Here is a 55305-nt window from a genome sequence, read left to right as displayed (position 1 = left end):
GTAGTCGACGGTGCGCGGCTCGAACGCGTCGTACCCGTTGAGCGAGACGAACTCCGAGCCAGCGCCGCCGCCGGCCATACGGACATCGACGCCGCGGGCCTCGAGCGCGTTCGCGATGGCGAGCATGCGCGTCGCGTGACCCGCGCCTTCGGGGTAGTGTGCGACTGCGACTGTGGAGGGCATGAGTCGAGACGTCTCCGTTAGGTGTGACTCCCGGCCCCGACAAATCAAATTTGCGTTACACCTCCGTCGTTCACTTCCACTTGATGGAACAACCGCGCGAGGGCATGAACTCCAGGTCGACCGTCTCGCCCGCGAGCACGGCGTCGATTGCGTCGCGGACGTAGAACTCCGTCGGTTCGTCGTCGGGGTTGAGCGCGTCGTCGAGTCGACCGTGGTACGCGAGGGTGAACTCGCCGTCCTCGTTGCGGAGCAGGAAGGGGTCGGGCGTACAGACCGCGCCGTACGCCTCCGCGAACGACTGGTCCTCGTCGCGGAGGTAGGCGTCGTACCGGATCGTCCCGTCCTCGACGCGCTCGACCATCGTCTCGAAGGAGTCCTCGGGGTACTCCTCGGCGTCGTTCGGGTTGACGCCGACGACCGCGACGTCGTCGTACTCCGCCGCGAGGTCGTTGAGGAGGTCGAACTTCGCCTGCGCGTACGGGCAGTGGTTGCAGGTGAACACGACCAGTACGGCGTCGTAGTCGTCGAAGTCGGCCAGCGCGTGCGTCTCGCCGTCGACGCCCGGGAGCTCGAAGTCGGGGGCTCGTTCGCCGCGCGCGATCGTCTCGTCGGACTCTTTCATGACCATACCGTCAGTTGGTGCGTTCACCGCAAAGAATGTTCGCTCGACGGAGGTCGGGGGAGCACCCGTCCGCTGGACCGGCGTCAGTCCAGAAGGGCCTCCGGCGGGCCGCCGGTGAGGCGGTCGCGGTCGTGGGATGCCTCGAAGTCCAGGTCCGGCCCCACCGCGACGATACGCTTCGGGTTCAGGTCGGCGTGGCTGCGGTAGTAGTGCTCCGTGATGTGGTCCATGTGGACCGTCTCGGCGACGCCCGGGAGCTGGTAGAGCTCCTTCAGGTAGTTCCAGAGGTTCGGGTAGTCGACGATACGGCGGCGGTTGCACTTGAAGTGGGTGTGGTAGACGGCGTCGAAGCGGACGAGCGTGACGAACATCGCGACGTCGGCCTCGGTCAGCACGGGGCCGGCGAGGTAGCGCTGGTCGGCGAGCACGTCCTCCCAGTGGTCCAGCGCGTCGAACAGTTCGGTCACGGCGTCCTCGTAGGCGGCCTGGGTGCCGGCGAAGCCCGCCCGGTAGACGCCGTTGTTGATGGGTTCGTAGATGGCGTCGATGGCGTCGTCGACGGCGTCGCGGTACCCCTCAGGGTAGAGAGTGACGTCGCGGGTCGCGTGCTCGTCGAACGCGGTGTCGAACATCCGCATGATCTCCTCGGACTCGTTGTTCACGATAGTGTCGCGCTCGGTGTCCCAGAGCACGGGCACCGTCACGCGCCCGGTGAACTCGGGGTCTGCGGCGAGGTACCGTTCGCGCAGGTGGTCCGCGCCGGCGACGGCGTCGGCGGTGCAGCCCTCGCGCTCGGGCGAGAACTCCCAGCCGTCGTCCTCGCGGTACGGGTCGACGACGGAGACGGAGACGGCGTCCTCGAGGCCCTTCAGCGCCCGGGTGACGAGGGTCCGGTGCGCCCACGGGCAGGCGTAGGAGACGTAAAGGTGGTACCGGCCGGCTTCGGCCGGGAACTCGGCGTCGGGGTCCGCCTCGACCCAGTCCCGGAACGCGGTCTCCTGGCGGTCGAACGCCCCCTCCTCGTCGGTGGTCTCGTAGGCGTCCGTGCGCCACTCGCCGTCGACGAGCATGTTCATGGTAGCGCAGTGGGCCCACGCGTGAAAAGGTCGCCCGTTCCCAGCCGTTCCTTCCGACTGTCCGCCGCCGTCGGGCCAGCTCGCCCCCATGCGGGAGCGGGAGGAGAGGGCCGACAGGACGGCGGGCACCACCGTCATGCGACTGGCCCGCGAAGGGACGGGCACGTGCTGCGCGAGCGAGCGGACGGAAGGACGGCGGACGCGACTGGAACGACAGCGCCGCATCCGCGGGGTGAGCCACGGGGATGACCGTGCCCGAGGTACCGGGCGAGGTCGAGTCGCCGCGGCGGGCGCTGGCCACCGTCGTCGCCGTCGTCTTCGTCGACATGCTCGGGTTCGGTATCATCGTCCCCATCCTGCCGTTCTACGTCCGGAGTTTCGGCGTCAGCGACGTGTACATCGGGCTGCTCGCCGCGTCGTACTCGCTGCTGCAGTTCGCGTTCGCGCCGGTACTGGGCAGGCTCTCGGACGAACGCGGCCGCCGTCCGGTCCTGTTGCTCTCCATCGCCGGCAGCGTCGTCGCGTGGACGCTGTTCGGCCTCGCGTGGAGCGTCGGCGTGCTGTTCGTCGCCCGCATGTTCGCGGGCGCGATGGGCGGCAACATCGCGGCGGCGCAAGCGTACGTCGCCGACGTGACGCCATCCGAGGAGCGCGCGACGGGGCTCGGCCTCGTCGGCGCAGCGTTCGGCCTCGGCTTCGTCTTCGGGCCGGCCGTCGGCGGCGTCTTCGCCAGCGACCCCGTCGTTTCCGCTGCTCGGGACGTGCTGCCGGGTGTCGTCCCGGCAACGCGGTTCTCGCTGCCGAGCTTCGCGGCGGCGGCGCTCTCGCTGCTGAACGTCGGCTTCGCGGCGGCGTTCCTGGAGGAGACCGGCACGCCGTCCGACGCACCGACCGGCGAGTCGCCCGTCGCGGGCCTGCTCGCCTCGCTACGGGACCCCGACCTGCGGAGTCTCGTCGCCTCCTTCCTCCTCCTGTCGGTGGCGTTCTCGGGCGTGCAGGTGATGTTCATCCCGTTCGCGGCGGACGCCTACGGGTACGGGGCGAGCGAGACGGCGCTGCTGTTGACCTACGTCGGCGTGCTGGGCGTGCTCGTCCAGGGCGTGCTCGTCGGCCGCCTCTCGCGACGCTACGGCGACGTCCGCCTCGCGTTCGCCGGGTCGACGCTGCTCGCCGTCGCGCTCGCGGCCATCCCCTTCGCACCGGTCCTCGGACGGGCGCTGGTGCCGCCGCCCGGTGGCCCCGCCTTCCTCACGCCCGAACTCGTCGCGCTGCTGGCGGTGCTGCCGCTGCTGTCGGTCGGGAACGGCCTGCTCACCGTCTCGCTGACGACGCTCGTCTCCACGAGCACGGGACGCGAGACGCAGGGAACCGCGTTCGGCGTCACGCAGGGGGCGGGCAGCCTCGGGCGCACCGTCGGCCCGCCGGTCATGGCGGCGCTGTACGCCGTCGTCGGCCGCTGGTCGCCGTTCGTCGTCGGGGCGGTCCTCCTTCTTCCGGTCGTCGCGCTGGCGTTCGCCCGACTTCGGCTGGACCAGCGCGCCGGGACGGCCCGGTGACGGACTGTGCACAGTTTTAAATACCATCACGGGAGAACGAAAGGTAACCGATGGCTCTCGAAGCTGACACGCGTGACTGGACCCTCCGGACGACTCGCAACGAAGAGGAGATGTGGGCGCTCGCGGACGAACAGGGCGTCCGCGAGGCGCGGCTATCGTACCCGTCGGGGTGGCTGTTCCTGACCCGCGACGCCACGACCCGCCAGCTCGTCGCGACCGCGACGGCGGAGGACGAGGAACGAGACGCGGCGGGCTACGCCGCGGCCCTCGACCGCGACCGGGAACGCGTCGAGCGGGCGCTCGACGACCTCGCGGCGATCGGCGCGTTCCACGAGGAGGAAGGTCGTTACCGGCCGAATCCGGACAGCGTCGTCGTGCGGAGCGTGGACCGCCTCGACGAGGCGGTCAGGGACGCGAACGACGAACTGGCGGTCGACGGTGTCGGTGCCGGCTTCCGTCACCTCGCGCGACTGGAGGCGGTCCGGCTGATGGTCGACGCGCTCCTCTACGCGGACGACGACCGACTCGACCAGGCGGATCTCCACGACTGGTGCGGTCTCTCTCGGAAAGAAATCTGGATGCACGCCGACCGACTCGAGGAGTACGGCGTGCTCGCCCCGTCCGGCGACAGCTACGCTATCGACGACGCCAGTCCGGTGTTCGCCAACGTGCGCGCGCTCGACGCCGCCGTCGTCGGAGCGGTGCTGGCCCCGTAGCTACGCCGTCTGGGTCTCCGCGAGGTCCTCTTCCACGTACTGCTGCTCCCACTCGCGCCGCGCCTCTATCTCGCGGGCGCCCCGGCGCGTCAGCGTGTAGAAGTTCGTCCGGCGGTCGCGCTGGCCCTTCTCGACGAGTCCCTTGTCGACGAGGGAGTCGAGGTTCGGATAGAGGCGACCGTGGTGGATCTCCTTCTCGTAGTACGATTCGAGTTCTTCCTTGATAGCGAGGCCGTGCGGTTCGTCGAGTCCGGCGATGACGTACAGCAAGTCCCGCTGGAAACCAGTCAGGTCGTGCATGGTTCTCCCTGGTAGTACAGAATCATCGAACAGACAAAAGCATGATGGCCGGAACGGTCCGGCCCGGAGCCGTCGCGCGGTTATTTCGCCATACGAACGCTGCTGTCGACCGCCGTCTCTGTCGCCGGCGAGACAGGCACCGCCTCAGGCCAGACCGGGAACATACTCGTCTCGGTCGTCACGTCGTGCTCCCGTCGGCGACCCGCACGCGCTGTCCGAGCGGTCGAGGCGCGTCAGTCGGCCCGGATACGCACGGCGCGGTACGGCCGAGTCGATGCCGGTGGACGGAACGCCCGACCCTGGATTTATGCATCCATGCGTGGTGACAACAATCATGCAACCCCCGGAGTTCGAGTCCTACCGCGACGCGATCGGCCACGACCCGCCGGACCAGACGCCCGAACTCGCGGCCGACCTGCGCGCGTCCGTGGACGGCAGCGTCCGCTTCGACGAGTACACGCAGGTGCTGTACGCGACCGACGGGAGCATCTACCAGGCGCGGCCGGCCGGCGTCGTCTTCCCCCGCGACGTCGAGGACGTCCAGGCAGCGATGCGGGTCGCCGCCGACCACGGCGCGCCGGTGCTCCCGCGCGGCGCGGGGTCGTCGCTGGCGGGCCAGGCGGTCGGCCCCGACTGCGTCGTCCTCGACTGCTCGCGGCACATGGACGCCATCGTCGACGTCGACCCCGACGCTTGCCAGGCGGTGGTCGAACCCGGTGTCGTCCAGGACGACCTCGACGACCACCTCGCGCAGTGGGGGCTGAAGTTCGCGCCCGACCCGGCGTCGTCGAACCGGGCGACCGTCGGCGGCGGCATCGGCAACAACTCGACGGGCGCCCACTCGGTGCGGTACGGCATCACCGACGCCTACGTCGCCGAACTCGACGTGGTGCTGGCCGACGGGTCGCTGATACACACCCGCGAGGTCGTGCTGGACGGCCCGGAGTACGAGCGCATCGTCGCGAACGAGGACCGGGAGGCCGAACTCTACCGGACCGTCCGCGCCGTCGTCGAGGGGAACCGCGAGGAGATCGATGCGCGCTACCCGGAGCTCAAGCGCTCGGTCAGCGGCTACAACCTGCAGAAGGTCGTCTACGAGAACGAGGCAGGCGAGCGCTGCATCGACCTCACGAAGCTGTTCGTCGGCGCGGAGGGCACGCTCGGCACCGTCGTCCGGGCGACGCTCGACCTCGTGACGCGCCCCGAGGAGACGACGCTGGCCGTCTACTGCTACGACGACCTGGTCGACGCGCTCGCGGCGGTGCCGGCGGCGCTCGACTGCGACCCGAGCGCGGTGGAGCTGATGGACGACGAGGTGGTCAGGTTGGCCAGCGAGTCGACGGAGTACGCCGAGTACGCCGCTCCCATCCCCGACGACGCGGCCGCGACGCTGATGGTCGAGTTCGACTCCGAACTGCACGACGACTTCGACGCCGCCATCGCGGCGACGACCGACCGCCTCCTGCGCTCGGGGACGGCCGACGACGTCATCGTGGCCACCGACCCGGACGAGCAGGCGCGCCTCTGGAAGCTCCGGAAGGCGGCCATCCCCCTGCTCATGAGCATGGAGGGCGACCCGAAGCCCTACCCCTTCATCGAGGACGCCTCCGTGCCGCCCGGGGAGCTCGCGACGTACGCCGAGGAGTTCCGGGCGGTGCTGGACGACCACGGCACGTCGGCGGCGTTCTTCGCGCACGCCGGCAGCGGGACGCTGCACATCCGACCCGTGCTTTCCCTCAAGGGGGAGGACGGCGTCGAGACGATGCACGCAATCGCCGAAGACGTCACCTCCCTCGTCCTGGCGCACGACGGCGCGTTCTCCGGCGAGCACGGCGACGGCCTCGCCCGCACGGAGTTCAACCCGAAGCTGTACGGGCCGCAGCTCTGGGACGCGTTCAAGGCGGTGAAGTCGGCGTTCGACCCCGACTGGCGGCTGAACCCTGGCACGGTCGTCTACCGCGACGAGGACGGCGAGACGGACATGCGCGAACACCTCCGGTACGGGCCGAAGTATTCGTCGCTCGAACCGGGAACGGTGCAGGACTTCGACGACGAAGGCGGGTTCTCCCACCTCGTCGAGCTCTGCAACGGCTGTGGCACCTGCCGCCAGACCGGCAGCGACACGATGTGTCCCTCCTACCGCGGGATGCGCGACGAGATGACGACGACCAGGGGCCGCGCGAACCTGCTCCGGGCCGCCATCAGCGGCGACATCCCCACGGAAGAGCTGTTCACCGAGCGGTTCCAGCGCGAGGTGCTCGACCTCTGTCTCGGCTGCAAGGGGTGTGCGAGCGACTGCCCGACCGGCGTCGACCTCGCGAAGCTGAAGGCGGAGGTGAAACACGAACACCACCGCCGGACCGGGGCCGGCCTCCGCGAACGGGCGTTCGCCAACGCCGACCGCCTGGCCGCCGTCGGCAGCGCGCTCGCGCCCCTCTCGAACTGGCTGGCGGACCTCCCCGGCGCCGACCGCGTCGCCGAGCGGGTGGGCATCGACCCCGACCGCGAGCTTCCGCCGTTCCGCCGCGAGACGTTCGTCGAGTGGTTCGCCGACCGCGGCCCGCAGGTGCCCGAGCACGCGGCCGACGAGCGGGTCCTGGTCTTCCCCGACACCTACACGAACTACAGCTACCCCGCGCCGGGGAAGGCGGCGGTCGCGGTGCTGGAGGCGGCGGGCGTCCACGTCCGCATGCTCGACGACCTCGCGCCGAGCGGGCGGGCCGCCTACTCCGAGGGCTTCCTCGACGTGGCGCGCGAGCGCGCCCGGGAGAACGTCGAGGCGCTCGCACCGCGCGTCTCGGACGGCTGGTCGGTCGTCTTCGTCGAGCCGTCCGACGCCGCCATGTTCCAGGACGAGTACCGCGACCTCCTCCCCGGCGGCCAGGCGGCGGCCGACGGGGGCGTGGGTGGAGACGCGGCGACCGACTACCCCCACGCGCCCGTCGACCGGGTCGCCGACGCCGCCTTCGGCGTCTGCGAGTTCCTCGACCGGAAGCGCCTGGACGACGAGGTGGCGTTCGACGCTCCCGACGAGTCGCTGGCCTACCACGGCCACTGCAACCAGAAGGCGCTCCGGCGCGACCACCACGCAGTCGGCGTGCTGCGCCGGGCTGGCTACGCGGTCGACCCGCTGGACAGCGGCTGCTGCGGCATGGCCGGCAGCTTCGGCTACCGGGCGGAGAACGCGGACCTCTCGCGGGCCATCGGGCAGATCCTGTTCGACACGGTCGACGAGAGCGACGCCGACACCGTTGTCGCGCCCGGCGCGTCCTGCCGGACGCAGCTCTCCGACCGCGAGGCAGAGCGGCCGCCGACGCCGATCGAGAAGGTGGCAGAATCGCTACGGTGACTCGCTACTCGTCGCCGCCCGCCCAGGAGTCGAGCGTCCGCTGGACGGCCGCCTCGCCGACGGCGCGCCCGAGCACGTCGAAGCCGGCGCGCTCGGCGCGGTCGTCCGCGGAGGCGATGAGCCGCGAGACGATGAACTCCGGCGTCGACTTGCCGACCGTCTCGAACCGCGGCTGGTAGTCGACCTGCAGTTCGAGGTCCTCGTCGAGGCCCTCGGCGAAGATGCCGTCCTTGCGGGCGCGGTCCGGCAGGGGGTTGAGGTCGTCGGCGAGGTGCGTGACGAACACGCCGAGCGCGCCCTTGTCGACGGTGAGGCCGACCAGGCCGTGCAGGAGGTCGGCGGCGCTGCCGGGTTCGGTGATGGCCTCGAACTCGTCGACGAGCATCAGGGTGCGCCCGTCGTCGGTGAGCGGCGGGACGATGCTCTGGAGCGTCGACTCCAGCACGCCGGCGTTGAAGCTGGCGTGCCGGCGGTGGAAGACGATGGCGTCGGAGAGCGACACCTGCGCCCGCTCGGCGGGGACGGGCAGCCCCATCTGGGCGAGCAGGCCGACCTGGCAGAGCGTCTCCAGCAGCGTCGTCTTCCCGCCGCTGTTCGCGCCCGTGAGGACGGAGACGCGGTCGCCGCGCGGCGGCCCCGCGACGCCGTGGTCGCCGATGCCGTACGTGACGGGCTGGACGGCGTCGCTTCCGGCGGCCAAAAAGAGGTTGCGCGCCCCCTCGACGGCGAACGCTCCCTCCTCGAACTCCGGACGCGTCATGTCGAAGGTGGCGGCGAACCGGGCCAGCGAGAGGTGGAAGGCGAGGTCGTCGACCGCGTCGACGGCGGCGTCGATGGCGTCCCGGGCCTCGTCGATGTCCTCGGCGAGTTCCTGGGCGACGCGCTCCTCGCGGTCCTCGACGGCCCCGCGCTGCTCGTCGGCGACGGCGCGCAGCGACTGGCTGACGAAGTCCGTCGCGTCGGTCGCGTCCCCGGTCGTCGCCGCCCGTACCTCGCCCGGGCCGATGCCGGTCTCGCTCGCGACGTGCTCGACGAACGACTCGCGGAACTCGTCGGGGCCGCGGACGTCGCCGGACTGGACGGCCTCGAGCACGTCCAGCGCCGACCCCTCCAGTCGCTCGACGGCTGCCAGCGCCTCGCGCCGCCGGTCCAGTTCCTCGTCCGCGCCCTCGGCGACCTCGCCGTCCTCCAGTTTACCGAGTGCGCCGACTGCGGCGTCGAGCGCGTCGACGTCGATTGCGCCGACGGGGGCGAAGGCGCCGTCCTCGACGCCGGCCTCCCGGAGCGCGAGCGCGGTCTCGACCGCGGCGCGCTCGCCGCCGTCGTAGCCCTCGAAGGCGTCGAGGACCTCCTGCTGCGTCGCCTCGTCCAGGGCGGTCCAGGAGTCGAGCGCCCCCGTCACGGCGTCGAGGCGCTCCTCGGCCTCGGACCGCGACTGCAGCGGCGTCATCACCCGGATGCGGTCGGCCGCGTCCTCGGTGACGGCGTGGTCGCTGGCGAGGCCGAGCAGGTCCTTGTACACGGAGCGGGTGTCCCGCGTGGCCAGCACGTTCATCCCCTCGCCGCCGTTCGCCCGGCGGAGGATGCGCGTCGCACGGCCGCGCGAGAGGCCGGCCTCCGTCAGCGCGCGCACGTCGGAACCGTCGATGGCCGCGATGGCGCGCTCGACCCCGAGTTCGGATTCGAGCAGGTCGCTCGTCTTGGGTCCGACACCCCAGTAGTCCTCCAGTCGCATATCCGTGGGCTGACACGCGCTCGCCTTAACGATTTCCAGTGCGACCGCCGCGGACGCCGGCGAGCGAGCAGGAAGATGCGGTCGAACGCCGTTGCCGGGCGTGCGTCGAGGGGCGCGCCCGGATTCCGCCGACGGGAGCCGAAGTGAGGATATAAAAAGCCCGACCGTCTATCTCCACCCAGATGTACGACGACATCCTCATTCCGACGGATGGGAGCGACGCCACGGAGACGGCCATCGAGCACGCGGCCGACGTCGCCAGGCAGCGGAACGCCACCGTCCACGTCCTCCACGTCATCGACGACCGCGCCTTCCTCACCCTCGACGACGACCGCGTCGACCAGGTCACCGAACAGCTCCGGAACGAAGGCGAGCGAGCGGTCGGCCAGGCCGCCGAACAACTGGAGGACGTCGGCGTCCAGGTGACGACGACCATCCGGAAGGGAAGTCCCGCCGACGAGATCGTCGCCGCCGCCGAGGAGAAGGGCATCGACCTCGTCGTCATGGGCACCCGCGGCCCCGACGCCACGGAGAACCTGCTGGGCAGCGTCGCCCAGAAGGTCGTCGCGACGGCGTCCGCGCCGGTCCTCACGGTGAACATCGCGGAGGACTGAGACGCTCCCCGACTCCGTCGGTCGGGACGCCGCCCGGCTCCCCGCATCGCAACCGACCGCTCCATCTTTCTCGGCGCGACCGACCCGCCACTCGCCCGTCTCCCCGCCGCCACCCAAGTTCTCGCACCGTCCCCCACGTCGTCCGCTGCCGTCACTCCACGACCGCGACCACCGGGTCGGGGGCGTTCATCCGCGAGAGGACGACGCGCTCGACGCTCGCACGGTCGAGCACGCCGGCGGCGACGGCGCGTGCCGTCGCTTCGAGCGCCTCGTCGTCGACCATGTTGACCAGCGGGACGGCCTGTGCGTCGTCCGGCACGCCCTTCAGACCGCCGTCGCCGCTCGCCAGCACGGTCGCCACGTCGTCCGCGCCGATTCGCTCGCCCCGCTCCAGGCCGGTGAGCGCGGCGACCCGGTCGGGGCGGTGGACGTGCTCCTCGGTGAGCGGCTTCCCGACGACGCGCGCGCTGGCGACGGGGACCACGGTGTCCGCGCTCGCCGGCAGTTGCGGTTCCCGCTCGTCGGGGGCCTTCAGCAGTCGCGACCGCGCGCCGTCCGCCTTGACCAGCACGGCGTCGACGGCAGCGCCGTCCGCTGCGTCCGCCAGGCGGTCGACGACCGTCGGGTCGTACCCCCGGTAGCGCTCGAAGCCGCTGTCCGTCCGCTCGCGCTCGGGGACGAGGCCGAGCGGCCACTCGTCGTCGTCCGCCAGCGCCGATGCCGGATCTTCGGTGACGGTGAGGCGGGCGACCTCGTCGTCGAAGCGGGGAATCCGGACGGTCGCGGTGACGACGGCTCGTTCCAGCGCGTCGGCGAGGCGGTAGAGCGTCGTCTTCTTGCCGCCGGCACCGACGAGACAGACGACACCGCTGGCCGACAGCGCCGTTCCGAGACGGGCGGGTCCACCGTTACCTCCTGACATACCTCTCCCTGCGACGGGCGACGGCTAAGGTCTGGCGCTCGTCCGCGTCAGCGCCGGTCCGCCTGCGCGCGCGCGGACTCCTCGTTCCGCGCTGCGGCACTGCGGTGCGCCAGCAGCGCCACCCCGACCAGCAGCGCGCCGACGACCACGTCGCTCCAGCGGTTGGCCGCGCTCACCGACCCCACGGCGAACGGCTGGACGAACTGGAGCACGCCGACGAGGCCGACGAACACCGGCGCGGCCGGCGTCAGTCGGCGACCCCGGAGCGCCCGCACCACCGAGTAGGCGGCGACGGCGAGCAGCGAGACGCCCGCGAGCACGTCGCTCCAGAAGTTCGGCGCCAGGGTGGCCTCGAAGACTGCGAACGGCGCGACGACGAGCCACGCCCCGAACAGTGCGCTTGCTGAAGCGGTCACGTTCCCCCGCATTCCCGTTCTCCACGCTCGACTGCGCCCGGGTTAAGTCGAACGGCCCCCGCCGTCCACGCGTCCGTCGACGGGCCGCTCCGGCGGGCCGTCGACGTCAGGCCCGTTCGCTCGGGGCTACGGCTCGTCCGTCTCGTGTATCCGCTCGCCGCGGTTCAGCCGCCGGGCGATGGTGTAGGTCTGCTCGGCCTCCCGGCGCGTCGGGAAGTGGGCGGCCATGTACCGCGCGAGCGCAATCAGGACCACCGCCCGCTCGCGGTCGTCGGTCCGGCGGTCGAACTGCGCGAACGCGGCCTCGAGGTGCTGGAGCGTGTGGAAGTTCGCGTCCTCGCGGAGCAGGCCCTCGCCGAGCGTCCGCTTCAGGGCCGCAGGGTCGCCGTCCGCGGCGAAGTGCTCGGCGACGACCTCCGCGGCCGCGTCGACGCCGCCCTCCTCGTCGAAGGTGTCGAGGAGTCGCGCCCGCAGATCCGCGGGGTCGGCGTCGCTGTCCGCCACGTCGGGAATCGGCGTCGGCGGCGTGTTGAGGAAGCGGTCGAGGTAGACGCTCATCGCACCGGTGAGCACGCCGCGGTAGAGCGCGGTCGAGCTCGCGCGACGAGCGGCCGCGTGGACGGCGTTGTTGTAGGAGAACGTGTGGTGGACCGTGTTCCAGTCGTCGAACTCGTTGCTCGTGCCGAACTGCGCCACCCGGACCGCCGAGGCGTAGGCGACGCGGTCTGCCAGCTGTTCCGCGGTCGCGCCCGCACGTACGGCGGCGGTCAGCGCGCCGAGGATTGCGTGGGGGTCGTCCGAGAGCAGCGTCTCGACGAAGTCAGCCGGCTCCGTCCACGTCTCGCCCGCGCCCGCTTCGACCATGTCCGGCAGGTCCTCGAAGGCGTCGAACAGCAGGCTGGCGACGTCGACGGGCTGGGTCCACGAGGAGAGTTCCTCGCTGCGCCGGGCGTCGGTCAGCCGCGGGACGACGCTCGGCAGCACCTCGTCTGCGTGCTCCCAGCCGACGTGGTCGAGCAGTTCCAGCGCCTTGTTGACGAAGTCGAAGCTGTGGCCCGAGTCCAGGTAGAGGTGGTCCGTCGCCGCGGTGTAGAGTATCTCCGCCACGTCCGCCGGTTCCAGCGTCGCGACGGCCGTCTGGAGGCAGCGTTCGGCACCGTCGTCGTCGCGCACCTCGACGCAGTCGCGGAACCACTTCCGCAGGCGGTCGGCCGACAGGTCCCGCGCGTCGAAGGCGGGCTGGTCGAACTTCGGCGGTTCGCCCTGGCAGTCGTCGGCGACGTACCGGAGGCCGGTGTACAGCGCCCGGGTGCGGTCCTCGGAACGCAGGTCGTCGAGGACGTTCGCCATCGACGCGTGGATGGTCAGCCCCGGTCCCCAGCCGTCCTCGCGGTACTGCGCGCCGAATCGGCCCCCGATGCGGAGCGGCACCGCCGCCGGGACGTCCTCGTTCGACAGGCCGATGACGGACTTGGCGACGACGAGCCGCAGGTTCTCCTCCAGCCCCGTCTCCAGGCGACTCCGCCAGTGCTGCTCGGGCGGTTCCGCCGGGTCTGGGCGGGGGGCCACGTACACCGCACCGTCGCGCTCCTCGACGGGGAACGACTGGACGTCGTCGGCCCACGGGTCGAACGTGTCGCCGCAGGAGAGTTCGAACCGGGCGTGGTGCCAGTGACAGGTGAGGATGCCGTCCTCGACGGTCCCCTCTGTGAGCGGGAACCCCATGTGTGGACAGCGGTTGTCCACCGCGCGGTACTCGCCCTCGTGGTGGAAGAGGGCGATGGCCCGCCCGTCCGCCCGGGCGAGCAGTCGTCCCTCCTCGCGGAGCTCGTCGGCGTCGGCCACCTTCACGAACTCGGCATCTGACGTCGAACCCATGCGAACGCGTACCGCACGAGCCCGCCTAAAGGTTCCCTGAAGACGGTTCCTGTAAGCATACTATCATTCGAGGGGCAGCTTGGACTTTGGACTACGACGTCGCGCCCTCCTGCAGGCGCTCGTAGCGGTCCACGAACCGGGACTTGCAGGACGAACAGCAGAAGTGGTAGAGTTCGTCGTCGATGCGGGTGGACTCGCCCTCGCTGGTGACCGTGTTGTCGCACTCCACGCACTCCGGGGCGAAGTCGATGTCGCCGGGCTGTGGGTTCCACGTCGAGTCGACGAGCAGTTGCACGTCGTACTCCTCGACGGCGTCCTCGCCGATGGCGTCGGCGAGCAGGGACTCCACGTCGCGCTCCCGGAGGTTGGCCTTGCAGACGACGTGCGCGTCGGCGGTGACGAAGACGTGCTCGACGCCGTCGAACGACGAAAGCGCCGACCGGACCGCCTCGACGCTCCCCGGGCGCGCGTGGACCGTGACGAGCAGGGAGAGCCCGTCCGACAGCAGTTCGTAGTTGAGGTCCGCCGTGAACTGCTCTATCACGCCCAGTTCCTTCAGGCGGTCCACCCGGTCCGACACCGTCGGTGGCGAGAGTCCGACCTGGTCTGCGATCTCGTTGTAGGGACGACGGGCGTCCTCCACGAGCAACCTGATGATCTCCCGGTCCGTATCGTCGAGTTCTCGCATCCCTCGACGCTTCGACCTCGGACGCAAAAACAGTTTTCACTACCACGGCCGTTCGACCGCTTCGTCCGAGGTTGCTGAACCGAGATTCAAATTCCGTTATTTTCCTAATTCAATTATCCGTCGGCGGCTGTCCCACGCGGCCCCGGTTGACCGCCGACCTGCCGGGGAAGAAAGCCGGTGTCGAAACGGCCAAAGGACTCCGGCATCGATGCGAAGGCGTGGCAACGACGCTGCAGGTAGACGGCCTGGCGTGGGGCGGGTGCGAGGAGACCGTGGTCGAGGCGCTCGAGTCTGCACGTTCGGCACGGACGCACGTCGCGTGGTGCGTGCGACGGGCGACCGGTGCGACCGCACCGAACTGATTCTCCGACGGCAGCGAACCAGCGGTGTGGTCGGCGACCCGACCGCCGAGCGGCATGGCTACGCCACGTTCCGCCGGACGACGACGAGCAGGCCGACGCCCAGCGCCGCGCTCGTCGCCAGGAGGACCCACCCGAACGGGTAGGAGAGCGCGTCGACCACGAACCCGAACGCGGGCGGGGCGAGGAGTGCGCCCACGTTGAGCGTCGTCTGGCCGCCCGCGGTCGCCGCGCCGACCTCGTCGGGAGAGACGAGCGCCGTCATGCAGGCGTAGTAGAGACCGGTGAACCCGAGGATCGTCGCGCCGACGCCGACGCCGAGCGCGACGGCGACCGCCGGGGGAAGGCCCGGCACGCCGAGCGCCGCGAGGAACCCGACGCCGGCGACGGCCTGCCATAGCAGGACCCGGGCGCTGCCCGCGGCCTCGTCTCCGACGCGGTCCGCGAGGCCGCCAGCGAGGACGCGGCCGACGCTCCCGGTCACCTGCATGCCCGCGAACACGAGGCCGGCGACGGCGACGGTGGTCCCGACGCTCTCGGTGAAGTACAGCGTCACGTACCCGACCGTCGTGAACAGCGCGGCCCCGAGGAACAGTCCCGCTCCCGCGAGCGCGACGTACGCGCGGTTGTTCCGGAGTCCACGGACGTCCGGGAGCGACCAGACGCCGCCAGACGTGCTGTCGTAGGCGACCGCGAACAGTGCGGCGACGGCCGCGGCCACCGCGGCGGCCGCCAGGAACCCCTCGCGCCAGGTCGCCACCGTCGGCGCGAGGGTGACGACGAGGACGGCCGAGAGACCGCTTCCGGCCGTGACGCCGACCTGCTTGACGCCCATCGCTCGTCCGCGGGCCGACCGCGGGACGTTCGAGACGACGGCGCGGTTCGTCGCCGGCATCGCGGTCGCGTACGCCGCGCCCAGGCAGGTGGCCGTCAGCAACAGCGGGACCAGGCCGTCCGACAGGGCGATACCTGTCGCGCCGGCCGACAGCGCGAGCAACCCGCCGACGAGGACGGGCTTCTCGCCGGCACCGTCGACCGCCGCGCCGACCGGGAAGAGCGCGACGGTGTAGCCGAGCGTCGCCGCCGTGACCACGACGCCGACCAGCAACCGCGAGAGGCCGAAGGCGTCGCGGATCACCGCCGTCGCCGCGAACAGCGCGTAGAAACAGGTGCTGGCGACGACCTGCCACCCGGTCACGAGCGCGACGGTCCGTCGGCGTGAACTACCCATAGAACTGAAAGCGAACACCCAGGGCCCCGTTCAGGTCGTCTCGTCACCGCCGGTCACGACGACCGGGACGGACGCGTCGAGGACGACGCTCTGGGTGACGCTGCCGAAGATGGCCTTGCCGGCGGGCGTCCGCTTCCGGGTACCCATGACGACCATGTCGACGTCGAGGTCGTCCGCGAGGTCGAGGATGCCCTCGCTGGGCGGACTGGCGGCCTCGGCGATCTCGACGTCGTATCCCGCGTCCGCGAGCGAGCCGCGGACGTCGCGGACCGTCTCCGCGCGGTCGGGGTGCTGGAGCTCCGCCGGGGCGTCCCGTTCGTCGTCGACGAGCACGTGCGTCAGCACGACCGTCACCTCGTCGGGGCGTCCCGGGAGCGATTCGACGAACGCCGCCTGGTTCTCGGCGCGCGCCGGGTCGTTGTCGAGGGGGACGAGTAGGGTCGTCACGTCATCCTCCGAGGTAGAGCCGGCCGACCTCCTCGTCGTTGAGCAGTTCGGTGCCGGTGCCGGTGAACTTTATCTCGCCGCTCGCGAGCACGAACCCGCGGTCGGCGACCGAGAGCCCCTTCTCCGCGTTCTGCTCGACGAGCAGGATGGTGGTTCCGAGGTCGTTCAACTGCTGGATGCGGTCGAACACCTGGTCGATGTACCGCGGTTCGAGCCCGATGGACGGCTCGTCGAGCATCATCACGTCGGGCTCGACCACGAGCGCACGGGCGAGTTCGAGCAGTCGCCGCTGGCCGCCCGACAGCGACCCGGCGCGCTGGTCGCGGATGTCGCCGAGCAGGGGGAACTCGTCGTACAGCTCCTCCGCGCGCTCGTTGGCGCGGTCCTCGTCCTCGAAGACGAACCCGCCCATGAGCATGTTCTCGTGGACGGTCATCCCCGGGAACACCGAGGCGTCCTGGAGGACGTAGCTCATCCCCGCGCGGAGGTTGTCCTGGGGGGAACGGCCCGTGATGAACTCGTTCCGGAACCGGACGTCGCCGGAGAACACGTCGGCGAAGCCGTAGATGCTCTTCATCAGCGTCGACTTCCCGGAGCCGTTCGGGCCGATGAGACAGGCGATCTCTCCCTCCTCGACGGCCACGTCCACGTCGTGGATGACCGTCGTGTTGCCGTAACCGGCCGTCACGTCCTGGAGTTGTAGCAACGGTTCGCCGTCGTCGACTGTCGCGTCTGCCGTGGTTGGTGTGTTCGTGCTCATGTCACTCCCTCCCCAGGTAGGCGTCGAGCACGCGGTCGTCGTTCTGGATGGCCTCCGGGGGTCCCTCGGCGATCTTCTCGCCGTGAGCCAGCACGTAGATGCGGTCGGCGACCTCCATGACGAAGTCAATGTTGTGCTCGATGAGGAAGATTGTCACTTCCCGTTCCGTGTTCGCGGACCTGATGTACTCGATGAGCTTGTTCAGCATCGAGGGGTTGATGCCGCCGGCCGGTTCGTCCATCAGGAGGACGTCCGGTTCGGCCATCAGCGCCATGCCGAACTCCAGCAGCTTCTGCTGGCCGAAGCTCATCCGGCCAGCCTTGACGTCCTTGAGGCCCGCGAGCCCGACGTACTCCAGCAGTTCGTCGGCCTGCTCGCGCGCGGCGTCGCTCGGCGGCGAGAGGTTCGCGACCAGCCCGCGGTCCTCGTGGGCCGAGACGAGCATGTTCTGGTGGACGGTCATCTCGTCGTAGATGTGCGTGTGCTGGAACATCCGCACCATCCCGTTGCGGGCGACACGGTCCTCGGACCAGTCGGTGACGTCCTCGCCGCGGAGTTCGACCCGGCCGTCGGTCGGGTCGAGCGCGCCGGTGATGCAGTTGAACAGCGTCGACTTCCCGGCCCCGTTCGGGCCGATGAGGCCGACGATCTCTCCCTCGGCGACCTCGACGTCGACGTCGTCGACGGCGACGAGGCCGCCGAAGTTCTTCGTCACGCCGCTGGTCCGAAGCACCGTCCGTCCTGTCGCGTCCGTTCCGGTTGCGTCCGTCTGCGTCGTCTGGCTCATTCGTTCGTTCCTCCCGTGGAGTCCTCGGTACCGCCGTCAGCGGCCGTCTTGTCGGTTCCGCCGGCCGATTCCTCCGCCGCCTGTCCGCCGTGACGGTAGTACTCCATCGCGCTGGCGCGCTCCTCGATAGCGCCGACGATACCCTGCGGGAACAGGATGACCGTCGCGATGACGACGCTACCGAGGACGACGAGCTGCCAGCCGCTGAACAGGGCGTCGATCTGGACGACCGCGAAGTGGAGTCCGAACCCGCCGAGGACCGGCCCGAGGACCGTCCCCGAACCGCCCAGCAGCGCCATGGCGATGAGTTCGACGTTCCACGCGCCGTTGTACGCCGTCATGGGGTTGACGAACGTGTTGAACAGCGACCACGTCCCGCCGACGAGGCCGGTGAACAGCGCCGCGATCATCCACGCCGCGGTCTTGTAGTACGTCGTGTTGATGCCCATCGCGACCGCCTTCTCCTCGTCGTCGCGGATGGCGTTCAACACGTAGCCGAAGCGCGTGTTCGTGAGGTAGTAGACGGCCACCACCTCCACCACGAGGAGGCCGAGGAACAGGTAGTAGAACTGCGTCCCGGTCGGGCCCTCGAACAGGATCTTCCCGCTCGCGCCGCCCGTGATCTCCAGGTTGCGCGAGACCTGCTGGATGGCGAGCAGGATGCCCAGCGTCGCGATGGCGAAGTACCCGCCGCGCAGGCGGAGCACGACCATCCCGATGAGGCCCGCCGCGAGCGTCGCGAGCAGGCCCGCGACGACCATGGTCGCCAGCAGCAACAGGAGCGGGTCGCCGGCGACGGCCGACGGGAACGCACCCGCGTAGTCATTGTAGAGGATGGCCGTCGTGTACGCGCCGATGCCGAAGAACCCCATCTGGCCGAAGCTGGGATAGCCCGTCTGGCCGCCGATGAGGTCCCACGACAGCGCGAGGACGGCGAAGAGGAACATCTCGGAGACGAGGGACATGTAGAACCCCTCCTGCAGGCCGACGACCGGCAGCGCCGCACCGACGAGCGCGAGGACGCCGATGACGTGCCAGCCGTAGCGAGCGCCGAAGTCCATCGCTCGCTCGGAGAACGCGTTCAGTGCCCCGTCGAGGCGAGCGCGGTAGCGGTCGACGCCGCTCGACTCTCCGCTCATGCTTCACCCTCCACGCTGTCGCCGAACAGGCCGCTCGGCTTCACGACGAGCAGGACGATGAGCAGGCTGAACGACACCGCGAGCGTCCACTTCGAGGAGACGATGCCCGCGGTGAGTTCCTCGACGGTTCCGAGCAGCAGGCCGCCCACGAGCGCACCGGGAACGCTCCCGATGCCGCCGAAGACGACGATGACGAAGCTCTTGAGCGTGTAGATGAGCCCCATCTGCGGCTGGACGTTGAGGATCATCGCGATGAACGCGCCGGCACCCCCGGCGATGGCCGAGGAGAGGCCGAACGTCGTTGCGCGGGTGTGTTCGACGTCGACGCCGACCAGCGCGGCGGCCTCGGCGTTCTGCGACACCGCGCGGATGGACCGGCCCGTCCGCGAGTTCTTGAGGAAGACGTACAGCAGCGCCGTCAGGACGATGGCCCCCGCGAACGCGAGGAGCTTCATCTTCGGAACGACGACGCCGCCGAGGTTCATCGACTGCTGGGCGAACTGGACGGTGACCGTCCGCGGGTCGGCCGACCACGCCTGCAGCGCGAGTTGCTGGATGACGATGCTGAGTCCGAACGTGACGAGCAGCGTCAAAAAGAGGTCCTCGTCCGTGACGCGGGCGACGAGCGCACGCTCGAGCGCGTACCCGACGCCGAACAGCACCGCGACGGAGACGAGGACCGACGCGAGCGCGACCGGCGGCGAGGCCGTCGCTTCGCCCATCAGGAACGTCAGCGCCCAGTAGCTGACGTAGCCGCCGAGCATCACCATCTCGCCGTGCGCGAGGTTGATGATGTCGACGACGCCCCAGATGAGTGCGAACCCGACGGCGACCGCCGCGAACAGCGCGCCGACGAGGAGTCCGTTGACCACGAACTGTGTGATCGCCATCCGTTAGCGTTCGCTCCAGTCGGGCATCGGGTAGATGGGCGAGCTCTGCTGGACCGACTTCGGCCAGACGATCTGCTTGTCCTTCTCCGGCTGCCACTGGTACAGCAGCATCTCCTTGTCGATGACGCCGGAGTCGTCGAAGGTGACGTTGCCGTAGGCCGATGTGAACTGGATGTCCCGGATGGCGTTCCGGACCTTGGTCGGCGTCACCTCGTCCACGGTCTCGAAGGCCTTCTTGAACGTCAGGATGACCGACTCGCCGGCCGCGCTGTGGTAGTCCGGGTCGTAGCCGAACTCGCTCCTGATGGCGTCGGCGAACTTGCTGGTCGAGCCGTACACCGGGTCCTCGAAGTCGGCGTTGATGGCCCACGACGACGGTCCGTAGACGTAGTCGCCGTTCTTCTTGGCCTCGTCCTTGAACGACTGGTTGAGGCTGCCGACCGTCGCCATCGCCATGTCGACGTCGACGTTCTGGCTCTCCAGTTGCTTGGCCATCACGATGGCGTGCTTCTGGTGGGCCGCGAGGATGAGCATGTCCGCGTCCTGGTCGCGGACCTTGCCGAGGTTCGTCGAGAGGTCGGACGTGCTCGACGGGAACGTCTCGTCGACGGCGAGGCTGAGTCCGGACGTGTTCTCGATCTTCTGCCGGACGCCCTTGGCCGTCGACTGGCTGAACGTGTCGTCTTCGGCGAGCAGCGCCGCCTTCTTCGGCGCGTCCGACTGCGCCATCGCCATGTCGACCGACGACAGGGCGTACTTGTTCGCCGTCGGCAGTAGGCCGAAGATCCACTCGTTGCCCTGCGAGAAGATCTCGGGGCTCGCACCGCCGCCCTCCACCATCGGCTTCTTGTTCTTCGCTGCGACCGCGCTCGCCGGCAGCGTCACGGACGAGGAGTAGGGGCCGAGCAGGTAGTCGACGTCGTCCCGGTCGATGAGGTCCTGGTAGATCGTCTTGGACTTCGAGGCGTCGGTCTCGTCGTCCCGGAGGATCATGTCCAGTTCGTACGTGTTGCCGTCGCCGGCCTCGATGCCGCCGTTGTCGTTGATCTTCTGGATCGTCAGCTTGTAGGCGTCCTGGTAGAGCTTCCCGAGGTCCGCGTTGTCGCCGGAGAGGCTCATCGAACCGCCGAGGGTCAACGTATCCTTGCCGCCGCTACTTCCACCGTCGTCGCCACCGTCACCGCCGTCGTCGCCACCGTCGTCGCCACCGCCGCCGTTGCCGTTGTCGTTCGCCGCACAGCCAGCCAGGCCGGTGAGTCCGACGACGCTCGCACCGCCCGCTACTTTCAGGAACGTCCGCCTGTCACGTGATGGTTCGTCACTGGTTGTCATTGTAACGCTACGTAGGCTGTATCACTGATACATTAAGAATGTATCGATGATACAAGGCCGTAGAGCACTCAGCGTAGTCGAATTCTGCAATGCACGAAACAAATGAAGGTCAAAGACGAACGCTGAATCGGAGAAAAACTCAACGATTGTTCCGGAACCTAAACGATAGTTCCAGAATGTGGCAGCTGGCAAGTTTTGCAGTCCGTCACCAGAGGATGGCCGGCCAGACGAAGTAGAACAGCAGGGAGATGAGCAGCGTCAGGACGAGGGTCATCACCACGTTCAGGACCATCCCCGCCCGGAGCATGTGGTCCTGTTTCACGTGGCCGCTCCCGAAGACGATGCCGTTCGGCGGCGTCGCGACGGGTAGCGCGAACGCGTAGCTCGAGGCGATGGTCCCGGACACGCCCAGGAACACCGCCGCCGCTGCGGTCGACTCCAGTTCGAACGTGGCCGCGAGGGCGCTACCGATGCCGATGAGCAGCGGGGCGATGATGTTCGTCGTCGCGGTGTTCGAGGTCATCTCCGTCAGCAGGATGACGAACAGGACGATGGCGCCGACGACGAGCACGACCGGCGCTCCCAGCAGCGCGTCGAAGAAGAGACCGGCCAGCCACTCGACTGCGCCGGTCTTCTCCAGACCACCGGCCAGCGAGAGCCCGCCACCGAAGAGGAGGATGGTCCCCCAGTCGATGTCCTCGAGGTCGTCCCAGTCGACCGCGTCTGCGAGCGTCAGCGCCGGGATCGCGTAGAGGCCGACGAGGACGAAGTAGAGGAGGCCCTGGTGGCCCTCGACGCCCAGCAGCGTCGGGCCGCTCCCGCCGAACAGCGTCGTGTACACGTCCGCGGGCAGGTACGGCCGGACGAACCGTCCGAGACCCCCGACCACCCACAGCACCGCCGTAACCGCGAAGATGACGGCGACGCGCCGTCCGCGCTCGTCCAGTCCCCCTTCGGCTTCGAGGACGCGACGCGCCTCCGCCCGGGCGTCCTCGACGTCCTCGACCTCCGGCGGGTAGAGCCAGAACGTGAGGACGTACCAGACGAGCGGGAGCGTCACCAGGACCACCGGCATCCCGATGAGCAGCCAGTCGGCGAAGGTGATCTGGTAGTCGATGAGTCGGTCCAGGTAGGCGACGACCACGACGTTGGGCGGCGTCCCGACGAGCGTCCCGACGCCGCCGACGCTCGCGGCGTACGCCGTCCCCAGCAGCGTCGCTATCTGCATGTTGGAGAACTGCCTGTCGGCGTCGGCCGTCCGCACGTCGTCGCGCCCGATGACCTGTCCCAGGACGCCGAGCGCGATGGGCGTCATCATCGCCGTCGTGGCGGTGTTCGACACCCACATCGAGAGGAACGCCGTCGCCAGCATGATAGCCAGGATGAGCCGCCGGGCCGACGACCCCATCCGCGTCATCAACCCGAGCGCGATACGGCGGTCGATGCCGTACTTCTGGAGCGCGTTCGCGAGCATGAACCCGACCAGGAACAGGAAGATGAGCGGGTCGGCGAAGCTCTCCAGCGCGTCACCGAGGTCGGTGTAGATGCCGAACGCCGTGAGCACCGCCGGGATCGACAGCGCCGTCACCGGGAGGGGAAGCCCCCGGGTGACCCAGAGCAGCCCCGCGTAGAACAGCGTCGCCAGCGCGTACTGGCCGGGACGCGACAGCGTCTCCGGCGTCGGTGCGGCGGCGATGGCGACGGTCCCGACGACCGCGACCGTGAACGGGACGAGGCGTCGATCGGGCGTGATGGCTGCCGACATCTTCATCTCTGTGGTAGTATGGTGATTTTTCGCACGGTATAGAAGTTACTGACGGTCGTGACATAGTTTAGATTTCGAGAGGAACGCTAGAAGTGGTCGGCGATGGCCCGCACCTGGTCGTGGGTCAGTTCGGCCGTGTACAGGTCGAACAGTTGTTCGAGCCGGTCGGCGGAGAGACTCCGATTGTCGTTCTCCAGCATCGAGACGTGGGCCTGCATCAGGTCGTCCAGTTCCTTCTCGACGGTCCGCTGTTCGTAGCCCGCAGCGGTCCGGAGGAGACGCCACGCCCGGGGCGACAGGGATTGAACGTCCACTACCGTATCGTCCTGTCGACCCATCTGGTCAGGCCTTGTCGGCTGGCGAAAATAATTGTTTGGCTATCACCGCGTGGCGGCCGGGGAGCGGCGACCGCTTCGGTCGACCAGGGCTCGCGGCAACGCACTGTCCGATGCGTTCCTGCGGTTTCGAGTCCGGTGAACGTGGGCGAACCGGAGTAGCGGACAACGGTGATATGACGACCGGGACCCTGTCGGTACGTATGGACGACGCTCGAAGCAACGAAGATCCGTCCGGGTCTGGTGTTCCCGATACGTCGACCGCCGGGACGAGCATGGTCCTCGCCGGTGTGGTCGCGTTCATGGGCATCACCACGGCCTCGGTCCTCTATCCGGACTACTCGATCCGACAGGACATCAGCGACCTCGGTTCGACGCGGCCCCCAGATCCGGTCATCCACGAGCCGTCGGCGACCATCTTCAACGCGACGATGCTGCTGACGGGCGCGTTCGTCGTCATCGCCGCTTACTTCCTCTACCGGGACGGGGGCACTCGCGTCCTGACAGTTCCGCTCGCGGTGTTCGGCCTCTCCGTCTTCGGCGTCGGCGTGTTCCCCGGGAACGTCACCCCGTGGCACGGTCTGTTCGCGCTTCTCACGTTCTTCAGCGGCGGCATCACCGTCGTCCTCTCCTCGCGGGCCGTCACGCGCCCGTTCTCCTACCTGTGCCTCTTGCTCGGTGGAATCTCGTTGCTGGTGCTGGTCAGCGTGTTCTTCTACGGACTCGTCCTGCGCGAACCCACTCCGCTGGCGTTCCTCGGGTCCGGCGGGGTGGAACGGTGGGTGGCGTACCCCCTGCTTCTCTGGGTGCCAGCCTTCGGCGGCTACCTTCTGGGCGGTGCGACACCGACCCGGTGACACCGACTCGACGGCCTCGATACCGGGCGTGAACCAGCGGATCCGCGACAGTGTCGAACAGGAGCGCGCATCGGACGACGGCGGCGACGCTTCCGAGACGACCCCTGTCCTACTGGGCAGGCGAGACAGCACGCGGAGACGTGAACAGGGCAGTTGGGCTCGGTCGGCGGGCTAACGCGCACTTCGTTCTACTCCGGACACCGGCGAGGGCACGGTCGAAAGGTTCCCGCGCGTCGGGTGGGAGACGACGACCGGGCGGCGACCGCATCGCACTCCAGAGACGGACTCAGCCCGGAGGGCAGCGCCCCCGCCAGTTGTTTCAGCTCCCCGCCGACTCGCTCCGGCGGAGTGCACGGACGAGGACGGCCAGCGCGATCGTCGCCAGTATCCAGACGGTGACAAGCACGACGCCCGCCGCCGCATCGTTGGTGTCCCCGCTCTCGGCCATACGAACGGGAGACGGCGACGAGCAGAATAAAGCTGGCGGCACGTTCGACCGGCGTCCGCTCGCCCTCACCCGAGTTCGTCGCTGCCGACGACGAGCGTCCGCGAGATGAGGTTGCGGTACGCCCGGCGAAGTCGTTCGGAGAGCGCCTGGTGGGAGATGCCGAGTTCGGCCGCCAGTTCCTCGCCCGAGACGCGGCGCGGCACCTCGAAGTAGCCCCACTCCAGCGCGGTCACCAGCGCCTCGTACTGCTCCTCGGTGAGGCCGTACTGGCCGCGCCGCGGCGACTCCTCGAGCTGGTAGATGCGTTCGACGTCGAAGTCGATACCGTTCGTCTCGCAGAAGTCGTACGCCGCCGACAGCGAGTCCCGGTCGGGGAAGAGGACGCGGAGCCACCACTCGTCGCGCTTCCCGACGGCGTCCATGACCGTCCCGTCGGCGTCGACGAGCACGTGGACGACGAACTCCACGTGGTCGACCCACTCCATCCGGTAGAGCCACTCGTCGCCGAGGTCCGCGAGCAGCTCCACCCCGGCCGTCGTCGGGTCGTCCTCCAGCGCCCGGGAGAGCGCGTCGGACTGGTCGGCCTCGGCCGTCGCCCACACGTACGGCATCACCCGTCCGGCCTCCGGAGCGACGACGCGTTCGACCTCGAACTCGACCCTCGCCACCCCGTCGAGCGTCGCCTCGAGAGCGAACTCTGATGCCGGAATCCGCCCGACGACGATAGTTCCCATGCGCGTGGGTACGCCCCCCGGCGGGAAACGTCTGCTGGCGCGCAGCCGCGTCGCAGGTTCAGGGTGGCGATTCTCGAAAGATGATAATAGGCACAAACGTCACCCCTCGCGGGCCCGTCGTATCTGGTACGGAGGTACTCGACGATGTACGACGAAATTCTACTCCCGACGGACGGCAGCGACGCGACCGAGAAAGCGGTCCAACAGGCGCTCGACCTCGCGGCGACGTGCGACGCACGACTGCACGTCGTCTCCATCGTCAACCAGACGGCGCTCCCGGCGGAGGCGCCGCGCGGGCGACTGGTCGACGAACTGGAGACGTTCGCCGAGTCGGCCGTGGACGAGGTCGAAGAACGGGCCGAGGAGGGCGGCGTCGACGTGACGACCGCCGTGGTAAGCGGCACCCCGTACCGCGCCATCCTCGACTACGCCGACGAACACGACGTCGACGTCGTCGTGATGGGAACCCACGGCCGGCGCGGAATCGACCGGTACCTCATCGGCAGCGTCACCGAGAAGATCGTCCGCCTCTCCGACGTGCCCGTGCTCACGGTCCGGATGGGCGAGGACGAGGAGTAGTCGGCGTGGACCGCGCCCGGCCGGTCCGCCGACGGAGGGCCGACTGTCAGCGCGAAAGGACGGCGTAGAGGCCGCCGAGCAGCACGCCGAAGACGACGTGGCCGACGAGGCTCTGCGGGTCGAGATTCGGGACGCCGGGACTCGGCAACCCGACCGCTCCCATCCAGGTCGGCATCACGACGGCGGCCGCGACCGCCCAGAGGAGCACGCCGTAGCCGAGGCCGAGGCCGGCGGCCGTCCCTGGGGAGTCGGCGTACTTCGCGAGCGGTGGCCGTGAGACGATGGCTGCGAACACCAGCGCGAAGGCGACGCTGTGGACGAGGTGGGCGACCCAGCCGGTCACGAGCCCCTCGGCACCGTAGAGTGCGCCGATGACGGGCATGATGCCCATCACGAACTGGATCAGCAGCCCCATCACGACGCCGGCACCGAGGCCGGCGAGTATTGCGGTCGTCCAGTCGACGGTTCCGGTCTCCCTCCGAACGGCGGTCTCTGTCTCGGATTCCATGGTCCGAACGACGTTCGACGGGCAAAAAGCGGTAGCGCGGTCGTGAGTCGGACGCGCACACCCGCCCGACGACGCTAGTTCTCCCGGAACGGGGCGGCGAGCGCGTACGTGGCTGCGTAGCCACCGGCGAACGCGGCGCCCGCGCCGACGCCCACCACGGCCGCATCGCCGAGCAGCGGGGTCGCGAGCGCGACCAGCACCACCCCTGCGAGCGCGCTCGTGACCACGACGGCCGCGGCGTCGACGACTGCTCGCTCCGGCCAGCGCGCCTCGCGGTAGGCGTCGAAGTCGATCTGCGGATTCCAGCCGGCGAACAGCAGCAGTGGCATGGCGACGGCGAGGCCCACGACGATGGGGTACCCGCCGGGGAGGCCGGCGGCGTCGGCGGCCGCCGCGCCCGTCCCCGCCAGCAGCGCGCCGCCGACCGTGGCGGCGATGCGCGTCAACATGGTCGACCGATTGCTGCGTTCGGTGGAAAAGCGTTTCCGTCAGCGACCGTGCCACTCGAGCACTGTCGCGGCCCAGGTGTACCCCGTCCCGGCGGCGAGGAAGACCAGGAGGTCACCCGGGTCGACCAGGCCCGCCTCGCGACCGCGGTCCAGCGCGAGCACCTGGTCGACGCTCTGGACGTGGCCGAACTCGTCGAGGTAGTACCCCGCCGCGTCGAGTTCGTCGAGCAGCAGGTCGTGGAACGACCGCTTGACGTGGGTGAGTGCGGCGAAGTCGAGGTCGTCGCGGTCGTAGTCCGACCGTTCGAGGGCCGCGTCGGCGACGGACAGGAAGTTCTCGATGCTCGTGTCGGCGAGGCGCTCCTTCATCCCCTCGGGGTCGGGGACGTCGAGCGTATGCAGCCCGGCATCGACGGTGGCGTGGCTCGGCGGCTGCTTCGACCCGCCGGCGGGCATCACGACGTCCTCCGAGAAGCTGCCGTCCGTCACGGCGGCGCTCTCGCGCACGGTGGCGAGGGGGTCGGCAGGGTCGCGCTCCAGCACGACGGCCGACGCGCCGCTGCCGAAGTTGAACATGAACGAGGAGGCCTCGTTGCCGTAGTCGACGAGGTCCTCCTCGCGGCTGGCGGCGACCAGCAGCATCGTCTCGGGGGCGTCCGCGACGAGCTGGGCGCGCGCCTGCCGGAGTGCGACGGGCGCGCCGGCGCAGAGCGCGTAGCTCTCGCTGGCGAACGCGTCCTCGGCACCGATGCGCTCGGCGACGTTCGCCGCGGCGCTCCAGACGACGTGGTCCTTGTACTCGCTGCCGTGGAAGAGCACGGCGTCGAGTTCGGCCGGGGCGACGCCGGCGTCCGCGAGCGCGTCCTCGGCCGCCGTCACGCACATGTCGGTGACGTGGTCGTCGTCCGGCGGGCAGACGTGCTTCTGGCGCACGCCCATCTTCTCGACGACGACGTCCTCCGGAACCCCGCTCTCGGCAGCGATCTCTTCGCCCGAGACGGTGTCGTCCGGGACGTAGACGCCGTAGCCGGTCAGCCCGACGGTCGGACCGTCGGACCTCGCTGGTGTCGCAGCGTCCGTCATCGGTACCTCCCGAACCGTTCGGGGAGGCGCTTGGCGACCGGGCCGCCCAGTCGGTCGCGCACCGTGCCGAGCAGGCCGTTCGGGACGAACAGCACGAACAGCACGAACAGCGCGCCGACGTAGAGGCTGGCGTGGCCGTTCAGGAACGTCTCGATGCCCTGGCCGACCGTCAGTCCGTTGTAGAGCTCCGTCGTCATCACGCCCTCGCCGAGGTGCGAGCGGAGGTACGGCAGCAGGCCGCCACCGCTGGCGGCCTTCGAGAGGAACTCCTTGACCGACTCGCTGAACAGGTGGCCGTACAGCGGGCCGGCCAGCGTGCCGAACCCGCCGATGATCGAGGCCAGCAGCGCGTCGCCGGCGACGAGGAAGTAGAACGTCCCCTCCGGGGAGGCGGTGCGCCGGTAGCCGGCCAGCAACCCGCCCGCGACCGCGGCGAAGAAGGCGCTGATGGCGAACGCGCCCATCTTGTACCGGAAGGTGTCGTAGCCGACGGCGCGGGCCCGCTCCTCGTTCTCGCGGATGGCGATCATCACGCGCCCGAACGGCGAGTGGATGATGCGCTGCATCGCGAGGTAGCAGACGAGCACGACGGCGCCGATGGCGTAGTAGGACACCGCCGTGCTGGTGAGGTGGACGCCCCCGAGCGACACAGCGTCGCCCGTCAACTGCCCGATGGCGACGTTCAGCGCGTCGACGCCCGGAACGCCGATCCGGAGGCCCTCCACCGTGCCGACGAAGGCGCCGTCGGGAGGGTTCGAGCCGACGTAGTCCCAGTTGCGCACGAACACGTACAGCACCTGGGCGAACCCGAGCGTTATCATCGCGAAGTAGACGCCGGTGAGCCGGAACGACACCGCGCCGATGGCCAGCGCCAGCAGCGCGGCGGCGAGGCCGGCGAGCACCAGCGACACCACGAACGGCGTCCCCGGGGGCACGAACGGCACCTTCCCGTTCGTCACGAAGACGACGAAGTACGCGCCGGTCCCGTAGAACGCCGCGTGGCCGAACGAGAGGTAGCCGGTGTAGCCCGAGATGAAGTCGAAGCTCATCGCGAACAGCCCGAAGTAGAGGACCGGGATCATCGTCTGGACGTTCGGGAGCACGGCCTTGGCCTCCGCGCCGACCGGCGAGGTCACGAGCAGGTGGTGGAGTCCTGGGTAGGCCGCGAGGGCGGCGACGACGACGAGGTGGGCGACGTGGTCGCGCGCGTACTCGACCGGCCACGAGGTCGCCGTCTCGGCCTCGTGGGACGCGCCCGTCCTCGTCTCCGCGTCGGTCTCGGCGCTAATGGCCCCCCACCTCCTCGACGCCGAACAGGCCCTGCGGGCGCAACACGAGCACGACCACGAGGATGAGGAAGATGGTCATCTCCGGCAGGCCGGAGAACTGGATGGCGTGGTTGAACCACCAGGTCGTGACGGCGTCGGTCATCCCGACGACGAGCGCGGCGACGACCGTCCCCCGGAACGTGCCGAGGCCGCCGACGATGACGACCACGAACGCCGGCAGCAGCGCGTGCGACGCCAGGGGGACGCTCGCGCCCCAGTTGGCGTCCCACATCAGCAGGACGCCCGCGACGCCGGCCAGCCCCGTCCCGAGCGCGAACACGACCGTGAAGACGCGGCGAACGTCGATGCCGAGCGCCTGGGTCATCTCCGCGTCCTCGCTCCCGGCGCGGATGACGAGGCCGTACCGCGTCCGGGTGAGGAACGCCCAGATGCCGGCCACTGTGAGCGCGCCGAACGCGATCTCGAACAGCGCCAGCCCGGTGACCGACAGCGGGCCGACCGAGTGCTGGGTCGCGATGACCGCCGGCTTCGTCCCCAGCGCCGCCTGCCACTTGGTCATCGGCTGGATCCCGTAGAACTGGACGACGATGCGCGCCAGTTCGTCGAGCACGAGCGTCAGCCCGAACGTGAGCAGTATCTGGTAGATGGGCGGCCGGTCGTACAGCCGACGGATGAGGCCGACCTCGACGACCGACCCGAGGGCGGCAAGGCCGCCGAACACGACGACCACCGCCACGAGGAAGGCGAGGATGGTCGTCGCGGCGGACCCGCCGGAGACGAACGTGACCATCACCAGTCCGCCGAGGTACGCGCCGATCATCGTCAGCGACCCGTGCGCGAAGTTGAGCACGCCCATCAGGCCGAAGATGAGCGTCAGGCCGCCGGCCAGCATCACGTACAGCGCGGCCTTCGCGAGCCCGTCGACGAACACCGACAGGAGGTTCGACGGCTGGACGAACGACCCGAGCGCGTCCGCGAACGCGACGAGCGGCACCGTCATGCGCTGAGATACCTCCTGAGCCGCTCGTCGTCGGCGGAGACGGCGTCGGCGTCGCCCTCGTCGACCACCTGCCCGTTGTCGAGCACGTAGAACCGGTCGGCGAGGTCGAGCGCGAGCGGGAGGTTCTGCTCGACCAGCAGCAGCGTCGTGTCCTCGGCGGCGTCGGCGAGCGCCGCCGCCACCGACTCGACGACGAGCGGCGCCAGTCCCTCGCTCGGTTCGTCGACGAGCAGGATGTCGTTGTCGCCGACGAGGCCGCGCGCGAGCGCCAGCATCTGCTGTTGGCCGCCCGAGAGCGACCCGGCGTCGTGGTCGGCCAGGTCGCGGAGGTCGGGGAACGTCTCGTAGGCGGTCGCGAGCGCGTCGTCGACGTCGTCGCCCTCCGGCACCGCCACGCGGACGTTCTCCTCGACCGACAGCTGGGCGAACACGCGGCGCTCCTCGGGGATCCAGCCGACGCCCATCTCGGCCACCTCGTGGGTGTCCTTGCCGACGAGCTCCTCGCCCCGGAAGCGGACGCTCCCGGAGCGCGGCGGCGTCAACTGCAGCACCGAGCGCAGCGTCGTCGTCTTGCCGACGCCGTTGCGGCCCACGAGGGCGACGACCTCGCCCGCCTCGACCTCCAGCGAGACGCCCTCCAGCACGTGGCTCTCGCCGTAGTACGTGTGGGCGTCCTCGACGGTGAGCAGGCTCACGCCGCTCCCCCCTGTCCCGCCTCGTAGCCGCCGAGGTACGCCTTCTGGACTGCGGGGTCGCCCCGGACGTCGTCGGGCGGCCCGTCGGCGATGACCTCGCCCTGGTTCAGGACGACGACGCGGTCGCTGACCTCCATCACGATGTCCATGTTGTGCTCGACGAGCAGGACGGCGTGGTCGGTGGCGACGTCCTCGATGAGGTCGATGATGTCGCCGACGCTCTCGCTGGAGACGCCGGCGTTCGGTTCGTCCAGCAGCAGGACGTCCGGGTCGCCCGCCAGCGCGATGGCGACCTCGAGCTGGCGCGTCGCGCCGTGGCTCAGGCTCTCGGCGGGCGTCGCGGCCTCGTGTCGCAGGCCGACGCGGTCGAGGATGTCGTACGCCTCCTCGGTGTACTCGGGGAACGCGTCGACGTTCCGCCAGAGCCGCAGCGAGTCGTCGCTCGCGGCCTGTGCGGCCACGCGGACGTTCTCTAGCACCGTGCTCGTCGGGAAGACGTTCGTTATCTGGTAGGAGCGGTGGACGCCGAGCGCGGCGGTGCGGTGAGGGGCCGCGTCGGTCACGTCGCGCCACTCGCCGTCCTGTCGGAACTCGATGCGCCCCTCGGACGGGGCGAGCGCTCCCGTCAGGAGGTCGAAGAACGTCGTCTTGCCCGCCCCGTTCGGTCCGATGAGCGAACAGAGCTGGTTCTCCTCGAGCGCGAAGTCGACGCCGTCCACGGCGACGAGTCCGCCGAACCGCTTCGTCAGCCCCGCGGTCCGGAGCATGTTACAGCGAACAGCCCATGCCGCCGGCACTCTTGGGAATCGTCGCCTTCCCGCCCTCGATGGTGGCGAGCGGCTCGCTCGGCATGACGGCCGCCTTCCAGTTGTCCGCCCACTCGTCGGTGGTCGGAACCGGATCGGCGACTGTCATCGACGACCGGGCCTGGTTGTTGTACTCCTGGAAGACGTAGCCGCCCTCGCCCTTCGGCGTGTCCGCGACCGTCATGCCGCGCATCGCCTCGGCGATGTCTTCGCCCTTCGTGGACCCGCTCTCGCGGACGCCCTGGACGATGGCCGACGCGGCGGTGAAGGTCCCGGAGGTGAACAGGTCCGGCACCGTCCCGTACGCCTCCGTGTACATGTCGACGAACGAGGAGTTGATCTCGTTGTCGTACTGGTTCCAGTGGTACCGCGTCGTGAACGGCCCCAGCTTGGCGTTCCTGATCTTCTCCTTCTTCAGCGGCTTCCCGAGCACCTTCTGCATCGTCTGGCCGACGATGGCGTTCGTGATGCGGGTTGCGAACCCGCCGAACACGCGGTAGCTGTAGTCGCCGGAGAGGAAGGTGGTGAACAGCGCCGGCAGCGTGTTGACCGTGAAGCCGCCGACGATGCCCTCCGCGCCGGCGCTCTCGGCGCGGTCGAGCAGGCCCTCCCACTCGGAGTGGCCCTGCGGGACGAACTTCTTGCCGACGATCTCGACGCCCTCCTGCTCGAGGACGTCCTCGTAGTTGTTCACGACGGCCTTGCCGAAGCTGTAGTCGGCGCCGAACAGGAACACCTTGCTCACGTCGGTCTGGTTGGCGACGTACTTCCCGCCGCTGCGGGCGTCCATCGCCGTGTTCTCGCTCGCCCGGAAGACGTTCGGCGCGCAGGTCTCCCCGGTCGCGGTGACGCCGGCGGACGCGGCCGGTCCGGCGACGTAGGGGATGCCGGTCTGCTTGGCGACGGTCTTGATGACCCGGTTGGCGGCACCCGAGGAGGCACAGCCGAAGAGGACGTCGACGTCCTGCTGGGCCAGGTTCGTCGCGAGCTGCTGGGCCTGCTTGGCGCTGAACTTCGTGTCGCGGACGTGGAGCTCGAAGTCGACGTCGCCGACCGGGACGGTCGTCGTCCCGGTCTTCACGCCCGTCTTCGGTTGCCCGTCGGCCTTGTACGCCAGTCCCGAGAGGAACCCCCAGAGGCTCTGCTTGCCGTAGTACCTGAGGTCGCCCGAGATGGGCTGCATCACGCCGACCTTGACCGTGCCCGATACGTCCGTCGTCGTCGTTTGCGTCGTTCCCGTCATATCGCCGTCGGTACCGTTGGTCGTCGTCCCGTCGTCCTGGTTGTTTCCCGTACAGCCGGCCAGACCCGCCGCGCCCACCGCACCGAGGGAGCTGAGCAGGCTACGCCGGTTCACGCCGTGGTTTGCCATGACGTGATAACAGGCGGTCAGAAACGGCAAATACTGCAGGGTTAACATGTAAACTGGCGTGGTCGAACGGGGCGCGTTCGCCGCCCGGTCGTCCTCGGACCCGGTCGCGGACGAGGGCAACACCGCTCGCGGCCGGTCCCGGACGCCGGTCGAGCCGTCACCCCTCGCGGACGGTCCCGGACGCCAGACGGGCCGTCACTCCTCTCGACCAGTCTCGAACGCCGGTCGGGCCGTCACTCGACGGGCCGGAGTTCGGCGCTGAAGTGACGCAGCTCCGCCATCTCGGGTTCGGAGACGACCTCCAGCCCGACGACGTCCTCGCGGCGGTCGGCGACGGCGGCGAACGTCTCTGCGACGTGTTCGAGGTGCTCGCGGAAGTAGGTTCGCCGCGGGAGACAGAGGCGCACGAGCTGCGGTCGGTCCTCGCCGGGGAAGGCGAACTCGCCGAGTTCGACGCCGCGGACGCCCCCCTCGCGGTACAGCTCGCCGACGAGCGCCTGCCCGGGGAACTGCTCGCGGGGGATGGCGGGCAGGAACTCCGCGGCGTCGACGTACACCGCGTGCCCGCCGGTCGGGGTGCGGATGGGGACGCCGACCTCCTGCAGCAGTTCGCCGAGTTCCGCGACCTGTTCGACCCGCGACGCGACGTACTCCTGCTCGACCGCCTCGCGGAGGCCGACCGCCATCGCCTCCAGGTCGCGCCCGGCCATCCCGCCGTAGGTGGTGAACCCCTCGTAGAGGATGCCGCGCTGGCGCGCCCGCTCGTACAGGTCGTCGTCCTCGCGCACGCCGACGAAGCCGCCGACGTTGACGAGACCGTCCTTCTTCCCGCTCATCACGACGGCGTCGGCGTAGGAGAGCTGTTCGCGCGCGACCTCGGCGACGCTCGCGTCCGCGAACTCCGCTTCGCGCTGCTGGACGAAGTAGGCGTTCTCCGCGAAGCGGCAGGCGTCGACGACGAACGTGGCGTCGAGTTCGTCGGCCACCTCGCGCGCCCGCCGGAGGTTCTCGACGCTGACCGGCTGGCCCGCCATCGAGTTGTTCGTGATGGTGACGACGACGGCGGGGATGCGCTCGGCACCGACCTCGTCGGCGAGGTCGCGCACGGCATCGACGTCGAGGTTGCCCTGGAACGGCGCGCCGGGCTCGCTCTCGACGGGGCAGTCGACGGGCTCGCCGCCGCTGTTGACGACGTGCGCCCGCGTCGTGTCGAAGTGGGTGTTGTTGGGCACGTAGTCGCCCTCGGAGACGAGGGTGCCGTAGAGGACGTTCTCCGCGCCGCGACCCTGGTGGGCCGGGACGATGCGCTCGAAGCCCATCACGTCCGAGACGGCCTTCTGGAGGCGGTGGAAGCTCTCGCTGCCGGCGTAGGCCTCGTCGCCGCGCATCATCGCCGCCCACTGCTCGTCGCTCATCGTCCCCGTCCCGCTGTCGGTCAGGAGGTCGACGAACACGTCCGCCGCGTCGAGGTTGAAGACGTTGTAACCCGCCTCGCGGAGGTTCGCCTCGCGCTCCGCCCGGTCGGGGAGACTGATCCGCTCGACCGCCTTCGCCTTGTACGCTCGCATGTCCCGACGGTAGAGCGAGGGGGGCTTAACCCTGCTGCGATAGAACCGGCCAGAGACGCCCCGAAACGGGCGTCGATGCCCGTTTGTGGTCACTGGTGTTGTCGGCCGTCGACCCCGTCGGCGCGACGCCCCCGAGTCGGCCACCGGGACGACCGCACACGTTGAAGTCCCTCGACTCGCAATCCTCACGGTATGTACGACGACATCCTCTTGCCCACCGACGGCAGCGAGGGCGCGACCGAGGCACTCGCGCACGCGCTCGCACTCGCAGAGACGTTCGACGCGACGCTGCACGTGCTGTACGTCGCCGACTCGAACCGCGATAGCGTCACCGTCGTCGGCGACGAGGTCGTCGACGCCCTCGAAGCCGAGGGTGAGAGCGTCGTCGCCGACGTGGTCGAACGGGCGACGGCCGCGGGCGTCGACGCCGTCGACGAGGTGGTCCAGGGCGCACCGCACAGGACCATCGTCGACTACGCCGACGAGCGGGACGTCGACGTCATCGTGATGGCGACCCACGGCCGCAAGGGCCTCGGCCGTTACCTGCTGGGGAGCGTCACCGAGAAGGTCGTCCGCACCGCGCCGGTGCCCGTCCTCACGGTTCGCATGGAGGAGTAGCCCGCCGCCAGAGCCGTCCTCGGGGGATCTTCGTCGGTTCCGGTCAGTCGGAGGCACCACCGTTTCCGGAGCACACCGCCGTTTCCGGTGTCCGGCGGCAGCTCAGTCGGCCGTCGCTTCAGCTGGTCGGCGGACCGTGAGCACCGGCACGTCGGAGAGCCGCACGACCTTCGCCGTGACGCTGCCGAGGAGGTGGCGGCGCAGTCCGGTCCGGCCCTGGGTCCCCATGACGACCAGGTCGACGTCGTGCTCGTCGGCGTAGTCGAGTATCGCGCTGTGCGGCGTTCCCAGCCGCGCCTCGGCCGTCACCGAGTCGACGCCGTGTTGTCGGGCGCGCGAGGCGGTCTCCCCGACGACCTTTTCTGCCTCCCTCTCGAGCCGTCCGGTGATCCTCGGCGTGCGGGCGTCCGGGGCCAGCGCGTTCGGGTTCGCGACGGAGAGGACGTGTAACTCCGCGTCGAACGCCGCGGCGAGTTCGAACGCCCGGGCCGCGGCGTTGGCCGCCACTTCGCTCCCGTCCGTCGGCACCAGGATCCGGTCGTACATACCTCCTCGTATGGCGTCCACGGCAAAAACAGTCGGGCCGGCAGCTATGAGCGGGCCGACAGGTTCGGCTGCCGTCGCGGACGGCGCGCTCGACGGGACCCTTATGCCGCGCGGCGGCGAACCCCTGGCCATGTCGAACGAGACGCCCGTGACGGCCGACGCACCGGACAGTCCGTTCCGGACGACGGGAACCGACCACGTCACCATCTGGGGGTCCAACGAGGCGGACACCCTCGCGTTCTACCGCGACCTGCTCGGGATGCCGCTGGTGCTCCGACAGCCGAACCTCGACGACCCGTCGCAGACCCACCTGTTCTTCGACACCGGCGACGGCCGCATCCTGACCGTGTTCGTCAGCGACGACCGACCGTCGAACCGGGGGCAGCTGCGGACCCAGACCGGCGGCGTCCACCACCTCTGTTTCGCCGTCGACCCGGAGCAGTACGAGGACGTGATGGCCGCCCTCGACGAAGCCGGCAAGGGGTACAACGTCTTCGACCGGGGCATCTTCCACTCGCTGTACACCACCGACCACAACGGCCTCGTCGTCGAACTCACCGCCGACAAGTACGACGTGCCGGCCGAGCGGAAGGGCGAGGTGCTCGCGACGGCCCAGCGCATCCGCGAGGAGGACGGGGCCGACTACGCACAAGACGAGCACCTGGCGGCCGCCATCGAGGAACTGGGCATCGAGGCGGAGAAGTACGACCTCCCGGACGCGGACAGCGGCGTCGGCGGCGTGGACTGACGGTCGAGATCGGACTCCGGACGGGGAGCAGACTTATTCGTTCCGAGGGCGTAGTTGGTGTATGCCAGAAGAAGTCCTGTTCAAGACGGAGCAGCGCCAGACCCGAGAAGACGTCGCGGCGTACCTGCGGACGGTCGCCGACAAACTGGAGCGCGGCGACGAGATATCGCTGAGTGCCGGGGGAGAGTCCGTCGCGCTCGCCGTCCCGCCCCAGCCGACGTTCGAGGTGAAGGCCGAGCGCGAGGGAACGGCCCCGAACACCGAACTCAGCGTCGAGTTCGAACTGGAGTGGGACGAGAACCAGGACGGCGACGGCAGCGGCGGCGGCGGCGACCTGTCGATCGAGTAGAAACGGCCGTCCGAGAGGAGCGGGGCGCTCAGAGCGCGTCGAGGACGCGCTCGAACCGCTCGGAGACCTCCGCCGAGATGGGGTCCAGGTCCGGATTGTCGGTCACGCCGACGAGCCGCTCCGGGTCGACGGCGCTCACGACGACCTCGCCGTCGTCGGTTTCGTAGACGACGACGTTGCACGGCAGGAGCGCGCCCAGGTCGAGTTCCTCCTGGAGGCCCTCGTGGGCGAGGCCGGGATTGCAGGCACCGAGGATGCGGTACTGTCGGAAGTCCTCGTCGAGTTTCTCCGCGAACGTCGCTTCGACGTCGATGTCGCAGAGGACGCCGAACCCCTCCTCGGAGAGCGCCTCGGTGGTCTCTGCGACGACCGCGTCGAACTCTCCGTCGAGTCGCTTCTGCATCGTATAGTCCATACCGAACAATTACGCGCGGCGGGTCATTACTGTTGTGTGAACAGCAGGCGACACAGCGCCGGGGTCGCCCCGTCCGCCTGCGACCGCCGGGAGACTTAAAGACGGGACATGTTCCGGGCAACGACCGTGGCGGTGGTCGACCACGGACCGAACGATGCAGTCGTTCGATCCGCCACCCGGAACGCAGCACGGACAGTCGAGCGTGGAGCAGTTACCGGCCATCGTCGACCGCCTCGGCGCGAACGCCGACGCGAAGGACGTGGTCGTCGTTACCGACGAAGGGGTCCGCGAGGCGGGCGTCGTCGCGGGGGTGACCGACCACCTGCCGGGAACGCCGAGGATCTACGACGGCGTCACGCCGAACCCGAGCGTCGACGCCGTCGAGGCCGCGGCGGAGGCGACAGCGGACGCCGACGCCGTCGTGGCCGTCGGGGGCGGAAGCGTCGTCGACACCGCCAAGGCCGCCTGTGCCCTCCCCGCGTTCCGCGACTCCTTCGCCGTCCTCAGGGCGGCATCGGCGGACGTCCGACCGCCGCGACCCGGTGCCAGCGTCCCGCTGGTGGCGCTCCCGACGACGGCCGGGACGGGGACGGAGACCGGCCACTGGGCGGTCATCAGCGACCACGACGTCGACGAGAAGGTGAGCGTCGGCCACCCCGTTCTTCGTCCGGACGCCGTCGTCCTCGACCCCGAACTGACGCGGTCGCTTCCGCCGTACGTCACGGCCGCGACGGGATTCGACGTCGTCACGCACGCCGTCGAGTCTCTGACGGCGGCGAACGCGTCGGCGCTCACGCGCCCCTACAGCCAGTACGCGTTCGACCTCGCCGACCGCAACCTCCTCCGCGCCGTCGAGGACGGCGAGAACCTCGACGCCCGCGAACGCATGCTCGAAGCGAGCTACCTCGCGGGGCTGGCGATGAACAACGCCGGTCTGGGTGTCGTCCACGGCATCAGCCACGCCATCGGCGGGCTCTACGACACGCCGCACGGCCACACCAACGCCGTCCTGCTCCCGCACGTCGTCCGCGCGAACGCACGCCGGTCGACCGACGCCGCGACCGCCTACGCCGCGCTCGTCGACGGGCACGACGACCCGGGCGAACTGCTCGCGACGCGACTGACGGAGTTGCGAGAGCGTTCGGGCCTCGACCGCGAACTGCCCGACGCCCCGGACGAGTGGGACTGGCAGGCGGTCGCCGAACGGGCCGTCGGCAACGTCAACACCGAGACGAACCCGGTCGCGTTCTCGCGGAACGAGATCGTCGACCTCTGCGAGCGGGCGTTCGAACGCTCGTAGTGGAACGTAATCTCGTCGGGGCCGAAGGAACGACCGACCGAGAAGCGACGACGATTCGAGAAGCGACGACAGCCGCGAGCGGTACGACCCGTGAACGGAGACGGAGTGCTGACGGGACGGTGGCGGAGGGGGAGTTATCCCGTCGCGATGCTACCGTCCTGCAGCGCTTCTCCGCCGAGGCGGCGCTCGACGAGCGCGAAGGCGGTGTCCATGCCGATGGCGAGCAGCGCACCCGGGATGGCACCGGCGAACACCTGCGCCATGTTGTACAGGCGGATGCCGCCGACGACCCAGACTCCCAGCGCGCCGCCGCCGATGAAGAACGCGAGGTAGGCGGTGCCGACGTTGATGACCGCGCTCGTCCGGATGCCCGCGAAGATGACCGGGACGGCCCGCGGGAGCTGGATCTTGCGGAGTATCTCCCAGTCGGTCATGCCCATCCCGCGTGCGGCGTCGACGGTGCTCTCGTCGACGTCCTCGATGCCGGTGATGGTGTTCGTCAGGATGGGGAGGATGGCGTAGACGAACAGCCCGACGAACGCCGGCAGGAAGCCGATGCCGAGTATCGGGAAGACGAGCGCGATGATGGCGAGCGTCGGGATGGTCTGGGCGACGTTCCCGAGCGTGAGGATGGGGCCCTTGAGGCCGTCCGAGCGGGTGGCGACGATGCCGAGCGGGACGGCCACCGCGATGGCCAGCAGCTCCGAGAACACCACCAGCTGCAGGTGCTCGGTGAACAGTTCCAGGAACGTGTCCTGGTTGTTCAGCAGGTAGCGCTGGGCCGCGGCCAGGTCTGCCAGCACACCCATCTCAGGCACCTCCGGTCGTCACCGGCCGCTCGCGACGGATGTCCTCCTCGGTGACGACGCCGACCGCGCGTCCGTCGTCGACGACCGGGACTGCGTCGGTGCCGGACCCGATGATGCGCGAGAGCGCGACCTGGGTGCTGTCCGTCGGCGAAACGGGAGTGACGCCGTCGTCGGAGCGCCAGTCTGCGAGCTCCGCGTGCTGGTCCGGCGACTCCTCGCGCATGACCGTCTCGACCTGGGTCACCTGGAGTTGCTTGAGCGTGCGGTCCGCGCCGATGAAGTCGCGCACGAAGTCGCTCTTCGGGTTCCGGAGGATCTCCTGTGGCGTGTCGTACTGGACCACCTCGCCGATGTCGAAGATGGCGATCTTGTCCCCCATCTTCAGCGCCTCGTCGATGCTGTGGGTGACGAACAGGATGGTGGTGTTGATCTCCTCCTGGATGTCGAGGAACTCGTCCTGCAGGTTCTCGCGGGTGATGGGGTCGAGCGCACCGAACGGCTCGTCCATCAGCAGGACGTCGGGGTCGGCGGCGAGCGCGCGGGCGACGCCGACGCGCTGGCGCTGCCCGCCCGACAGTTCGCGGGGGTACTGGTCGCGGTACTGCGCCGGCGGCAGGTCCATCAGTTCGAGGAGTTCGTCGACGCGTGCGTCGACGCGCTCCTCGTCCCAGCCTTTGAGCTCCGGCACCGTCGCGATGTTCTCGCCGACGGTCATGTGGTCGAACAGGCCGATCTCCTGGATGACGTAGCCGACGTCGCGGCGAAGTTCGATCTTGTCGAGGTCGGTCACGTCCGTCCCGTCGAAGTAGACGGTGCCGTCGGTCGGCTCCTCCAGACGGTTGACCAGCTTCATCGACGTCGTCTTGCCACAGCCGGACGGTCCGACGAGCACCGTCGTCGTTCCCGCCTCGACCTCGAAGCTGACGTCCTCTATCGCGACCGTACCGTCGTCGTAAACCTTGGTTACGTTGTCGAATTCTATCATCTGTTATCCCCTCGTGACGAGGCCGAAACCGCGCGGCAGTTCCACGTCCTCGCCGTTCCGCAGTCGGAAGTACGTCTCGAGCAGTGCGAAGCCGTAGTCGAACGCCAGCGTCAGCCCGGAGAGCAGTATCGTCGTCACGACGATCTTCGTCGTCTTGGCGTGGTGGATGCCGTCGAAGATGTAGACGCCCAGACCGCCGGCGCCGATGAACGCGCCGATAGCGGCGATGCCGATGAGCAGGACGACCGCGTTCCGGACGCCCGCCATGATGACCGGCAGCGCCATCGGGAGCTGTATCCGCCACAGTCGTTCGCGGCGCGTCATCCCGAGGCCGCGACCGGCCTCGATGGCGGCCTCGTCGACCCCCGTCAGGCCGACGTACGTGTTCCGGATGACCGGCAGCAGCGAGTAGAGGATGAGCGCGACGATGACGGGCGGTTTCCCGATGCCGAAGTAGGGGATGAACAGGCCGAACAGCGCGATGCTCGGGATGGTCATCATGACGCCCGCCAGCCAGAGCACGCCCGTCGCCGCGCGGTCGTCGAACGTGATGAGGACGCCCAGGAGGACGCCGATGGGGACCGCGGCGGCGATGGCCTGGACGATGATGACGAAGTGTTCGACGGTCAGTGCGACGAGTTCGGCGCTGTTGTCTCCGGCGAACTGCAGGAAGTCCCCGAGGGCGACGAGGGCGAGCGACGCCGTGGGCAGGTTCGTGGGGGTCATTTCCTCAGATGAGGCCGTTTTCCGTCAGGAAGTCCTCGGCGACCGTCTTCGACTCCTTCTCGTCGATCGAGACCTTCTTGTTGAGACCGCGGATGGTCTCCGTGTCGAGAGCGGCGGCCAGGTCGTTCAGCGGCTTCTCGATCGCCGACGCGTCCTTCAGGGCCTTGCTCCGAACGACCGGCGCCGGGTTGTACACCGGGAAGAACTTCTCGTCGTCCTCGAGGACCTGCAGGTCGTACTTGATAATCTGGGGGTTCGTGTTGAACCCCATAGTGAGGGCGGCCTCGCCCTCGCCGGCGATCTGGTACCCGAGGCTCGGGTTGACGGTCTTGACATTCAGGTTCTTCGCGGCGTCGCCGAAGCCGTAGTGCTCCGTGAGGCCCGGCCAGCCGTCCTCGCGCTCCTGGAACTCCGCGTCCATCACGAGCTTGAAGTCCGTGTTGCCGTTCTTGACGTACTTCGCGAAGTCGCTGAGCGTCTTCACGCCGGTCTTGTCCACCCAGTCGGCGTTCCCAGCGAGGACGTACGTGTTGTTGAACGGCGCGCGGTCGAGGAGTTCGAGGTCGTACTCGCTCTTGAACTCCTTGCCGACCTTGTCGTAGATGGTCTGGGGGTCGGTGATGACCTCGTCGTGTTTCGGGGGCAGCGTCGCCCACATAGTGCCGGTGTACTCCCAGTAGAACGTGATGTCACCGTTCTTGAGCGCCTCGAAGTTCGTCACCGTGCCGCCGAGTCCGACCTTGCTCTTGACGTCGACGTCGGTGTTCTCCTTCAGGGTCGTCGTCGAGAGGTGGCCGAGCAGTTTCTGTTCGGTGAACTGCTTCGAACCGACGGTGACGGCGCTTCCGCTACCCATGATTCCGCCGAGACAGCCGGCCAGCGAACCGAGGCCGGCGGCACCGGCGGCGCCACTACCACGTTTGAGGACGGAACGGCGCGTGAGTTGGTCTGACATGACTATTGGTGAGACCACACTATACCCGGGTAACAGTTCACACGAACAAAGCGCACTATTTATAATGGTATGCTCTGCAGAGCGGCCTCGTCGCCCGCGGTAAAGGCGTCTAACGTCAGACGCGGGTTTGACGACTGACGCGTCGTAGACGCCGTCAGCTCATCGTCGGCGGCGTCACCACGACCGGAACGGTCGCGTTGAGAAGCACGTCCTGCAGGTCGCTCCCGAAGACGGCCTTCCCCGCGGGACTGCGCTTGCGACTGTACATGTAGATGCGGTCGACGTCCTCGTCGTTCGCAGCCGAGAGGATGGCCTGCGCGGGCGACGCTTTCTCGACGACGCCACGAACCCGGTAGTCGACGCCCGCCTCGTCAAGTCGGTCGACGGCCGTCGAGACGCCGGACTTCCGTTCGGCGAGGTCGTGGACGTCCATGTCGTCGACGTCCAGATTGGACTTCGTCGTCGCCACCTCGTCGTCGTCGAAGACGTGGAGGACGACGACCGTGAGCGCGTCGGCCGGTTCGACGTCGACGGCGACGGCAGCCACCGCCTCGACCCAGCCAGGGAACCCCCGGGCCGGGAGCAACACTTTGGTTTCCATACGTGCCGTTCGAAAGGGGCCGGTATCAGTATCCCGTCACACATGTTCGCCCTTTTATCCCTCGCCGGAGACGGCGAGGTTGATGTACGGGACGAGGAACTCGATCAGCTGTCCCTCCGCCTTCCGCAGGTGCGTGGAGGCGGTCGTCTTCGTTATCCCCAGCTCATCGGCGAGTTCCTCGAGCGTCACCTCGCGCGGGATCTCGAAGTAGCCCAGTTCGACCGCCGTGTTCAGGATGTCGCGCTGCCGCGGCGGGATGGAGGAGAGCAGTTCCTGCCACTCCGCGTGACTGGGGACGACCTCGCGGCGGAAGTCGGGCGAGATGCGGTCGACGGAGACGGGACCGAACTCCGAGAGCAGGTCGACCGCGTCCGACAGCTCCTCGCGGTTCGAGAGGAGGAGGTCGAAGCACTCCCGACCGTCGGCGAGTTCCGTCGGCCCGAGCGGCAGGAACCCCTCGTACATCAACGTCTGGAGCGGCGTGAACTCGACGAGGTCGCCCTCGAGCAACAGCGTCGCCGACGTCCGGTCGGAGCGTGGCTGGTCGTACCGTTCGAGGATCTCGACCGAGTCGATCATCCGGTGGGACTCGACGACCTCGACGGCCGGGTCGAGGTGGTCGGTCTCGAGCGCCACGATGCCGATGTATCGACGGTCGCGGAACGTCGACGCGAGGAACTCGGCGAACACCCCGTAGCGTTCGAGTTCGGCCGTCCAGTCTCCCTCGTACTGGACGCAGACCTTCGCTGTCAACATGTGCCCTGATTGCGCGAACCACGGTATAAGTCCTCGCTAATCGTCGGGGCGTCGCAGGAAGAAAGGACAGGGCACCGGGGTGACCCGGTGTCGCTATGACATGGCGTACAGCGGAACGAGACGTGGAGTGGCGCAGTCGACCGGTGGCGTACCCGCCATCTCGAACGGGCCGTTCCGGCCGGTCGCCGGAGGGTCGTCGCCCGTCAGTCGTCCGCGGGGGCGGCCTTCTCGTCCCAGTCCTGCTTGGCGACGTCGAGGTCGTAGAGGTCGATGGCGTTCTGGCCGAGGATCTTGGCCTTCTGCTCCTCGTCGGCACCGATGCAGTTGATCTTCTCCAGGGCGACCGGGATGTTCGTCGAGTGCTCGGCGGCCATCAGCAGGCGGTCGGCACCGACGTCCTCCATCGCCCGGCGGATGTACATGTTGAGCGCGAGCGTCGTGTCGAGGTAGATGTTGTCGTAGCGCTCGGCCATCAGGATGGCCTCCTGGGTGAGCGTGTACGCACCGCCCATGTGCGCGAGGACGATGGGGAGGTCGGGGTAGTCCTCGGCGACCGGCATCAGCATGCCGGGGATGCTGAACGGCATCCCATGCGGACCGGTGTGGACCATCACGGGCATGTCGTTGTCGACGGCGGCGTCGTAGAAGTCGTAGGCGATGTCGGAGGTCGGGTCGACGCCCCACGCGAGCGTGTGCAGCTTCGCGTACTTGAAATCGAGCTCCTGCGCGGTGCGGGTCATCTCCTCGTGGACGAACTCCGTGCCGAGGTGTGGGTTCGGCGCGGCGATGCCGAACAGGCGACCGGGGTACGCCTGGGTCGCCTCGTAGATCTGGTCGTGGACGTCGGTGACGCCGCGGTCGTTCTCGCCGCCGAGCGGCATCAGCATGCTCGCGTCGACCTGGTTCTCGTCCATCGCGTCGATGATCTGTGCGACGCTCTCGGACCACTCGAAGACGCGGTCCTGGTCTGCTTCCTCGTTGCCGATGTGGTGGTGGGCGTTGACGACGGGATAGTCTGCCATTGCGACTCCTGCTTGTGGGAAGCCCGGCATGAGAATTCGCTGCTACATGTCGGACCATTCAAGTGGGGGCGGACAGGAGTCGGGTCAGCGACCGAGGAGGTTGGCCGGCGTCTCCGCCACGAGGCGGCGGACCGTCGCCCGCGAGAGGCCGGCGTCCTGCAGGTCGCCGGCGAACCGTGCGAGGCCCGGCACCGGCGGGTTCTCGGCCTGGCCGAAGTCGGTCGCGAGCAGGCACCGTTCGGGACCGACCGCCTCGACCGCCCGCGCGATGCGGTCGACGTCGTGGCCCGCCGTGCTCTCGACGGAGTAGGCGCAGTACTCCATGTACGCGCCCTTCGCCGCGAGCTCGCGCTGGCGCTCGATGGAGAGGTCGACGACGCGGAAGAACGGGTGGTTGACCAGACAGCGCGTCCCGGCCTCGGCGCAGGCGTCGACGACGGCCCCGGTCGCGTCGGGGGCGACGTGTCCCGTCCCGAGAACGGCGTCGTACTCCCCCACGAGGTCGACGACGCGCCGCGCCTCGGGCGTGAGGTCGCCGCCGTCGACGACGCTGAGCTGCTCGTCCGGGCCGGGGACGCGCTGGCCGACGAACGACTCGACGCCGGCGGCGCGCGCCTGCCGGGCGTGGTTCGCGCTCCAGGCCGTCGGGAGCCAGACGATGGCCGCGCCGAGTTCGAGCGCCACCTCCACCGCGTCCGGGTTGACCCCGCCGACGCTCCCGTTGAGCGCGATACCGCCGAGGAGGACGTCCTCGCCGACCGCCTCGTTGACGAGGTCGACCCGCCCGACGGTCGGGACGACGTGGCTCTTGACGACGACGCCGGCCATCCCCGCGTCGACGGCGTCGCGGGCGAGCGCCACGTCGGACTCGTAGCGGTCCACGAGGTCGGGCGCGGAGTGGACGTGGACGTCTATCGCGCCGTCGAGCGGGACGTCCGTCATAGCGCCTCCGCGAGCAGCGTCATCGGGTGCACGGTCTCGACGTCGAGATCGCCCAGTTGCTGGCGGCAGGAGGCGCCGGTCGTCGACACGACGTCCGCGTCCGCGGCCTCGACCGTCGCCCGGAGGTCGGTTCCCAGTTCCATCGAGAGGTCGTAGTGCTCCGACTCGTACCCGAACGCGCCGGCCATCCCGCAGCAGGTCGCCTCGACGCGCTCGACCTCGTAGCCTGCTTCGCGCAGGAGCGCGACCGGCGCGGCGTCTCGCCCCTCGGCCTTCGAGTGGCAGTGGCCGTGGAGCGCGACGCGGGTGCCGCCCGCGTCAGCGTCGAGGTCGAGGTCGCTGGCCGCGACCTCGCGGTAGAGGAACTCCGCGACGGTCGCGGCAGCGTCGGGCACGCCGCCCGGGTCGTCGACGAGGTCGTCGTACTCGGTCAGCGCGCTCACGCAGGACGGTTCGACGCTCAGGACCGGGACGTCGCGCTCGACGGGTTCCCGGAGGCGTTCGACGTTCGCCGCGGCGTTCTCGCGGGCGGTGTCGACCAGCCCCTGGGAGAGCGCCGGGCGACCGCAGCAGGAGACCTCCGGGACCTCGACGTCGTACCCGCACGCTTCGAGGACGCGGACGACCGACTTCCCGACCTCGGGGTTGTTGTACGCCATGTAGCAGTCCGGGAAGAGGACGACCGTGCCCTGGCCACCCGTCGGTGGGGACTCCCGGCCGTCTGTCGTCGACGGTGACGGGCGGTCGGCGAACCACTCGGGAAAGGAGGTGGCGGCGAACTCGGGGAGCGTTCGTCGGCGGTCGATGCCGACGAACCGTTCGGCGAGCGCGCGGCCGACCGACAGGTCCGCGAGGCGGTTCGACAGCGGCGCGAGCGCGCTGCCGAGTCGGTTGAGCGTCCGCACGTTGCCGAACAGTCGGGCGCGCAGCGGGATACCGTCCTCCTTGTGTTTCTGGTGTTTGGCCTCCGTCCGGAGCTTCGCCAGGTCGACGCCGGTGGGACACTCCGTCTTGCAGGCCTTGCAGGCGAGACAGCGGTCGAGGACGGCTTCCTGGAACTCGTCGCTCGTGAGCGCGTCGTCGCCGAGATCGCCGTCGATGGCTGCGCGGAGCATGTTCGCCCGACCCCGGGTGCTGGTCACCTCGGTCTCCGCGCCGCGGTAGGAGGGACACATGACGCCGTCGCTCGTCGTCCGGCACTTCGAACAGCCGTTGCACTGCTCGACCAGCGACGCGAACCCGCCCGCGTCGCCGAAGTCGAGCGCCGTGTCGACGGCGTCGGGGTCGTACCCCTCGAACCGGAGGTTCTCGTCGACGGCGGCGAGGCGACCGTCGCTCGCCGGCACCACCTTCCCCGGGTTGAACACGTCGTCGGGGTCGAACGCCCGCTTCACGCGCTCGAACGCCTCGTAGAGCCGTTCGCCGTACATGTCCTCGATGTACGCAGAGCGGAGGCGGCCGTCGCCGTGCTCGCCGCTGACGCAGCCGCCGACGTCGAGGACGACGTCGTGGACGGCCTCGGAGACGCTACGGAGTCGCTCGCGGTCGCGCTCGGTCCCGAGGTCGAGGAACGGCTTGACGTGGAGGACGCCCTGGCCGGCGTGGCCGAACACGCTCGCCTGCAGGTCGTGGGCCTCGAGGACGTCGCCGACGCGTTCGAGGTACTCGGGCAACCGCTCCGGCGGGACGGCCGCGTCCTCGATGAACGACAGCGCCTGCTCGTCGCCGGGTCGCCGGTTCAACAGCGGGTTCGACGCCTTGCGGATCTTCCAGAGCGTCGCCTGGTCGTCGTCGTCGACCGCGCGCTCGACGGCCATCGTCGCGTCGGTCGTGGCCGCCGCGACGAGCGCGTCGAGGTCGTCGCGCTGCTCGTCGACCGTGGTCTCGACTTCGAGCAGCAGCGCAGCCCCCGCCTCATCCGGGACGAGGTCGATACCCCAGGCGTCGCGGGCGTACCCGAGGACGGCGTCGTCGACGAGTTCGACGGCGCTCGGGTCGGCGTCGAGGGCCGGCGCGACCGCCGCCGCGGCCGCGACGACGTCCTCGTAGAACACGAGCGCGGCGGCCCGCGTCTCCGGTCGCTCGGTCAGTTCGAGCGTCACCTCGGTGACGAGCGCGAGCGTGCCCTCGCTCCCGACGACGAGTCGCGAGAGGTCGACCCACGAGCCGTCCGCCGCGACGCTCGACGCAAGGTCGTACCCGCTGGAGTTGCGGTCGACGTCGGGGTACCGGCGCTCGATCTCGTCGGCGAGGTCGGTCCCGAGCTCGCGGATCGTGCGATGGACGTCGCCGGCCAGGTCGTCGCGGGCGCACTCGGCCTCGAGCGTCGCGCCCTCGATGCGGTCGGCGGTGACGACGCTGCCGTCCGCGAGCACGCACTCGACGCTCCGGACGTTGTCGCGGGTCGTCCCGTGGCGGACCGAGTGCGGGCCGGCGGCGTCGTTGGCGACCATGCCGCCGACCGTGCAGGTGCTGGACGTGCTCGGGTCCGGCGGGAAGTAGCGGTCGTACTGCGCGAGGTGGTCGTTGAGGTCGTCGAGGACGACCCCAGGCTGGACGGTCACCGTCTCCGCGTCGGTGTCGACGTCGACCACGTCGTCGAGGTGACGCTCGAAGTCGACGACGATGCCTTCGCCCACCGCGTTCCCGGTGAGGCTGCTCCCCGCCCCGCGGGCGGTGATGCTCGTCCCGTTCCGGCGGGCGTGCTCGACCACCCGGCGGACGTCGCCCCGACTGGCGGGGAAGACGACGCCCGCTGGCTTCGCCTGGTAGATGCTGGCGTCCGTGGCGTACAGCGTCCGCGTCCGGTCGCCGAAGTCGACCTCGCCGTCGAACGCCTCGGCCAGTTCGGGCGGCCTCCCCGTCGCATACTCTGTGCTCATCGTGCGACACCTGTGGCTACACCCGGATAACGGTCCAGACCGACATGTGCGCCTTTTTAGTCCGGCGGCGGTTCCTCCGTGGACGGAACTTAAATCTCGCACATGTGGACGGGAAACCTCATCGGGGTGTGGTCGAGTGTCGGGGTATGAACGTCGGAACGCGATGGGTGGTCGCTCGATGACCGGTGCGCTCGCCGCCTGCCAGTTCGAACCCGTGGTCGGCGACCCCGGGACCAACTACGACCGGATGGACGAGGTCACGGGACGGCTCGACGACGACGTCGAACTCGCAGTGTTCCCGGAGCTCTGTGTGACCGGGTACGACCTCGACGTCGCCGCGGAGTACGCGACGCCCGTGCCGGGCGAGGCGACCGACCGCCTGGTGGCGCTGGCCGACCGCCACGACCTGCATCTCGTCGCCGGAGTCCCCGAGCGGGCCGACGGGGGACTGTACAACAGTCTCGTCCTCGTCGACGGTTCGGGAGTGGAGGCGACCTACCGGAAGCAGTTCCTGTGGGGCGACGAGACGGCGACGTTCGACGCCGGGACGGAGCCGGTCGTCGCCGAGACCCCCGTCGGGAAGGTCGGCATGCTCGTCTGCTACGACCTGAACTTCCCGGAGGCGGCACTCGACTACGCGCGACGTGAGTGCGACGTCCTCGCGGTGAGCGCCGCCTGGCGGACGGCGTTCGTCGACGACTGGCGGCTGCTGCTCCGGGAGCGCGCACTCGACGGGACGTGCTACGCCGTCGGGGCGAACCACGTCGGCGACCAGCGGGGGCGAGAGCACGCCGGGACGAGCCTCGTCGCCGGCCCGCAGGGGAGGGTGCTCGACGTGGCCGACGCCGCGACCGACGGCGACACCGCCGTTGCACCCGTCACCGAAGAAGCGCTACGGACGGCACGGGAGCGCAACCCCGTCCTGGAGACGCGGCGGTAACGAGGCGGCGTCGGGGCGTCACGACGAACTGCCGACGTCCTGGCGCGCCTTCACCAGCAGTTCGACGATGGCCTTCGCCAGGCCGAGCACGACCGGGCCGACGAACAGGCCGAGGAACCCGAACACGGCCACGCCGCCGAAGATGCCGAGGACGAGGAGTCCGGGGTTGAGTTCCGCACCGCGCTGCATCGCGAGCGGTCTGATGACGTTGTCCGACCCGCTGACGACGACGGCGCCGTACACCAGCAGTCCCAGCGCCTCCGGGACGGCCCCCGTGAGGAAGAGGAACACCACCGCAGGAGCCCAGACGATGGATGCGCCGATGAGCGGCAGCAAGGAGAGAACGAACGTGACCACGCCCCAGAAGACGATGTTCTCGAAACCGACGACGATGAAGCCCAGGACCGTCAGTATCGCCTGCACGCCGGCCACGATGACGTTGCCGACCACGGCCGCCCACAGCAGGTCGTCGGTGCGCTCGATCAGTTCGTCCGCGGTCGCGGCGTCGAGCGGGACGGCCGTCCGGATCCAGCCGACGAACGCGTCGCCGTCGCGCAGCAGGTAGTAGAAGGTGAACAGGAACACCACCGATCCGACGACGAACCCCGGGATGCCGCCGACGATGCCGACGACGCTACCGAGGACGCCCCGGACGCCGGTCTCGATCGCGCCGGAGTACGGTTCGAGCAGGGTCCGGATGTCGGCGTCCGTGCCGAGCAGGTCCTGCATTGCGATCTCGACGGTCGCGACGTCTGGGACGTCGGTCCCGCGGACCAGCGAGACCGCCTGATCGGCCGCGACGAGGACGACGAGCACGAGTGGGCCGAGGACGACGACGATCGTGAGAAGGATGGTGACGACAGCGCCGGTTATCGTCCCCAGACGACGCGAGAGCCGGGCGTTCGCCGGCGCGACGAGGTACGCCATCAACCCCGCCAGCAGGACGTACTGGAGGAACGGCAACACGAGAAGTATCGACAGCCCGCCGGCGAGCACCAGCAGGAGCCGGAGGAAGGTCCTCGACGAGCCGTCGTCGCTGCTCATGAACTGGGAGCCCGTGGCGCATCGGTCGGACGCCGGTCGCGGGAGTCGTCTCTCGACATCCTCTGATCTCGACGGGGCGACAATCCCGGCGATAATAGGCCTTGCGTCGGCAGTTCGGCCCCTTTCACGGTAATCCTGGGTTACCGATTCGTCCCCGGACGGTAAGGGTGGCCTATCGAGACGCGGCGGCCAGCACCCGAACGGCGACCGGCGACGAGGGGCCGCTTGACGGTCGCCGCTCCAAGCGCGACGGCGGTCGTCCGCACCGCCGACTCCGACCGCCGCAGAGCCACCGCTCCGCCGTCAGACCGCGTTACCGACGCTTGCCCACCGCATTCTTTTTCCGACGGGCGTCGAACCGCCGCCGTGGCTCCCGTCGCCACCCTTCGCGAGATCGTCGCGACAGTCCGCGACAACGACATCTGGTTCATGGCGGCCAGTTTCGCCTACTACGCCTTCGTGTCGATTCTCCCGCTGCTCGTGCTGCTGTTCGCCATCGTCTCGGCACTGCGCGGGGAGGCGCTCGCCCAGGCGGTCGTCCGCCAGGTGGCGGCACTCACGCCGACCGGACGGGACCTCATCCGGAACGCCCTCACCGGGTCGGCCGGGCGGCTCGAACTGTCGATCGTCAGCGCGCTCGCGCTCACCTGGAGCGCCGTGAAGGTGTTCCGGAGCCTCAAGTTCGCGTTCTCGCGCATCTACGACGCCACGACGGAGCCGACCATCCTCGAGCAGTTGCAGGACGGACTCGTGGTGCTCGTCGCGATGGGCGTCGGCTTCGTGCTGATGGTCCTCGTCAGCATCCCGACCGAACTGGTTCCCGGAGACCTACCGGTGGCCGACGTGGCCGACCAGGTGGAACTGTTCGTCGGGCTCGTCTTCGCCTTCTTCCCGCTGTACTACGTCCTCCCTCCGACCCGGCTCCGGGTCCGCGACGCGCTCCCGGGGACGACGGTGGCCGCCGGCGGGTGGCTGGCGCTGCAGGTCGGGTTCCGGTTCTACGCCGAGAACGCCAGACAGTACGCCGCGTACGGCGTCCTCGGGGCCGTCCTCCTCTTCGTCGTCTGGCTCTACGTCGCCGGGTTCCTGCTGCTCGTCGGCGCGTGCGTCAACGCCGTGCTGGCGGGCGAGTGACGCCGGCTGACGTTCGCGTCACCGCCGCGCATTCAGTCGTCCTCGGAATCGTCGCTCGATTTCCCGTCCGCGCCGTCGTCCGCCGCCCCCTCGTTCGCCGCCGCCTCGCCCCCTGGCTGGAGTCCGTGCGCGTCCGCCACCGACTGCCACACCGCCGCGCGGTTCAGGTCGTCCTCGCCCAGCGTCGGCTGGCCGTGCGCGACGCGGTCGCTCCGGCGTTGGACCTCCTCCAGCAGTTTCTCGCCGGCCTCCCGGCTGACGACGCCGCGCTCCATCGCGTTCCGGATGCCGAGTTCCTCCCGCTGGAGCAGGCGGCGCTCGTCCAGGAGTTGCTCCTTCTCGCGCAGTTCGGGCGACGTCTCGATCAACTGCGAGATGCGCCGGTCCAGGCGGTCGCGCTCGGTCTCGTAGTCCGCGACGGCGTCCTCGTACAGCGGCGTCGGCATGTCGTCGTGTTCGTGGTACTCCTCGGCGGCCTCGATGGCGGCGTCGACGCCGTGGAGTCGACCGACGAGGAGTTCGTAGAGCCGTTCGTCGTCGGACTTCGTGACGATGCCCAGCCGCTCGACGAGCGACGCCATCGTGAGCCCCTGTACCAGGAGGGTGACGGTGGCGACGCCGAAAACGAGCGCGAGGAGTCGTTCGCGCAGCGGCGCGGGCAGGCGCTCCGGCAGGCCGAGCGCCAGCGCGATGGGCACCGAAGTGTGGATGCCGGCCCAGACCACGACGTGCTGGTAGGACCACGGGACCGTGTCGACCGACCGCCAGTTGTGTAGACCCGTCAGGGGGTAGACGACGACTGCGCGGGCGAGGAACACGAGGACGACCGCGGTCAGTATCGCACCGGCGTTCTCGACGAGGAGCGCGACGGGGGTCGCCAGGCCGATGGCGACGAAGATGACGGTGTTCGCGAGGAACGCCGCAGTCTCCCAGACCTCGCCAATCCTGAGACGGGCCCGCACGCCGACGGCTTCGGGCGTGCTGCGTCGCGAGAGGAGGAGGCCAGCAGCGAGCGTCGCGACGACGCCGCTGGCCGCGATCTGCTCGGCGACGACGTACGCGCCGTACGCGACGAGGAACGTTACGAGGATACCGGTCGTGGCGTCGTCGGTGAGCGCGAGGAGTCGGTAGGCCGCGTAGCCGACGAGTCCGCCCACGACGACGCCGCCGACCATCGCGCCGACGATGCCCACGACGACGTCGCGGACGAGGTCCGACGCCGTGACCAGTTCGGCGGTTGGGACGCCGCGCGCCTCGACGACGAGGCCCAGGAGCACCGTGTAGAGGACGATGCCGACGCCGTCGTTCAACAGGCTCTCCCCCTCGACGAGGACGGAGAGCTGTTCCGGCGCGCCGAGCTCGTCGAACAGCGCGACGACCGACACCGGGTCGGTCGGCAGCAGTATCGCACCGAGGAGCAGGGCGACCGCCGGCGAGAACCCGAAGAGCGCCGGTGCCGCGGCGCCGACGACGACCACCGACAGCACGAGCCCAGGGACGGCCAGCGTCAGGATGGGACGCAGTTCCTCCCTGAACCTCGCACCGTCGATGTTGATCGAGCTCTGGAAGACCAGCGTCGGCAGGACGACGAGCAGGATGAACTCCTCGGTGAGCGTCACCGAGAGCGGCAGGTCGAGGAGCGACACCAGAAGCCCCGCGAGCACGAGTCCGATGGTGTAGGGGACGGGAACCAGCTGTTCCACGGCCACGCTGACGACCGCAGCGGTGGCGAAGAGCGCGAGCAGCGTCAGTATCGCCTCCTCGACGCCACCGATCGCCCCGACCGACCTGGCGAGCAGGTTCAGGATCATCACGACAGGGACGGGTGTTCCGTCGACGAACGGCGTTCGACGCCGCGGCAGAAAACTGTTGGGCGGCCCGGACGACTGCGGCGTCGACCCACCGGAGCGCCGACCCGCCGGAGCGCCGCGGGGTGACCGTGTACGACGACGGGGCAGCGACGCTCTCCGGAGACGGTCGCCCGACGGGAAGCGAGGTGTCGTTTAATATTACACGCCGGAGAACAGATAGATTTCTCGGAAACTATTTACTGACAGTGGAGAATCATCGAGTACGGAACGATGAGTCAGGACCACTCCCAGGTGACCGTACTGTTCACTGTCGACTCGCTGCGAGCGGACGCCCTCGACGCCGCCGACGTGCCGACGATGGACAGACTGGGAGAGCGCGGCACCGCGTTCGAGAACGCGTTCGCACACGGCAACTGGACGCCGTTCTCCTTCCCCTCGGTCCTGGGGTCCGACCACGTCTTCGCCGACTCGCGCGGCGTCGGCGTGAGCGACGCGCCCACGCTCGCCGCTCGTCTCCAGGAGGCTGGCGTCGAGACGGCGGGGTTCAACGCGGCGAACGGCTTCCTGACCGAACACTGGGGGTACGACAGCGGGTTCGACGCGTTCGAGACCTTCACCGGGAGCAACGACGGGTTCTACAGCCGGTATCTCACCGCCCACCCGACCGTCCAGGCGTGGGTGCAGGTCGCCACGACGCCGGTCCGGCGTCTCGTCGGCCGGGGCGAGAGCGACGCGACGAACGTCTCCCGGATGCGCGACGTCGAACGCCGGGCCATCGAGTTCCTCGACGACGCGGAACCGCCCTTCTTCCTCTGGGTGCACTACATGGACACCCACACGCCGTACGTCCCGGCACCGAAATACGTCCGCGACGTGACCGGCGACAGCGTCGGTTCGCTGCGGATGCTGCGGGCGCACCTCAAGGCCGGCCTCGGGAAGGAGGTCAGCGACGGGACGCTCGCCGACCTCGAATCGCTGTACCGAGCGACGGTCCAGCAGGTCGACGACAGCGTCGAGCGCGTGCTCTCGGCGCTCGACGACCGCGGCCTGCGCGACGACGCCACCGTCGTCCTCGCGGGCGACCACGGCGAGGAGTTCATGGAGCACGGCCACCTCGCCCACTACCCGAAGCTGTACGAGGAGCTGGTCCACGTTCCGTTCGTCGTCGACGCCCCCGGCGCGGAACCGCGACGCGTCGAGCAAGCCGTCGGCCTGGACGCTGTTCCGGCGACCGTCTGCGACGCCATGGGGGTCCCGGCCGACGGCCTGGCCGGCGAGAGCCTCCTCCCGACCGTCCGCGACGGCGAGGCCCCGCCGGACGAGCCAGTCACCTCGGTCGCGGTGCGGGGCGAGCGCGTCACCAGCCAGCCAATCCCGCGCCACCTCGACGACGGCGAACTGCTCGTGAGCGCGCGGACGGCCGACTGGGCGTACGTCTACCACACCGACTCGGGCGACCGCGAACTGTACGACCGCACCCGCGACCCGACCGAGCAGGACGACCGCTGGGCCGAGAAAGCCGACTCGGACGTCGTTCGACGGCTCCACGACGCCGTCGAGCGGCGACTGGACCGAATCGGGAGCGCCGGCGAGGACGAGGAGGCGACCGACGCCGCCGGCCCGCCCTCCGGCGTCACCGACCAGTTGAAGGCGCTCGGCTACCAGTAACCGTCACTCTTCTGCGGTGCGCAGGTCGGGCGTCCACACGGCCGGCGACAGCGATACCTCGCCGGTCCGGTGGCGCGCCCACGCCGCGGTTCCCGCCAGGCCGACCGCCAGCGCCACGACGCCGAGCAGCCCCGCCTCCGGGCCGAACGCTCCGCCGGTCCAGCGGTCCGGTCCGCGCTCGGCCACCGCGACGACGGCGACCCCCGGACTGGTGCCGCTCACCGGGAAGCCGTAGACCGGTCCCTGGAAGAAGTTCCACGTCAGGTGGAAGCCGATCGGAACGCCGAGTTCGCCCGTCAGCACGTAGCCAGCCGCGAGCACGACGCCGGCCAGTGCGACGTTCGTGGTGCTGACGAGCGTGGCGTTGGGGTTGCCGGCGTGCAGCAGACCGAACACGCCCGAGGAGAGCAGCGTCGCCAGCGCGACGGCGACGGCCGGGCCGAGGCCGCGCAGCCCCTCCGCGAGGTTCGTCAGGAGGTAGCCGCGCAGGAGCAGTTCCTCCCCGACCGAGACCGCGACGAACAGCGCGACGGCCCCGGCGAGCGCCGCGGGGAGCGACGCGCCCG

The 55305-nt window shown here is 69.4% G+C and carries 57 protein-coding genes (2 of these 57 only partly in view); 14 read left to right on the top strand and 43 right to left on the bottom strand.

Features of this window, described 5'->3' with window-relative positions; all coding sequences use genetic code 11:
* From NKT36_RS16300 to NKT36_RS16290, 3 genes are all read right to left on the bottom strand, one after another.
* On the bottom strand, nucleotides 1-183 hold the start of the coding sequence (locus NKT36_RS16300; RefSeq protein WP_327053442.1) for a glycosyltransferase. The gene continues 1410 nt to the left of window position 1, outside the view; 183 of the gene's 1593 nt are visible here — the first part of the coding sequence; its start codon is at nucleotides 181-183; the stop codon falls past the left edge of the window.
* A 70-nt stretch (nucleotides 184-253) separates the two neighbouring features.
* Nucleotides 254-811: a thioredoxin family protein gene (locus tag NKT36_RS16295; RefSeq protein ID WP_327053441.1), complete on the bottom strand. Its 558-nt coding sequence runs from the start codon at nucleotides 809-811 to the stop codon at nucleotides 254-256.
* A gap of 77 nt (nucleotides 812-888) precedes the next feature.
* Nucleotides 889-1881 carry a glutathione S-transferase family protein gene (locus NKT36_RS16290; protein ID WP_327053440.1) on the bottom strand — a complete coding sequence of 331 codons (993 nt, stop codon included), beginning with the start codon at nucleotides 1879-1881 and terminating at the stop codon, nucleotides 889-891.
* Between the two features lie 245 nt (nucleotides 1882-2126).
* On the opposite strand from NKT36_RS16290, the gene NKT36_RS16285 reads away from it, so the two are divergent.
* Nucleotides 2127-3437: an MFS transporter gene (locus tag NKT36_RS16285; RefSeq protein WP_327053439.1), complete on the top strand. Its 1311-nt coding sequence runs from the start codon at nucleotides 2127-2129 to the stop codon at nucleotides 3435-3437.
* 50 nt (nucleotides 3438-3487) lie between these two features.
* Nucleotides 3488-4153 (top strand): hypothetical protein, encoded by a 666-nt coding sequence (locus tag NKT36_RS16280; RefSeq protein WP_327053438.1) that lies wholly within the window; start codon nucleotides 3488-3490, stop codon nucleotides 4151-4153.
* On the opposite strand, the gene NKT36_RS16275 is transcribed toward NKT36_RS16280, so the two are convergent.
* A complete protein-coding gene (locus NKT36_RS16275) occupies nucleotides 4154-4453 on the bottom strand; it encodes a PadR family transcriptional regulator (protein ID WP_327053437.1) in 300 nt (99 codons plus the stop codon).
* A 334-nt stretch (nucleotides 4454-4787) separates the two neighbouring features.
* On the opposite strand from NKT36_RS16275, the gene NKT36_RS16270 reads away from it, so the two are divergent.
* Nucleotides 4788-7802: an FAD-linked oxidase C-terminal domain-containing protein gene (locus NKT36_RS16270; RefSeq protein WP_327053436.1), complete on the top strand. Its 3015-nt coding sequence runs from the start codon at nucleotides 4788-4790 to the stop codon at nucleotides 7800-7802.
* Between the two features lie 4 nt (nucleotides 7803-7806).
* On the opposite strand, the gene NKT36_RS16265 is transcribed toward NKT36_RS16270, so the two are convergent.
* The gene (locus tag NKT36_RS16265; protein WP_327053435.1) at nucleotides 7807-9537 is read right to left on the bottom strand and encodes a MutS-related protein; all 1731 of its coding nucleotides are present in this window, start codon (nucleotides 9535-9537) and stop codon (nucleotides 7807-7809) included.
* Nucleotides 9538-9719: 182 nt separating this feature from the next.
* Between NKT36_RS16265 and NKT36_RS16260 the strand changes: the two genes are divergently transcribed.
* Nucleotides 9720-10151, top strand: coding sequence for a universal stress protein (locus tag NKT36_RS16260; protein WP_327053434.1), 432 nt, complete (start codon nucleotides 9720-9722; stop codon nucleotides 10149-10151).
* A 151-nt stretch (nucleotides 10152-10302) separates the two neighbouring features.
* Here the strand turns inward: NKT36_RS16260 and yqeC are convergent, their stop codons facing one another.
* The 4 genes from yqeC to NKT36_RS16240 form a co-directional block, all read right to left on the bottom strand.
* The gene (gene yqeC, locus NKT36_RS16255; RefSeq protein ID WP_327053433.1) at nucleotides 10303-11073 is read right to left on the bottom strand and encodes a selenium cofactor biosynthesis protein YqeC; all 771 of its coding nucleotides are present in this window, start codon (nucleotides 11071-11073) and stop codon (nucleotides 10303-10305) included.
* Between the two features lie 47 nt (nucleotides 11074-11120).
* The gene (locus NKT36_RS16250) at nucleotides 11121-11501 is read right to left on the bottom strand and encodes an SPW repeat domain-containing protein (RefSeq protein WP_327053432.1); all 381 of its coding nucleotides are present in this window, start codon (nucleotides 11499-11501) and stop codon (nucleotides 11121-11123) included.
* A 114-nt stretch (nucleotides 11502-11615) separates the two neighbouring features.
* A complete protein-coding gene (locus tag NKT36_RS16245; protein ID WP_327053431.1) occupies nucleotides 11616-13367 on the bottom strand; it encodes a Rieske (2Fe-2S) protein in 1752 nt (583 codons plus the stop codon).
* Between the two features lie 91 nt (nucleotides 13368-13458).
* A complete protein-coding gene (locus NKT36_RS16240; protein WP_327053430.1) occupies nucleotides 13459-14055 on the bottom strand; it encodes an AsnC family transcriptional regulator in 597 nt (198 codons plus the stop codon).
* A gap of 218 nt (nucleotides 14056-14273) precedes the next feature.
* Between NKT36_RS16240 and NKT36_RS16235 the strand changes: the two genes are divergently transcribed.
* Nucleotides 14274-14417 (top strand): hypothetical protein, encoded by a 144-nt coding sequence (locus NKT36_RS16235; protein WP_327053429.1) that lies wholly within the window; start codon nucleotides 14274-14276, stop codon nucleotides 14415-14417.
* A gap of 58 nt (nucleotides 14418-14475) precedes the next feature.
* Here the strand turns inward: NKT36_RS16235 and NKT36_RS16230 are convergent, their stop codons facing one another.
* The 9 genes from NKT36_RS16230 to NKT36_RS16190 form a co-directional block, all read right to left on the bottom strand.
* On the bottom strand, nucleotides 14476-15645 hold the full coding sequence (locus tag NKT36_RS16230) for an MFS transporter (RefSeq protein ID WP_327053428.1): 1170 nt from the start codon (nucleotides 15643-15645) through the stop codon (nucleotides 14476-14478).
* A gap of 30 nt (nucleotides 15646-15675) precedes the next feature.
* A complete protein-coding gene (locus tag NKT36_RS16225) occupies nucleotides 15676-16092 on the bottom strand; it encodes a universal stress protein (RefSeq protein WP_327053427.1) in 417 nt (138 codons plus the stop codon).
* Nucleotide 16093: 1 nt separating this feature from the next.
* Complete coding sequence (locus NKT36_RS16220; protein ID WP_327053825.1) at nucleotides 16094-16852, bottom strand: ABC transporter ATP-binding protein; 759 nt, start codon at nucleotides 16850-16852, stop codon at nucleotides 16094-16096.
* Nucleotide 16853: 1 nt separating this feature from the next.
* On the bottom strand, nucleotides 16854-17639 hold the full coding sequence (locus tag NKT36_RS16215; protein WP_327053824.1) for an ABC transporter ATP-binding protein: 786 nt from the start codon (nucleotides 17637-17639) through the stop codon (nucleotides 16854-16856).
* The gene (locus NKT36_RS16210; protein WP_407652250.1) at nucleotides 17636-18700 is read right to left on the bottom strand and encodes a branched-chain amino acid ABC transporter permease; all 1065 of its coding nucleotides are present in this window, start codon (nucleotides 18698-18700) and stop codon (nucleotides 17636-17638) included. Before NKT36_RS16210 ends, NKT36_RS16215 begins: the two co-directional genes overlap by 4 nt.
* Before the next feature lie 74 nt (nucleotides 18701-18774).
* The gene (locus NKT36_RS16205) at nucleotides 18775-19668 is read right to left on the bottom strand and encodes a branched-chain amino acid ABC transporter permease (protein WP_327053822.1); all 894 of its coding nucleotides are present in this window, start codon (nucleotides 19666-19668) and stop codon (nucleotides 18775-18777) included.
* Nucleotides 19669-19671: 3 nt separating this feature from the next.
* Nucleotides 19672-21000: an amino acid ABC transporter substrate-binding protein gene (locus NKT36_RS16200; RefSeq protein ID WP_327053821.1), complete on the bottom strand. Its 1329-nt coding sequence runs from the start codon at nucleotides 20998-21000 to the stop codon at nucleotides 19672-19674.
* A 205-nt stretch (nucleotides 21001-21205) separates the two neighbouring features.
* Nucleotides 21206-22771, bottom strand: a complete 1566-nt coding sequence (locus NKT36_RS16195; protein WP_407652249.1) for an SLC13 family permease — start codon at nucleotides 22769-22771, stop codon at nucleotides 21206-21208.
* 80 nt (nucleotides 22772-22851) lie between these two features.
* Nucleotides 22852-23103 carry a hypothetical protein gene (locus NKT36_RS16190; protein ID WP_327053819.1) on the bottom strand — a complete coding sequence of 84 codons (252 nt, stop codon included), beginning with the start codon at nucleotides 23101-23103 and terminating at the stop codon, nucleotides 22852-22854.
* A gap of 272 nt (nucleotides 23104-23375) precedes the next feature.
* Between NKT36_RS16190 and NKT36_RS16185 the strand changes: the two genes are divergently transcribed.
* Nucleotides 23376-23957, top strand: coding sequence for a DUF998 domain-containing protein (locus tag NKT36_RS16185; protein ID WP_327053818.1), 582 nt, complete (start codon nucleotides 23376-23378; stop codon nucleotides 23955-23957).
* A gap of 319 nt (nucleotides 23958-24276) precedes the next feature.
* Here NKT36_RS16185 and NKT36_RS16180 read toward each other — a convergent pair whose 3' ends face one another.
* Nucleotides 24277-24405 carry a hypothetical protein gene (locus tag NKT36_RS16180; RefSeq protein ID WP_327053817.1) on the bottom strand — a complete coding sequence of 43 codons (129 nt, stop codon included), beginning with the start codon at nucleotides 24403-24405 and terminating at the stop codon, nucleotides 24277-24279.
* A gap of 65 nt (nucleotides 24406-24470) precedes the next feature.
* Nucleotides 24471-25139 carry a helix-turn-helix domain-containing protein gene (locus NKT36_RS16175; protein ID WP_327053816.1) on the bottom strand — a complete coding sequence of 223 codons (669 nt, stop codon included), beginning with the start codon at nucleotides 25137-25139 and terminating at the stop codon, nucleotides 24471-24473.
* A gap of 144 nt (nucleotides 25140-25283) precedes the next feature.
* On the opposite strand from NKT36_RS16175, the gene NKT36_RS16170 reads away from it, so the two are divergent.
* Nucleotides 25284-25718 (top strand): universal stress protein, encoded by a 435-nt coding sequence (locus tag NKT36_RS16170; protein ID WP_327053815.1) that lies wholly within the window; start codon nucleotides 25284-25286, stop codon nucleotides 25716-25718.
* A gap of 46 nt (nucleotides 25719-25764) precedes the next feature.
* Here the strand turns inward: NKT36_RS16170 and NKT36_RS16165 are convergent, their stop codons facing one another.
* The 9 genes from NKT36_RS16165 to NKT36_RS16125 form a co-directional block, all read right to left on the bottom strand.
* Nucleotides 25765-26226: a hypothetical protein gene (locus NKT36_RS16165; protein ID WP_327053814.1), complete on the bottom strand. Its 462-nt coding sequence runs from the start codon at nucleotides 26224-26226 to the stop codon at nucleotides 25765-25767.
* Between the two features lie 74 nt (nucleotides 26227-26300).
* Nucleotides 26301-26675, bottom strand: a complete 375-nt coding sequence (locus NKT36_RS16160; protein ID WP_327053813.1) for a hypothetical protein — start codon at nucleotides 26673-26675, stop codon at nucleotides 26301-26303.
* 39 nt (nucleotides 26676-26714) lie between these two features.
* On the bottom strand, nucleotides 26715-27758 hold the full coding sequence (locus tag NKT36_RS16155) for a 3-oxoacyl-ACP synthase (RefSeq protein ID WP_327053812.1): 1044 nt from the start codon (nucleotides 27756-27758) through the stop codon (nucleotides 26715-26717).
* Nucleotides 27755-28894, bottom strand: a complete 1140-nt coding sequence (locus NKT36_RS16150) for a branched-chain amino acid ABC transporter permease (RefSeq protein ID WP_327053811.1) — start codon at nucleotides 28892-28894, stop codon at nucleotides 27755-27757. Before NKT36_RS16150 ends, NKT36_RS16155 begins: the two co-directional genes overlap by 4 nt.
* A gap of 148 nt (nucleotides 28895-29042) precedes the next feature.
* The gene (locus NKT36_RS16145; RefSeq protein ID WP_327053810.1) at nucleotides 29043-30047 is read right to left on the bottom strand and encodes a branched-chain amino acid ABC transporter permease; all 1005 of its coding nucleotides are present in this window, start codon (nucleotides 30045-30047) and stop codon (nucleotides 29043-29045) included.
* A complete protein-coding gene (locus NKT36_RS16140; protein ID WP_327053809.1) occupies nucleotides 30044-30742 on the bottom strand; it encodes an ABC transporter ATP-binding protein in 699 nt (232 codons plus the stop codon). Before NKT36_RS16140 ends, NKT36_RS16145 begins: the two co-directional genes overlap by 4 nt.
* Entirely contained in the window at nucleotides 30739-31509 is a 771-nt protein-coding gene (locus tag NKT36_RS16135; protein ID WP_327053808.1) for an ABC transporter ATP-binding protein, read from the bottom strand. Before NKT36_RS16135 ends, NKT36_RS16140 begins: the two co-directional genes overlap by 4 nt.
* Nucleotide 31510: 1 nt before the next feature.
* Complete coding sequence (locus NKT36_RS16130; protein ID WP_327053807.1) at nucleotides 31511-32920, bottom strand: ABC transporter substrate-binding protein; 1410 nt, start codon at nucleotides 32918-32920, stop codon at nucleotides 31511-31513.
* Nucleotides 32921-33153: 233 nt separating this feature from the next.
* Nucleotides 33154-34488, bottom strand: coding sequence for a tryptophanase (locus tag NKT36_RS16125; RefSeq protein WP_327053806.1), 1335 nt, complete (start codon nucleotides 34486-34488; stop codon nucleotides 33154-33156).
* A gap of 192 nt (nucleotides 34489-34680) precedes the next feature.
* Between NKT36_RS16125 and NKT36_RS16120 the strand changes: the two genes are divergently transcribed.
* Nucleotides 34681-35106, top strand: a complete 426-nt coding sequence (locus tag NKT36_RS16120) for a universal stress protein (protein ID WP_327053805.1) — start codon at nucleotides 34681-34683, stop codon at nucleotides 35104-35106.
* Between the two features lie 102 nt (nucleotides 35107-35208).
* Here the strand turns inward: NKT36_RS16120 and NKT36_RS16115 are convergent, their stop codons facing one another.
* Nucleotides 35209-35652 carry a universal stress protein gene (locus NKT36_RS16115; protein WP_327053804.1) on the bottom strand — a complete coding sequence of 148 codons (444 nt, stop codon included), beginning with the start codon at nucleotides 35650-35652 and terminating at the stop codon, nucleotides 35209-35211.
* Between the two features lie 130 nt (nucleotides 35653-35782).
* On the opposite strand from NKT36_RS16115, the gene NKT36_RS16110 reads away from it, so the two are divergent.
* Nucleotides 35783-36400: a VOC family protein gene (locus tag NKT36_RS16110; RefSeq protein WP_327053803.1), complete on the top strand. Its 618-nt coding sequence runs from the start codon at nucleotides 35783-35785 to the stop codon at nucleotides 36398-36400.
* 61 nt (nucleotides 36401-36461) lie between these two features.
* Nucleotides 36462-36749 carry an amphi-Trp domain-containing protein gene (locus NKT36_RS16105; RefSeq protein WP_327053802.1) on the top strand — a complete coding sequence of 96 codons (288 nt, stop codon included), beginning with the start codon at nucleotides 36462-36464 and terminating at the stop codon, nucleotides 36747-36749.
* Nucleotides 36750-36777: 28 nt separating this feature from the next.
* Here the strand turns inward: NKT36_RS16105 and NKT36_RS16100 are convergent, their stop codons facing one another.
* Nucleotides 36778-37164 (bottom strand): DUF302 domain-containing protein, encoded by a 387-nt coding sequence (locus tag NKT36_RS16100; RefSeq protein WP_327053801.1) that lies wholly within the window; start codon nucleotides 37162-37164, stop codon nucleotides 36778-36780.
* Between the two features lie 154 nt (nucleotides 37165-37318).
* Between NKT36_RS16100 and NKT36_RS16095 the strand changes: the two genes are divergently transcribed.
* On the top strand, nucleotides 37319-38464 hold the full coding sequence (locus NKT36_RS16095) for an iron-containing alcohol dehydrogenase family protein (RefSeq protein ID WP_327053800.1): 1146 nt from the start codon (nucleotides 37319-37321) through the stop codon (nucleotides 38462-38464).
* A 134-nt stretch (nucleotides 38465-38598) separates the two neighbouring features.
* Here the strand turns inward: NKT36_RS16095 and NKT36_RS16090 are convergent, their stop codons facing one another.
* The 9 genes from NKT36_RS16090 to NKT36_RS16050 all read right to left on the bottom strand — a co-directional run bounded on the left by NKT36_RS16090 (nucleotide 38599) and on the right by NKT36_RS16050 (nucleotide 48142).
* Nucleotides 38599-39273, bottom strand: coding sequence for an ABC transporter permease (locus NKT36_RS16090; RefSeq protein WP_327053799.1), 675 nt, complete (start codon nucleotides 39271-39273; stop codon nucleotides 38599-38601).
* Between the two features lies 1 nt (nucleotide 39274).
* Nucleotides 39275-40258, bottom strand: coding sequence for an ABC transporter ATP-binding protein (locus NKT36_RS16085; protein ID WP_327053798.1), 984 nt, complete (start codon nucleotides 40256-40258; stop codon nucleotides 39275-39277).
* A gap of 3 nt (nucleotides 40259-40261) precedes the next feature.
* Nucleotides 40262-40984, bottom strand: a complete 723-nt coding sequence (locus NKT36_RS16080; protein WP_327053797.1) for an ABC transporter permease — start codon at nucleotides 40982-40984, stop codon at nucleotides 40262-40264.
* Between the two features lie 4 nt (nucleotides 40985-40988).
* Nucleotides 40989-41939 carry a glycine betaine ABC transporter substrate-binding protein gene (locus NKT36_RS16075; RefSeq protein ID WP_327053796.1) on the bottom strand — a complete coding sequence of 317 codons (951 nt, stop codon included), beginning with the start codon at nucleotides 41937-41939 and terminating at the stop codon, nucleotides 40989-40991.
* A gap of 154 nt (nucleotides 41940-42093) precedes the next feature.
* Entirely contained in the window at nucleotides 42094-42540 is a 447-nt protein-coding gene (locus NKT36_RS16070) for a universal stress protein (RefSeq protein ID WP_327053795.1), read from the bottom strand.
* 54 nt (nucleotides 42541-42594) lie between these two features.
* A complete protein-coding gene (locus NKT36_RS16065; protein WP_327053794.1) occupies nucleotides 42595-43296 on the bottom strand; it encodes a helix-turn-helix domain-containing protein in 702 nt (233 codons plus the stop codon).
* 203 nt (nucleotides 43297-43499) lie between these two features.
* Nucleotides 43500-44318 carry an amidohydrolase family protein gene (locus NKT36_RS16060; RefSeq protein ID WP_327053793.1) on the bottom strand — a complete coding sequence of 273 codons (819 nt, stop codon included), beginning with the start codon at nucleotides 44316-44318 and terminating at the stop codon, nucleotides 43500-43502.
* Nucleotides 44319-44402: 84 nt separating this feature from the next.
* Entirely contained in the window at nucleotides 44403-45260 is an 858-nt protein-coding gene (locus NKT36_RS16055) for a DUF6282 family protein (protein ID WP_327053792.1), read from the bottom strand.
* Entirely contained in the window at nucleotides 45257-48142 is a 2886-nt protein-coding gene (locus NKT36_RS16050) for an FAD-binding and (Fe-S)-binding domain-containing protein (protein WP_327053791.1), read from the bottom strand. The genes NKT36_RS16055 and NKT36_RS16050 overlap by 4 nt, the downstream gene beginning before the upstream one ends.
* A gap of 178 nt (nucleotides 48143-48320) precedes the next feature.
* Between NKT36_RS16050 and NKT36_RS16045 the strand changes: the two genes are divergently transcribed.
* Nucleotides 48321-49082 (top strand): carbon-nitrogen hydrolase family protein, encoded by a 762-nt coding sequence (locus NKT36_RS16045; RefSeq protein ID WP_327053790.1) that lies wholly within the window; start codon nucleotides 48321-48323, stop codon nucleotides 49080-49082.
* A gap of 18 nt (nucleotides 49083-49100) precedes the next feature.
* Here the strand turns inward: NKT36_RS16045 and NKT36_RS16040 are convergent, their stop codons facing one another.
* Entirely contained in the window at nucleotides 49101-50126 is a 1026-nt protein-coding gene (locus tag NKT36_RS16040) for an AI-2E family transporter (protein WP_327053789.1), read from the bottom strand.
* Nucleotides 50127-50492: 366 nt separating this feature from the next.
* Between NKT36_RS16040 and NKT36_RS16035 the strand changes: the two genes are divergently transcribed.
* Nucleotides 50493-51260 carry a YihY/virulence factor BrkB family protein gene (locus NKT36_RS16035; protein ID WP_327053788.1) on the top strand — a complete coding sequence of 256 codons (768 nt, stop codon included), beginning with the start codon at nucleotides 50493-50495 and terminating at the stop codon, nucleotides 51258-51260.
* A 32-nt stretch (nucleotides 51261-51292) separates the two neighbouring features.
* Here NKT36_RS16035 and NKT36_RS16030 read toward each other — a convergent pair whose 3' ends face one another.
* Complete coding sequence (locus NKT36_RS16030) at nucleotides 51293-53071, bottom strand: cation:proton antiporter (RefSeq protein WP_327053828.1); 1779 nt, start codon at nucleotides 53069-53071, stop codon at nucleotides 51293-51295.
* 270 nt (nucleotides 53072-53341) lie between these two features.
* Between NKT36_RS16030 and NKT36_RS16025 the strand changes: the two genes are divergently transcribed.
* Nucleotides 53342-54739, top strand: a complete 1398-nt coding sequence (locus NKT36_RS16025) for a sulfatase (protein WP_327053787.1) — start codon at nucleotides 53342-53344, stop codon at nucleotides 54737-54739.
* A 3-nt stretch (nucleotides 54740-54742) separates the two neighbouring features.
* Here the strand turns inward: NKT36_RS16025 and NKT36_RS16020 are convergent, their stop codons facing one another.
* Nucleotides 54743-55305: the 3' portion of a CPBP family intramembrane glutamic endopeptidase gene (locus NKT36_RS16020; RefSeq protein ID WP_327053786.1), read on the bottom strand. It continues 430 nt past the right edge of the window; the window shows 563 of its 993 coding nt (coding positions 431-993); the start codon falls outside the window, past its right edge; the stop codon is at nucleotides 54743-54745.

Source organism: Halomicrococcus gelatinilyticus, assembly GCA_024227995.1.
GTDB classification, from domain to species: Archaea; Halobacteriota; Halobacteria; order Halobacteriales; family Haladaptataceae; genus Halomicrococcus; species Halomicrococcus gelatinilyticus.
This window is presented reverse-complemented; position numbering and strand designations above follow the sequence as displayed.

Coding starts and splice junctions, on each gene's coding strand:
- NKT36_RS16100 (WP_327053801.1), bottom strand. CDS start 37,164: ATGGACTATACGATGCAGAAGCGACTCGACGGAGAGTTCGACGCGGTC.
- NKT36_RS16050 (WP_327053791.1), bottom strand. CDS start 48,142: ATGAGCACAGAGTATGCGACGGGGAGGCCGCCCGAACTGGCCGAGGCG.
- NKT36_RS16280 (WP_327053438.1), top strand. CDS start 3,488: ATGGCTCTCGAAGCTGACACGCGTGACTGGACCCTCCGGACGACTCGC.
- NKT36_RS16230 (WP_327053428.1), bottom strand. CDS start 15,645: ATGGGTAGTTCACGCCGACGGACCGTCGCGCTCGTGACCGGGTGGCAG.
- NKT36_RS16040 (WP_327053789.1), bottom strand. CDS start 50,126: ATGAGCAGCGACGACGGCTCGTCGAGGACCTTCCTCCGGCTCCTGCTG.
- NKT36_RS16080 (WP_327053797.1), bottom strand. CDS start 40,984: ATGACCCCCACGAACCTGCCCACGGCGTCGCTCGCCCTCGTCGCCCTC.
- NKT36_RS16240 (WP_327053430.1), bottom strand. CDS start 14,055: ATGCGAGAACTCGACGATACGGACCGGGAGATCATCAGGTTGCTCGTG.
- NKT36_RS16215 (WP_327053824.1), bottom strand. CDS start 17,639: ATGAGCCAGACGACGCAGACGGACGCAACCGGAACGGACGCGACAGGA.
- NKT36_RS16055 (WP_327053792.1), bottom strand. CDS start 45,260: ATGACGGACGTCCCGCTCGACGGCGCGATAGACGTCCACGTCCACTCC.
- NKT36_RS16180 (WP_327053817.1), bottom strand. CDS start 24,405: ATGGCCGAGAGCGGGGACACCAACGATGCGGCGGCGGGCGTCGTGCTT.
- NKT36_RS16170 (WP_327053815.1), top strand. CDS start 25,284: ATGTACGACGAAATTCTACTCCCGACGGACGGCAGCGACGCGACCGAG.
- NKT36_RS16075 (WP_327053796.1), bottom strand. CDS start 41,939: ATGTCAGACCAACTCACGCGCCGTTCCGTCCTCAAACGTGGTAGTGGC.
- NKT36_RS16125 (WP_327053806.1), bottom strand. CDS start 34,488: ATGCGAGCGTACAAGGCGAAGGCGGTCGAGCGGATCAGTCTCCCCGAC.
- NKT36_RS16065 (WP_327053794.1), bottom strand. CDS start 43,296: ATGTTGACAGCGAAGGTCTGCGTCCAGTACGAGGGAGACTGGACGGCC.
- NKT36_RS16090 (WP_327053799.1), bottom strand. CDS start 39,273: ATGGGTGTGCTGGCAGACCTGGCCGCGGCCCAGCGCTACCTGCTGAAC.
- NKT36_RS16185 (WP_327053818.1), top strand. CDS start 23,376: ATGGTCCTCGCCGGTGTGGTCGCGTTCATGGGCATCACCACGGCCTCG.
- NKT36_RS16085 (WP_327053798.1), bottom strand. CDS start 40,258: ATGATAGAATTCGACAACGTAACCAAGGTTTACGACGACGGTACGGTC.
- NKT36_RS16275 (WP_327053437.1), bottom strand. CDS start 4,453: ATGCACGACCTGACTGGTTTCCAGCGGGACTTGCTGTACGTCATCGCC.
- NKT36_RS16120 (WP_327053805.1), top strand. CDS start 34,681: ATGTACGACGACATCCTCTTGCCCACCGACGGCAGCGAGGGCGCGACC.
- NKT36_RS16295 (WP_327053441.1), bottom strand. CDS start 811: ATGGTCATGAAAGAGTCCGACGAGACGATCGCGCGCGGCGAACGAGCC.
- NKT36_RS16270 (WP_327053436.1), top strand. CDS start 4,788: ATGCAACCCCCGGAGTTCGAGTCCTACCGCGACGCGATCGGCCACGAC.
- NKT36_RS16070 (WP_327053795.1), bottom strand. CDS start 42,540: ATGGAAACCAAAGTGTTGCTCCCGGCCCGGGGGTTCCCTGGCTGGGTC.
- NKT36_RS16105 (WP_327053802.1), top strand. CDS start 36,462: ATGCCAGAAGAAGTCCTGTTCAAGACGGAGCAGCGCCAGACCCGAGAA.
- NKT36_RS16130 (WP_327053807.1), bottom strand. CDS start 32,920: ATGGCAAACCACGGCGTGAACCGGCGTAGCCTGCTCAGCTCCCTCGGT.
- NKT36_RS16195 (WP_407652249.1), bottom strand. CDS start 22,771: ATGAAGATGTCGGCAGCCATCACGCCCGATCGACGCCTCGTCCCGTTC.
- yqeC (WP_327053433.1), bottom strand. CDS start 11,073: ATGTCAGGAGGTAACGGTGGACCCGCCCGTCTCGGAACGGCGCTGTCG.
- NKT36_RS16210 (WP_407652250.1), bottom strand. CDS start 18,700: ATGGACTTCGGCGCTCGCTACGGCTGGCACGTCATCGGCGTCCTCGCG.
- NKT36_RS16045 (WP_327053790.1), top strand. CDS start 48,321: ATGACCGGTGCGCTCGCCGCCTGCCAGTTCGAACCCGTGGTCGGCGAC.
- NKT36_RS16265 (WP_327053435.1), bottom strand. CDS start 9,537: ATGCGACTGGAGGACTACTGGGGTGTCGGACCCAAGACGAGCGACCTG.
- NKT36_RS16250 (WP_327053432.1), bottom strand. CDS start 11,501: ATGCGGGGGAACGTGACCGCTTCAGCAAGCGCACTGTTCGGGGCGTGG.
- NKT36_RS16115 (WP_327053804.1), bottom strand. CDS start 35,652: ATGTACGACCGGATCCTGGTGCCGACGGACGGGAGCGAAGTGGCGGCC.
- NKT36_RS16285 (WP_327053439.1), top strand. CDS start 2,127: ATGACCGTGCCCGAGGTACCGGGCGAGGTCGAGTCGCCGCGGCGGGCG.
- NKT36_RS16260 (WP_327053434.1), top strand. CDS start 9,720: ATGTACGACGACATCCTCATTCCGACGGATGGGAGCGACGCCACGGAG.
- NKT36_RS16060 (WP_327053793.1), bottom strand. CDS start 44,318: ATGGCAGACTATCCCGTCGTCAACGCCCACCACCACATCGGCAACGAG.
- NKT36_RS16030 (WP_327053828.1), bottom strand. CDS start 53,071: ATGATCCTGAACCTGCTCGCCAGGTCGGTCGGGGCGATCGGTGGCGTC.
- NKT36_RS16220 (WP_327053825.1), bottom strand. CDS start 16,852: ATGAGCACGAACACACCAACCACGGCAGACGCGACAGTCGACGACGGC.
- NKT36_RS16135 (WP_327053808.1), bottom strand. CDS start 31,509: ATGCTCCGGACCGCGGGGCTGACGAAGCGGTTCGGCGGACTCGTCGCC.
- NKT36_RS16290 (WP_327053440.1), bottom strand. CDS start 1,881: ATGAACATGCTCGTCGACGGCGAGTGGCGCACGGACGCCTACGAGACC.
- NKT36_RS16145 (WP_327053810.1), bottom strand. CDS start 30,047: ATGACGGTGCCGCTCGTCGCGTTCGCGGACGCGCTCGGGTCGTTCGTC.
- NKT36_RS16205 (WP_327053822.1), bottom strand. CDS start 19,668: ATGGCGATCACACAGTTCGTGGTCAACGGACTCCTCGTCGGCGCGCTG.
- NKT36_RS16175 (WP_327053816.1), bottom strand. CDS start 25,139: ATGGGAACTATCGTCGTCGGGCGGATTCCGGCATCAGAGTTCGCTCTC.
- NKT36_RS16025 (WP_327053787.1), top strand. CDS start 53,342: ATGAGTCAGGACCACTCCCAGGTGACCGTACTGTTCACTGTCGACTCG.
- NKT36_RS16155 (WP_327053812.1), bottom strand. CDS start 27,758: ATGACGGACGCTGCGACACCAGCGAGGTCCGACGGTCCGACCGTCGGG.
- NKT36_RS16110 (WP_327053803.1), top strand. CDS start 35,783: ATGTCGAACGAGACGCCCGTGACGGCCGACGCACCGGACAGTCCGTTC.
- NKT36_RS16095 (WP_327053800.1), top strand. CDS start 37,319: ATGCAGTCGTTCGATCCGCCACCCGGAACGCAGCACGGACAGTCGAGC.
- NKT36_RS16190 (WP_327053819.1), bottom strand. CDS start 23,103: ATGGGTCGACAGGACGATACGGTAGTGGACGTTCAATCCCTGTCGCCC.
- NKT36_RS16245 (WP_327053431.1), bottom strand. CDS start 13,367: ATGGGTTCGACGTCAGATGCCGAGTTCGTGAAGGTGGCCGACGCCGAC.
- NKT36_RS16160 (WP_327053813.1), bottom strand. CDS start 26,675: ATGTTGACGCGCATCGCCGCCACGGTCGGCGGCGCGCTGCTGGCGGGG.
- NKT36_RS16200 (WP_327053821.1), bottom strand. CDS start 21,000: ATGACAACCAGTGACGAACCATCACGTGACAGGCGGACGTTCCTGAAA.
- NKT36_RS16165 (WP_327053814.1), bottom strand. CDS start 26,226: ATGGAATCCGAGACAGAGACCGCCGTTCGGAGGGAGACCGGAACCGTC.